Source organism: Bacteroidota bacterium, from assembly GCA_019637975.1.
Classification (GTDB): domain Bacteria; phylum Bacteroidota; class Ignavibacteria; order UBA10030; family UBA6906; genus CAADGV01.
This window is the reverse complement of record JAHBUR010000022.1, coordinates 1-57,671: the sequence shown is the minus strand read 5'-3', so window position 1 is coordinate 57,671 and position 57,671 is coordinate 1. Positions and strand designations below refer to the sequence as shown.

Sequence of the window (57,671 nt, the reverse complement as noted above, 5' to 3'; positions counted from 1 at the left end):
TCGAGCCGATGTTTTCAGCGGACGAAACACTTCCGTGCATTTTACCTCGCACGATTGTTTTGCCGTCGAGTGATCCGACAATCGCGTCAAGCTTCAGTTCATTCTTTTCAGCATCAACCCGACCGAATGTTCCGATCGGCACCTGGCAGCCGCCTTCGAGCTTTCGCAGCAACGCACGCTCAGCCAATGCCGCTTGTGCAGTGATATGATGATGAAGGGATCTCGCAAACTCCGCCGTTCGCGTATCACCAACTCTGATTTCGATACCCAATGCTCCTTGCCCGACTGCCGGAAGTATCGTCTCCGCATCAATGCTCTCGCCGATACGTGCCTCCCAACCAAGCCGGACAACCCCGGCCCGTGCAAGTATCATTCCGGCCCAGTCACTCTCTTCGAGTTTCTTCATTCGTGTGTTGAGATTGCCACGAATATCAATGATTTCAAAATCCGGTCGAAGGTTCAACAATTGACATTTCCGACGCAAGCTTCCGGTTGCAATTCTCGCCCGTTGCGGCTGATTGAGCAGGGTCCTTTCCTGGTTGGCGGGATGAGGAATGAACACATCGCGAACATCCTCACGCTCGCAAATCGCGCCGAGCATGAGACCGTCGGGAAGTTGTGTCGGGAGATCTTTCAGACTGTGGACGGCCAGGTCAATCTGTTTCGTGAGAAGCGCCTCTTCGATCTCCCGCGTGAACAACCCCTTGTCGCCGATTTTCGATAGAGGTGAATCGAGAATCTTGTCCCCCTTTGTTTTGATTCTGTCAATCCGGATTTCGAGATCGCGAAACCGCTTCAGCAACTCTCCTTGCACCCAATGTGCCTGCCACAAGGCAAGTTCACTCCCCCGGCTTCCGATAATGATCCTGTCAACTGCCATGACTATCCTTCTCTTCGATTCCGAACAAATCGCGCAGTGCTTTGATGCGGTTCACCGTCTCGGAACCCCGGGCGCCGTTTTGTGCCCCGTTTCGCAAGTTGGTAATCGGTTGGTGCAGGATTTTGTTGATGATACGTTTTGTCAGCATTTCCACGAGTTCACGATCCTCCGGCTTGAAGCGATTGATGTTCCTCTCGACTTCCAACTGGCGGATCGATTCAATCGCGGAGGTCAGTTCCTGAATCGTCGGGCCGACTTGCAGCGAGTTGTGCCATTTGAAGAACTCCAGCGTTTCCTCTCGAACGATCGTGGTCACTTTCGGCAACTCGGCTTTGCGCTTTTCAATATTCTTGTCAACAATAGCGCTCAGCGAATCCATATCGTACACGAACACATTTTCCACTTTGTTGCATGATGGATCGACGCTACGCGGTACGCTGATATCAATAATGAAAAGAGGATTGTTTGCGCGCTGTTTCATCATGCTGCGGACATGATCGGGCTGAACTATGTAGGCAGGACTATTGACAGACGTAATCACAATATCCACTGTGCGGAGAGCTTCCGAAATCTGATCGTAGTCCAGCACTTCGCCGATGGTGTAGGCTTTGAGCGACGTGATCAGCGCTTCGGCTTTTTCCCGCGTGCGGTTGGCTATTTTTATTCTTCCAATCCCTTTGCCGATCAGATGCTTCATGGTCAGTTCGCCGGTTTCTCCAGCCCCGATCAGCAGGGCCGATTTCTTCGACAGTTCGGCGAAAATCTTGCTGGCCAATTCTACCGCAGCATAACTTACGGAAACAGCACCTTCGCAAATGGACGTCTCCGTCCGGACACGCTTCCCGACGTGCAGCGTTGCCTGCATCAGCCTGTTCATCACAGGCCCCATCACGCCCGTTTCGGTGGCAAGATTGAATGCTTCCTTTACCTGGTTGAGAATCTGAATATCGCCAATCACCATCGAATCCACCCCCGCCGCAACTTTGAACAAGTGGCTGACTGATCCGCCGGCAAGACTGCCGTAAAAGTGATTCGGCGTTACAATTCCCGACGCGCCCTTGAAATCAATCAGGAATGTCTTCAATCCGGCATCGTCCACTTGTGTATCAGGCGTGAGCCCGTACAACTCCGTGCGGTTGCAGGTCGACACAAGCATCGCTTCGTTGAAGTACTTTTCCTTCAACTGCTTCAATGCTTCCTTCACTTCATCGTTTGACATCCACATTCTTTCGCGAATGTCGAGCGATGCAGTGTTGTGACTTATGCCTATGGAAAGAAGGTTCATTTCAATAGAAACTGTGAAAGCCGCTCATATACATGTTTATCACCGTCATCGACAAAAACACAAACCCGAAGGCAATGAGGGAAACGATCATCATCTTGCGCCCCTGCCACCCTAATTTCCGTTTTGCCGCAAGACTGATTGCATACAATGCCCACACCGTCATTGTTCCGATCAGTTTCGGATCGAGATAAGAGAAACTGTCGAACGCCTTGGGGAGCCAAATCAACCCAATGGCAATCGCAACGGTGAGCATGATGAAACCGAAAATCTCGGACTTACTGCTCATCTTCTCAAGCATCTCAAGGTTGGGCAGTTTGTTGTAGATCAGACCGAAGCTTGATGATTTGATTTCGCGGTACAACATCAGATACAGAAAGCCGTACACGGCGGAAAGCGAGATTGCCGTATAGCCTAACAATGCAGTCGAGACATGGAAACCAAGCAGACGGCTTCTGAGGATTGGCGCAATTTCTGTCAAGTCTCTGATGTTGAGAGAAGAAACAAGCTGAAACACAAAGGCCAACAGGAGAATAAACATTCCTGTATTGCTTGCCTTTGTCCGCAGTTCGATGTACGTGTATGCAATCGAAATGCAGACGGCCAGCATCGTCATAATCTCAAATACTGTTGTGATCGGTGGATGGTCAAAAGCAACTGTACGGATTGCAATGTAGACGACGTGAAGCCCGACTGTGAAAACCAGAGCAGGAGTTTTCAGGCGGGTGATGGACGCCAGGTTGAGAAAAAACGAAACTGCGTAGATCCCCACTAATAACGCATAGAGCAGGGGCATTGCCACTACAAGAACGTCAACGAGCGCTACGATATCCATGAACTCCGATTGAAGAGTGAAGAACGCTAAAAATATACGAAAAACGGGCTAGAACAGAAACAATGATGTAAATTTCAACATCTATGCCGAAACAACTTCAAGCGGATGTGAAGAAAAAAACAGCTAAAATGATGGTCGAGAGGATGGTTAGACAATTAGGTTGATGGATTTGTCAGATTCGGGAACGGGCATTCCGATATTTGAAACAAGACTGGCTAGAGACGTGGACGAAAGCTCGCATTCAAAGATGAACAGCTTCGTATCGGAAACATTCCCGGAGATCTCGCCTAAGAGATGGTACTTCTCGTCCAGATCTCTAGGTTGCACGCTTTCTCATCATTCTCGAAGCGACAACGGCAAACAGCCCGACAACGAGTCCGTACGTAAGCCCGATTGCCGGACCAATGAGCAGAATGAAGTATTTCCCGGGGATTGCGTCGGGAATCTGGCTGAAGCCTTTTGCCGCCGTCGGGTTGTTTGCTCTGTACAGATCGAAGAATGCGGACTGAACCACCGAGTTGCACACACCCATCGCTACTGCGGATAAAAGTCCGTGCAGAAACGGCTTCGGCGCACGGCGTTTCGCAATCCAGTATGCCGCAAAGAATGCAATCAGCAGCCAAAGCAAAGGTTCGATACGTTCGGTTAGTCCGAATAGAGAAGCCGTTCCCATTGCAATGCCGAAGAACGCGAGCGTGAGGATGATTTTCCAGTTCATATCCCCTCCTTGTTAGTTTGCTACTGCACCCGCAGACAAGCCTGTTCCCCTTGCCACAAATGCCTTCGTTGGTGTGCCGGAATCACACAGAAGCATGAATACAAATTGTACTTCATCCGTTCATTGAACGGCGAACGCATTACCACTTTGTCGAGAGCGACTCCGTTTGCCGACTCGTAGGTTTCCCTTAGACGAGATTGTGCAGCAAGAAATTCAGCAAGAACTTCCTTCGGTGATTCAGTTGTAACTACTTCAAGTGATTGTATTGTCTTGACCTTTGTTCGATACGGAGGTTCTAAAATCCATTTCAACAGTCTCCCCTTCCAATCCATTTTGTAGGGACCGTCGCCGATTTTGCCTTGTTCTTTTGCTTGTTGAATAAGCGGAGGAAGAAGGTTGAGATAGAGATCTGTGGTCAGTGTAAGATGCTTTACACATTCAACAGCCGACCAACCGCCGTTCGCCGGACGTTTTGTTAGATGGGATTTATTGCTGCTGCCGAGAAGTGATTTGGCCTGCCCGGAGCAAGCATCTATCTCTGCAACCAAAGTTTGAAGCTGTGGTGACATCAGGTTTGCTTTGTCAGGATGGTTTTGATTCGTTCGAGTTCAGAATTCGTTGAGTCGAAATGAGAAAACTCCCTCCCCGCCCGCCGATACCAATAGCGGCTGTTCCCTTCGTCGCCTTCAATCTTGTGGAGAACGGCATGAATCCAGCAGGCAAATTCATCGTCGTAGTTTTGGACAATGCGGTGGGCTTCCTCCCAGTTGTCAGCAAGGGCGAGTTCAATTGCTTTCACAAGCTCGAACGCATTCATTGTTTCTTCATCGCCCACACGTCATTGCTGTACACGAATTCCGTCTGGCCGCCGATACCGGGCCCGCCGTATTTTCCTCCCGTCATAATAATCTGATTCCGGAAAATGCAAGTTGCGGTCGCGCCGCGAGGCGACCAGGGAGCGCGCTCTTCTTTCCACGTAATGCCGTCTGATGAGTAGAGAACTTCGCTCCGGAACCTGCCATTTCGGCTGCAACCGATCAGCCAAATCTTGTCGTCGAAAACCTCCACCGAATATCCAAAGATGTCTCCTTGTGCGATATTCGGAGTGAGCATTGTCCATTCCACACCGTCGGAGGACACCCAGACATCATGCCTGAGCATGTAGAGTTTATTCTTGAAAACGACAAATCTCTTTCCCCCTTCTGTCCCGAAGGGAAGGTTGTCGGCGACCTTTGTCCAGCGAACGGCATCTGTTGATACCCACGCGTCGGCATAGCTTCCCGCAGTATCTCCCCCGCCGATGATCCAGATCTTGTCTTGGAATACGAAAGGATGATAGAAGAATCGTTTTGGGAGATTCGATTCCGCCGCAAGAATTTCCCAGTTCTTGAAGTCCGTTGTCCGGGCAATCTGAGAGGTTTGTGTGAATCTCTCAATATTCCCCTCAAATGTTCCAAGCGCATAGACGGCCCCCTTGAATTCAACGTAGTCGAGAAAAGCCTGATTCATGACGATGTTGGTGAGTGAGGTTTGTCGCCACGATTTCCCGTCGGATGATTCCCATACACCCGACGGGTGAAACACCCGAATGTACTCTCCGTCGGCGAACATCTGATAGTTGTAGCTTTGGGAAAATCCGGCGTTTGCAGTCAGCCGGGTCCAGATATATTGGGATTGTCGTGGAGCGGATTGTTCGGGCACAGGATGCGGCGAACCTGTGTCGTTGATAAGGATTGCGACGAGAGGAAGAAGTCCAAGACTTATGTAGTTGAGAGACGTCACGACTTTGGTACATCAAGATAGTCGTTAGGAATCGGGATGCCTTGTATTTTGAAGAACGTCAGCTGATCGAAGTATCCTCGTTGAAACACGATCAGATTATTCTCGATCTCAAAGAAACCGCATCCCTGCAAGCCCAGCGGGTCACGCCATTCGAGAATTGCCCAATCGCCCGCCTCATGTATCTGCACCGGAATGCAGACCATCTTTGCGCGGGCAAAGTCCGTTTCAAACAACTTCCTGATTTCGGCTTTGCCTTTCAATGGCTGCGTAACAACCTGATGGTTGACGGCATCCTTGGCGTATAATTCCATCAAGCCATTCACGTCGGCGGCGTTGAAGCGGTCAATCCAGATTTTGATGAGTTGGGATGGGGACATGTATGTAGATGCTTCCAGGTGCAGATAAGAAAGTTTGGTTCCAGATTATTTCAGCAGCACGACTCTAATAGTTGTTACAAAAGACCCTGCTTTTAGAGTGCAGAAATACACACCGGTCGCTATCTTTCCAGCATCCCATTGTCTTACATATGTACCAGAGGGTAGCTCCTCTGATACAATTGTCGATACTTCCCTTCCCAATACGTCGAACACTTTTATTGATACAGGAGACTTGAATGGAATACGAAACTGAAAAGTAGTTGTTGAATTGAAGGGGTTCGGGTAGGCCTGCTCCAGGCCAAAATGGATCAACTCAGTATTGGACATCACTCCCAGTGATGTGATCATTTCTGATATTGGTCGTTTCCACACAACTGATAGACGACTTGCTGCAAAAAGTGTGCTTACCTGAACTGCAACACTGGCAATGTAAATATCGTTTGGCAAACCTGTGTTAACCTGAGTCCAGTTGGCGCCATCGTTTGTAGAGAGTAGAACACCGTTTAATGACCCCATGAATAGATTAGTATCTTCTATAGCAAAACATGTAGCATGGAATTCCGGTCCAAAACCTATTTGAGCCCAGCTGGCTCCGTTGTTAGTTGAACGAAATAGAAGTAAGGACCCCGAGGCAAAAACGCTTGTGCCTTTAACAGCTAGACGTGAAATGACTAGAGTGCTCAAACCCGTATTGACCTGTGTCCAGTTCATTCCTGCGTCGGTTGAGAGGAAAACTCCACCACCCGCCGTCCCCGCAAAAAGCCTTGACCCTGAATTTGCGAGTGAATTCACATAAAGGTTCGCTAAACCTGAATTGATCGGAGTCCAGTCTGCCCCAAAGTTGCTTGATACCAAGACCCCCCCTCCTTGAGTCCCCGCATACAGAAGACTGTCATTAACAGATAGACAATTGATTGTACTCCAGAAGGCAGGGCCGACAGGACTCCAGGTCGCACCTTGATTTGTTGACCGACAAACACCAGCGAGTGTTGCTGCAAAGATATCCGACCCAAGAACAACTAAATCTCGAACGCGTGAATCTGTCAATCCAATGCTGGCGTTTTCCCAGGTTACGCCATTGTCTGTGGTAGAAAAAATGCCATTCTCCTCGGTCCCTGCCAAAAGAGTCGCGCCAGAAACACTTAGTTTGCTAACTGATACGCTTGCCAGACCACCGTTTGCTTCAATCCAGAGTGAACCCATGCTAGGGGAGAAAAATATACCGTCAGTTGTGCCCGCAAAGAGACTCGCGCCAAAAATTGCAAAAGCATTTACAGGCGCAAGCCCGACAGCAAAAGTCCAACTCGTGCCGTTGTTCGTCGAGAGGAATACATTCCCGGATGAGGTCCCTGCATAGACATGGGGCCCGGAAAGAGCGAAAGCTTGGACTGTAAGGTTCTCCAGCCCTGTGTTACTTAGGTAAAAGGTCTCGCCAGCATTCGTCGAACGGAAGGTGCCCCACTCTGTTCCGGCAAAGACGGTTGTGCCGGAAGCGGCAAGGGAAACATCATAAACATTCCATATTGTCTGCCTCCAGCTTGCTCCCCCATTCGTTGATAGAAAAACGCCTCCGAGACTGCCAGCAACAATGTTCTGTCCAGCGACGGCGAGCGATAGCACGCTATCTGGGCCAGTACTAAGAAATCCCCAAGTCGTTCCGTTGTTGGTGGAAAGAAAAATACCACCAATTGTTCCAGCTAATAAGTTCGTGCCATAAATGGCCAGGGCATTGACAAATCGATTGGTCAATCCACTGTCAAGGGGATTCCAACTCGTTCCGTTGTTGGTGGAAAGATACACTCCCCCGGGAAAAGGCCCCGCCCCTGTGGCGGCATAGATATTGGATCCGGAAACGGCAAGATCGTTAATGAATAAGTTTGAAAGCCCACTGTTAACGGGATTCCAACTTGAACCAGTGTTTGTGGATAAAAAAACTCCTCCAGTATAGGTGCCTGCGAAGAGATTTGTTCCAGAAACCGCTAAGGAGCCAACAAAAGGATTTGTCAACCCTGAACTGGCTCGAACCCAGTCTCTCCCTCCACTCGTCGACAGGAATATTCCTTTAGTACCAGTCCCGACGAATAAATGCTCGCCGGATTTAACGAGGGAGAGAACCGAAGAGTTTTGAAAGCCAATTCGGATCCAGGTTCCCCCACTATCATTCGAAGACCACAATCCGTTGGCTGACCCTGCGAGGAGACTAGAACCGGAGGCAAGGAGACACCCCCCCCCGATCGTAGACAACTGTGTCCATGTCGCACCGCTATCATTTGATCGAAAAATACCACCTGAGCCCGCAAACAAGCTGCTTCCTGAAACTGCTAAGGAATAAATATAGTCATTCGTTAGGCCGTTATTTGCCTGGATCCAGGCCATACCGCTATTGGTCGAACGAAAGACACCTCCACCCGCGGTTCCCGCAAACAAGATCGTCCCCAAAACTGCCAAGGCTCTGACATGGGTGTTCGTCAACCCCGTGTTTACGCTTGTCCAACTTGTACCGTTGTCGGTCGAGAGAAAAACACCTCCACCCCCAGTTCCCGCAAAAAGGTTGGAACCCAATGCAGCGAGCGTATAAACCACCGTAAAAGGCGGCCCACCAGTCCAAGTCCAATCTCTGCCGTTGTCGCTTGAAACATAGACCCCATCGCCCGTACCTGCAAAAATGTTCCCACCAGATGCGGCAAAAGTGTATACCCTCGAATTAGCCATACCAGCGGCTTTCACCCAATCCGCGCCGTTGTTGGTCGTGAGAAACACGCCAGCACTTGATCCAGCGAGAATTGTCTCCCCAGAAGTCGTCAGGGCATATACAGCACCTCCATAGGGTCCGTTGGTCTGTGCCCACTGGGAATAGAGTCTTGTCGAGCAGAAAATGATACCTATCAGGATAACATCTCGAAAAAACCTCTCCATAGAATCCTTCCTTTCATGATTCGCTTGTGACAATGCCCAATTGGTCCATTACTCTGGCCAACGTAATATCACAGTCCTTGAAAACCGGCGGTACATCTGACTCTACCGGCCTGAATTCTCCAGAATATAGTCGTTTTTATGTCTTGTTAGCCTACAACTCTTGCCCCATGATCATTCCTCCAACGTCGTAATATTTCCCGGATCCTGCCCCAACGCTCTTGCCTTCAACACCCGGCGCATGATTTTGCCGCTGCGTGTTTTGGGCAGCGAATCAACGATTTCGATGTGTTCGGGTTTGGCAATGGGGCCGAGTTCTTTGGAAACGTGCTGGCGCAGATCTTCGACCAACGTGTCGGCTTTCGCTTGTCCCGCTTTAAGCAAGACGTACGCGTGAATCGCATTCCCTTTCACTTCATGCGGCAATCCAATAGCAGCGGCTTCGGCTACAGCGTGGTGACTGACGAGCGCACTTTCTATCTCTGCCGTACCGAGTCGGTATCCTGAGACTTTGATAACATCGTCAACACGGCCGATGATCCAGTAGTAGCCATCCTCGTCGCGGCGCGCTGAATCACCCGTCATGTACATGCCTGGATATTTTGACCAGTACTGTTGCACGTAGCGTTCGGGGTCTTTGTAAAGTGTGCGAAGCATTGCAGGCCACGGTGTTTTGATGACGAGGAAACCTTCTTCGTTCGGTTTCACGGGTTTTCCTTCTTCACTCAAAATATCCATCTTCAACCCGGGGAAAGGCCGGGTACCGGAGCCGGGTTTCAACGGCACACACGGCATCGGAGTAATCATGAACATTCCAGTCTCGGTTTGCCACCACGTATCCATAATCGGGCATCGTCCTTTGCCGATGACGCGGTGATACCATTTCCACGCTTCGGGATTGATCGGCTCGCCGACGGAACCAAGAAGTCGCAACGACGACAAGTCATGCCGGTTGGGCCACGCCTCGCCGAAGCGCATCAGGCCGCGAATCGCCGTCGGTGCCGTGTAGAGAATGTTGATGCCGTACTTCTCGATCATCTGCCACCAACGATTGGGGTACGGATACGTTGGCGCCCCTTCATACATGAACGATGTCGCCCCATTCAGTAGCGGGCCGTACACAATGTAGCTATGTCCCGTCACCCAGCCGGGATCTGCGGCACACCAGAAACGATCTTCTTCATGAATATCAAACACATACTTGAGCGTCGTGTAGGTGCCGACCATATAGCCGCCGTGCGTGTGAAGAATGGCTTTCGGCTTTCCCGTTGTGCCGGATGTGTAAAGCATGTACAACGGGTCTTCCGCATCCATCACTTCAATCTGGCAGGCGCCGTTTGCAATCGGCAGCATCATCAACTCGTGATACCACAAATCCCTTCCCTGCTCCATGTTCACGGGCTCGCCGGTACGCTTCACAACAAGCACACTCTCAATCGTTCCCGCCCGCTGAACCGCTTCATCGGCGATTTGCTTGAGCGGAACAATCTTGCCGCGCTGATAGGCACCGTCGCAGGTGATCAGAACTTTCGATTCGCTGTCTTCAATTCTTTCAGCGAGAGCTTCGACGGTGAAGCCGCCGTAGACTACAGAATGCACTGCGCCAATACGCGCTGCTGCAAGCATAGCAATGGGCAGTTCAGGTACACGCCCCATGTAGATTGTAACGCGGTCGCCCTTCTGTACGCCGAGACTCTTCAACACGTTGGCAAAGCGGCAGACTTCGCGTCGCAACGCAAAATACGAGAACGAACGAAACTCTCCCTTCTCTCCCTCCCACAACAAAGCAAGCTTGTTCCGCCGTGCAGTTTCGGCATGACGATCAAGGCAGTTGTACACAATGTTCGTCTTTCCGCCGACAAACCATTGAAAGAAGGGCTTCTTCGAATCATCCAACACCTTATCCCAATGTTGAAACCAATGCAACTCGTTGGCCTCTTTCGCCCAGAATCCTTCTAAATCACGTTCCGCCTCCTCGCGCATTTTGTCCCAATCTTTCACATGCGCGTGCCGGATTGCTTCCTCAGTCGGATGAAAAATTTCGCCGGAAAGAGTCTTGTCTGCCATGGTTCAGTATCCTAGAAAATAGTGTGTAGTGTATGATGATTTGATTTCAACGGGGACGTTCGACTATCGCGTTGTGTGCGTGAACAATATTGAAAACCGTCAAGAGAGATGCAAGAGGATTGGCGACCGGAGATTAGTGTTTCGGGCTAACGCCTATTCCGAATCCCCCCGGCATGTTAAGCTTGCCCTCAGCAATTGTCGTTCCAGCGAACGGATCGTTCGAGATGAGCGCCGCTCCATCAAGATCGGCGTAATCTGCAAGTGGCGACAATTGCGTTGCAGCCGAGATTGCGCAGGATGTCTCCGTCATGCAACCGAGCATCACTTTCAGGTCGAGAGCCCGGGCAAGCAGAATCATCATGTACGCCTCGTGCATGCCGGTACATTTCATCAATTTGATGTTTATGCCATCATAGAGGCCCACTACATTTGCGATGTCGGATAGGCGTGAGACTGCCTCGTCCGCAATAATGGGCAGCGGACTTCGTTCCTTCAACCACGCCTGTTCATCAATCATCTCTTTTGGCAAAGGCTGTTCAACAAGTTCGACACCTTGAGTTGAAAGCCATTGTATCATTTCCAGAGACTTCTCCTTGTTCTTCCATCCCTGATTCACATCAACTCGCAACGGTTTGTCCGTTACTTGCCGAATTGACGTGACAATATCCGTGTCGTTCTTACTCCCCAATTTTACTTTTAGGACTTTGAAGGTGTCAGCCTCACGTACCCTTTGCCGGAGGAGATCCTTATCACTCTCAATACCAATCGTGAAAGTCGTCACAGGTGTCTTTGACGGATCAAGTCCCCACGCCTGATGCCACGCAAACCCGAGTTTCTTGCCGAGCCAATCGTGCAATGCGATGTCGACTGCAGCCTTTGCTGCATGATTACCGGGAGCGATTGCATCAATACCCTTCAGAATATCATCAAAGGCAGCAGGATTCGCATATTTATCCAGATCAACTCGTGAAAGAAATGTAGTTGCCGATTCGGGAGTTTCGCCCAGATACGGCGGCATCGAGGCCTCACCGTAGCCGATAATGCCCTCCTCCTCCGCCTCCACAATCATTACAGGAGTAGTCGTGCGCGAATACGTTGAAACTGTAAACGCATGACGAAGTTCGAGTGTGTAAGAAGAGAATCGCAGTTGCACGCGTGATCAGCGCCCCGGACAATTCATATTGTCGGCAAACATGTTCACTCAACCATCCTCATTTGGCACCGAGCGAAGATGATGACTGGAGAGATTTGACAGCCGACTGTAATTCCTGAATCTGTTTTTGTTGATCCTTGATAACGTTCAGCAGGTAGAGAGCAAGCTTGTCGTACTTCACGCCTTCAGGAGTTCCTTCGTTGTTATGAAAGACAAGATCGGGCACGACCTTCACGACCTCCTCTGCAATCAACCCGACATCTTCTTCATCTGTCGATTTCCATTGGAAACGCACGGGATTCAAGTCAAGCACAGACGAGGGTTCGAGCTGGCGGATGTTCTTCTTGTACCGGATACTGGACCCTGATTGCAGCAGATTTCCTGCCACATCCACGAAAACGGAAGCGCCCGTTCCTGTGCTGAGAAGCCGTGCACGAATGCCACCGTTCACATCAAGCGCAGCTGTCGGACTTGACGTTCTGATTCCGACACTCTGAAACACATTATCAATCAGCAACGTGTTTGAGTCTGCCGGAAATGAAACTCTGTTTGCAGAGTAATTGAATCCGACAAAATTCCTGAACAGCCCCGTCCCATCTTCTCCAAAAATCCAGAAATCCCTGTTTGTCGAGCGTTGCGACAGTACGAACCGGACATTCGAAGGCGAGACACTCCCCGGCCGCTTGATGGTGATGTCGTTGGAGTTCGTCGCGCTGGTATTCTGCACAACAGTGCCGCCTCGTACATCAAGTGCCCCTTCGTGAGTTGACGTGCCGATACCGAGGGAAAGGCTGGAAATTCCGACCGATACTGCCGGGAGAGTGTTGCTCTGTTGAAAGATCATCTGATCGGTAACATCGTTGTACGCAAGTCCCCACGCCGCAAACGCCGGTGAATGCGCCGCAACCAACCGCGAGGGGTTTGTTGAGCCGGACTCGAAGATGTAGGTCATCGGAGCGGTACTGTTCTTGAATCCTAATGTGTTCGATAGGGTGAGTTGTGTGTAGGGTGCAGTCGTTCCGACACCGAGTCGTGCAAGGCTGTTGTTCCAGAATAAATTGCTGTCGCTGAACATCGAGGTTGCTCCAGTCCAAAATGCCACGCGTCCGTTTGCGCCGGTTCCAGTTATTCCGCTGCTGACGGAGTCATTACGGGGGGCCCACGTCGAGCCTGTCCATTTCATCACTTGTCCGGCAGCGGCGCCATTCTGCCCGATATCCTGAAAGAGAATCGAACCATCGGCAATCTTCGCAGATGTCACCGAATTTGAGGCAAGCTTGAAGCTGTCAACGCCGGCAGTTGCGATTGCAAGCGTGCCGGTTGTTGTGATCGGATTCGGAGAAAATGTCAGGCCGCTGGTTCCCGTTGGCGTACCCGGAGTTCCCGCCGCAACACTGGTCACTGTACCGAATCCCCCGATCTCGTCGTTTCCCGGAATCCACTGAAGCATTTTGTTGTCCCACTTCAGCACCTGATTGTGAAACGGCGTTGAATCTGCAATGGCCCTGTTGAACAATCCTTTGACCACAGGATTGGGATAGGTACCGGACAAGTCCCCTCCTGCATTTCCGCTCGGCGGCAGAGTTACGCCTGCCGCGATCTTTGCCTGAGTGACAGCGCCATTGAGAATTTTGGCCGATGTGACTGCGTTTGTTGCAATAACAGGAGCAGGAAAGGTTCCGGTCAAATCACCGCCTGCCGTTCCACTTGGCGGCAGCGTAACCCCGGCTCCGATCTTTGACTGCGTAACAGCGCCATCTATTATCTTGGCGGAAGTTACCGCATTTGCGGCAATCGTAGGATTTGGATACGTACCCGTCAGATCGCCTCCCGCATTACCACCCGGTGGCAAGACTACTCCCGCTGCGATCTTTGCTTGAGTAATGGCAGCATCCGCAATTTTTGTTGTGCCAACTGCCCCATCAGCGATTTTCGTGTTGGTGACGGCCGCGTTGAGGATCTTGACAGACGTTACCGCATTTGTGGTAATCACGGGATTGGGATATGTTCCCGTCAAATCGCCGCCCGCAGCCCCACCCGGCGGCAGAGTCACACCGGCACCGATCTTCGCTTGAGTCACCGCTCCGTCAAGGAGTTTTGCAGTGGTGATGGCGCTGTTCGCAACGGTTGGGTTGGGGTACGTTCCGGTTAAGTCACCTCCCGCGGTGCCGCTTGGTGGCAACGCAACGCCGGCAGCAATTTTCGCCTGCGTGACTGCACCGTTCAGAATTTTAGTGGTGGTGATGGCATTGGCCGCAATAGTCGGGTTTGGAAAATCTCCCGTCAAGTCGCCGCCAGCCGCGCCTCCCGGAGGAAGTACGACACCCGCAGCGATTTTTAACTGAGTCACGGCTCCATCGGCAATTTTCGACGTACCAACGGCATTGTCGGTAAGTTGCAGTGTTCCAATCCCCTGATCTCTCACGTTGATTGTCGCAGTCGGGCCCGTCGGGTTGAGAATTGTCAAGGTATTGTTGGTATTCTGAATCCCTTGTATTCCGCTTCCGCCGCCGCCTGCAGCATCAATGTAAATTGTATCATTGCTGGTTGTTACTGTTGCCGATCCCCGCCCGACAAGGCGAAGTTCATCCCTCACACTATTAATCCCTTTCACTACTTGCCCCGCTGCAATTTTCGTAGAGGTAATCGTATTGTTGAGAATTCTTGAGTTCACGACAGAGTTTACAGAGAGCTTGCTGCTGTCGATCGAACCGGCCGGAATCGGCGGAGCTGTTCTGACGAAATCCGATGTATCGGAAAGGGGCGCCTTGAAATTCGTTGCCACATCCACTCGTTGAATCGTCCCGTTTAGAATCTTTGCAGAAGTTATGGCGTCATCGGGCACGGTCCCGGCTATGCGAGCGCTGTCAATTGGCGGAAGATTCTTGACATAATCGGCCGAGTCGGATTGAGGAGATTTGAAGTTTGCCGCGACATCGAGCCGTTGAATCGTCCCGTTCAGAATCTTCGCAGAAGTTATGGCGTTATCGGGAACCGTTCCCGCAATCCGGGCACTGTCGATTGGCGGAAGATTTCTGACATAATCGGCCGAGTCGGCTTGAGGAGATTTGAAATTTGCTGCAACATCGAGCCGTTGTATCGTCCCGTTCAGTATCTTTGCGGAAGTGATCGCATTGTCCGGTACGGTGCCAGCAATGCGGGCGCTATCGACAGTCTGCTGTGCCGGAGCGCTCAGGGCAACAGAAGCCGTGTCCGCTTTAACTGATCGAAAACTGTAAGCCGTGGAAGCAAGGGGTATGCGTTTCGTGATTTCGGATTCCCCCGCAAGTTGAATACTCAGCCAACGCAATCCCGAGAAAAGTGATTCGAATCCCAGTTGTCCACCCAGCCGTGCAGAGAAGAGGCCGCGCATGAGTTGCAACGTTTGTTGATTCGTCCAGAGTGGAGTGCCGCCCGTGCTATCGACATACAAACGGAATGTGAACGTGTAGTTGCCGTCGGGCTTTGGCATCCCGGTACTATCGGTGAGGGATCCCTGGTACGAAATGAAGCGCGGAACCTGAGCTTCCGCGACAAACACGCCGACCACCGACAGAACAATCAGCAAAGCAATGGCTTTTGCTTTCATTGCACACCTTTCAGAAGTATGTTGATGAATTCGAAAACGTCTTGTTGCGACAAAGGGGAAAGAAGAAGCCGGTGTGCGAAATCGCACTCAACCGGATGATTTCGCCAGCCTCCGAAATGCGGCACACTGTCTCCCCCGCGCCACAATCACATGGAAGGTATTCTCAGTAACTCACAACGAGCCCGAGCCGGGCCTCAACGCCGGATGCGGCAACAAACAGAATCGGCTGAAACACCTTCGGTGTCATGGGCAGTTTCTCCATGCAAATCACCTTAGCAAAAGGAGTTTTCTGCTTGCCCGGTATTCACCGGCCTGCAACTGATACAGGTACACGCCGCTTGCTGCGGGAAAACCGCTATCCGTTACACCATCCCACACCACGCTGTAGGTGCCCGTCTTCTGCTCGCCGCTGACGAGTGTTTTTACCTTCTGCCCGAGCAGATTGTAGAGGGAAAGCAAAACATCGCTTCTCTTACTCAACGCATAGCGAATTGTCGTGGATGGATTGAACGGATTCGGGAAATTCTGTTCCAACGTATATGCGAGCGGCACAAGCGGGATACCTTCATTGTTCTGTTCAGCATATTCCTTCGTTCCGAGAATCAGCTTTAATGAACGGCGCGTGTCACGCAGAGTCAGGGCGAACCGGGAGTTCAAAACCGGAATCGCATTGAAATCATCCCTGTCCAGTATGTAGATGTCGAATGCTTCGGGACGGGAGCCGTATTCTGTGAGCCTCACATTCACCTGCCGATTCGGAAGGGTTGATGATATACTGAGATTCCACTGCTCACCCTCGGTTTGCGGAGGTTTGAAGTTGCTGAGATACGACCTCCCGTCTTCGATCGACAGTTGAACATAATCCCCGATCGATGGCGGCTCGCGCTGGTCGAGAATGTCGTCACCAGGCAAAGCCCCCTCCACAAAACCGACGTAGTTGTGGATGTCCTTCAGAGAAGACTGTTCCAGTTCTGCCGACATTTGCAGGATAAAGTCACTACCGGACAATGACTGCTCGATTTGCTTCGGAACAGAAGGCGAGGCTTCAACCGGCGCCACTTGCAGCACAACCTGTTCACCCGATCTGTTCTCGATGAAGTATCCTTCCCACGGCTCCAGTACGTTCACGTTCGGCACGTACGGACTTTCGGCATCATAGAAGTAGAGATTGCTCACATCGCCACTTGGTGAAACACTGTTCATGCTTACCCGAAATGCGAAGGGATTGGCGATCTGGTTCCATCCCGTATCCAACACGATTGACAATGGCAGAAGTGTTGGAACCGATTTCCCATTCTCTATCCCGAAACCGTTTGCTGCATGGCTAACAAGCCAGAATGCTTCACCGGGCGTGAACCGTGCGCGAATGTCCGGGAACTCAACATTCCTGTTGTTCTCCCAACGGAATACTCTCCATACATTAGGATCATAGCTGCCGAAATCATCCCCTAACACCGAGAGAAGCGAAGGGTTCGCCAATTCCACCGGAACAGAGATCATTCTGTAAACACGACTTCGGAAAGTTGAAGGGCTCGCGAAGGTCTCGATGTTGACCCGTAGAGTGTCCACGCCGAAACCGGGAAACCGAATCGGCCCTTGGGTGGAAGCGGCGGTGATGTAGTACTCGACTCCGCGGATCGTTGTGGCAACTGCCGGAATTGTCGCGGAAAGTGTGTCACCCGATCTTGCAAGCGCAATCCGGCTGAATGGTTGTTCGCCACCTTTCCGGTAGAACAAACTCTCTGCCGTTGTTTGAAGATTTGCAGGCACAAACATCCTGATTCCAACAGACCGTCCGAGTGTTGCAACCTCCGATTGTACGGCAAAGATGAGGCCTGTATTTCCTAAGTTGACGTTGTTGACAAAACCGCTTTCGATACGGGTATTCTGAGCTTCAAGGTTCCCGATGGCCGGTTCGCCAGCGATGCCGATAATATGCGAGTTGGAGGAGGGAAGAATTCCGAAGCCCATGCCAAAGGCGGAAAAATCCACTCTGCTTGTTTGTGCATAGATTGCCACAACAGGCAGGGTCAACAACGATGCGATAAATAGGAGCTTGTTCACTTGAACTTCCTTGTTAGCCGCAAATCTCGATTGAAGAGATTTGACGGCCGATCACGGTTCCTGAATTCGCCTGTGATGCTGCAACAAGCACAAGAATTGCCGCAGGGAGATAGTTGCCGCACAGAATTCGAAAACCGGGTTGCTCACGTGTCAATTTTTCTGTGAGGGTTCATTTCAGTAATTCAAGACAAGTCCGACACCGGCTTCGATACCGGAAAGAGCCCCGCTTGTGCTGGTCACATTCCCGTACACGTACTTCAATCTCAGAGGAAGCGAAATACCATCGGCAAGAACAAATGTCGGCTGTACCCCGATCTCGACGAGCGTGAACCCGGAGAATGGAACTGCAGTTGACTCAAAGAACCGTCCTTCAAGCGAGAATTGCGCCGAAAAAGTCTTGCTGAATTCCGATGTGTACGATACAAACAATTCGCCCAACGCCGGCTCAAGCCGATCTTTCAACGGCGTAAGGATTCTGCCGAGAGCAACATCCGGGTTTGCCCTCGTCCGGTATGTGCCATGAATAACCAGCTCGTCAAGATCGAAGAATGTCCGGTATTGCAATATAGCTAACACCTTGTCCCCTGCCGAAAAGAAATCGGCATCGTTCAGTTTATCAACTCCGTAATGTGTGTAGATGACATCGCCGGAAAGTGAGGAGACGTCGCCGATACGGACTTCGAATCCCGCGGTTGCCGATACTTCGTCGCCCGGATCGTACTTCCCGAAACTCTGCAACGGCTCGAATCGCCCCCGATACTGGTACGTGAGCCCGAATCCGAGCACAACATCCTCGCTCATGGGCATTGCCCACACAACGCCGGGAGACAGTCGAATCCCTTCACCGAAATGAGGAATCTGAAATCGAAACAGGCTGTTCGCCAGGACGAGTGACGTGCCGAACTCATCCGCCGTCAATTCCTTCTTGCCGCTCGGAATCCCGATACCGAGATTGAACATGAGATTGGCAGATTCAAGATGATACGTTCCGGAAAGTTCCAGATCCGCAACTCCGCCAAGCGACGCGATATCGCCTGATGTCGATCCGAAAGCCCCCCGCAACGACACGCTCGCCTCTCTGCTGACGGGATAGTAGAGGGAAACGATCGAGCTTGCTTCGGCAAATGCAACGCTGTCCATTGACCATCGCTGATACAACGGCATCACGCTCAACGTCCCGGTTTGACTGATGAGCTGTGCTTCCTGATCGGATTGCGGTTGTGCGTACGACTCAAGCAGAAATACGGTAACAAGAAGTACAAGTATTGTCGGTTTCATGTAGAATCTCTCCATTGTCAGTTCACCGTAATAGGAGGAGTTTTCTGGTTGCCTGAAATTCACCGGCGCGGAGACGATACACATACACTCCGCTCGCCGCCTGGGAGCCGCCGTCCGTCAAGCCGTCCCAAACCACCGAGTAGATTCCTGTCGTCTGTTCTCCGCTGACAAGCGTCCTCACTTTCTGCCCGAGCAGATTGTAAAGAGAGAGCGAAACCTCGCTTCGCTTGCTGAGTGCGAAGCGGATAGTTGTTATTGGATTGAACGGATTGGGGTAATTCTGATCGAGTACATATTCCACAGGGGCAAGTGGAATGCCACCGCTTGCCTCCCGGGCAAATTCCGGAGTTCCGATAATCACTCTGAACGAACGGACGGTGTTTGCAGCACCCGAACGAACGGAAAACGAGCCGTTTGCCAACGGCACGTATGCAAATTCATCTTCATCGAGAATGTAGGTATTGAAGCCATCAACCGGTCGGCCGATTTCACGAACGGCAACGGCCACAGTTTGATCAGACTGTGTGGAAGCAATCTGAACCCGCCACTGATTCCCCCTCTCTGATTGCGGCTTGAAATTGCCGAGATATTTCCTCCCGTTTTCGACAATCGCAAGGTTCACATACTCGTCAATTGGCGGCGGCTCGACAATATCCAGCCGGTCAAACTCCGGCGTTGCATTCCCGACAAATCCAAGATAATTGTAGCTGTCTTTCATCGTTCCGGAAAATGCTGAAAGCTGCAAAACGTAGTCTCCGTCGTTCTTCAACGGAAACGGCTGGGCGTTCTTCGGCCTTCGGACTGTCGATTCAAACGACGGCACAGACAGCGTGATCGGTTGCGATGAATCGTTCAGAACAAAATATCCCTCCCACGGATGAAGCAACTCGACATCAGGATCGAATTCATCACCATTCCAGAACACAGGGCGTTGAACAAGATTGTGGTTTTCAATCTCTTCCCAATCAACAGAAAATGCAAACGGCGCCGCAATCTGATTCCAGCCCGGGACGAGTTGAATATTGAAAGGAATTCCCGACAGCACAGATTTTCCGTCTTTTGCATCAAAGCGTTTTCCATCCGACGTGATCAGCCAGAATGCGTAACCGGGACGGAAGTCATGTTGAATGGCAGGAAGCTCGACGTTCCTGTCACCTTCCCAACGGAACAGTCTCCACCGTGTTTGATTGTACGGGCCGTAGTCGTCAACAAGCTGTTCTTCAGGATCCGCATCGGCCAGATCCAGCGGAACTGAAATCATTCTGTATTTTCTGGGCTCAAATTGCAGCGACGTCACGAGGGCTCCGACTTTCACCCGAACGATGGCGGGATTCTCTTCAGGATTGAGTTCAGGATTCGTGATCGATTCCTCCGTACCTGTCAGTCTTACAAAATATTCAATCCCCCGCGGAGTGACAGCGCTATCGGGGAAGAAGCCCGTATATGCTTGTCCGCTCACCGTTAGATCGAGAGAATCGTAGTTGAAGCGTCCGGCTGCACGGTAATACAATGCGGCACGCAGAATCTGGAAGCCGGGCGGCCCTTGTGCAGTCACATTGATCTGTGAACCAAGCAGCGTATCGCCTCCGATCGTCACTTGAATAAGCGTGGTTCTCCCGGAGCCTCTGAGCAGCACAGTATCAACCGCAACAAGCGCATCGCTGTGAATAACGAGTGATGCCGACTTGTTTTCCTGCAGGGAAACCGGAGAGAAGCGTATCGGGATTCTCAGCGTATCGCCGATGGACCCCACCGGAGGAAACGGCCCTGTTGTTCCGACTATAGCAAACTCATTGGCGTTCGGCCCGATGATTCTGACGTTCGACACATTGAGATTCGCATCGCCCCCGTTCACGATTGAGAGTAAGCGCGTGCGGCTGCTGCCCACCGCAACAGAATCGAACTGCACAATTCGCGGGAGAGGTACAAGTTCGGACGCGACACCTGTACCTGAAATCCCGATAGAAGTTGGAGAGCCGGCCGCATTGTGCTCAAATCGTAGAAGTCCGCCAAACGCTTCGCGATACCCCGGCCTGAACGTCACAGTAAACACTCTGTTCGCCGAGGGAAGAATGTTTGCAAGAGAAGGTGAAACGATGAACTGCGTGTCGGTTACAGCGGCAAGACTGATCTTAAGCGTGTCGTTGCCTGTATTCGCGAGAGTGATCGTATCCTCTCTTGTTGTGCCAACCCGGATGCTCCCGAATGGCATATCAAGCTTCGACGCAACGAGGAACGGCCCAAACCCCGTTCCACTGACGGGAAGAGTAGCAGGTGACCCGGCAGCAGTGTGCGTGAACGTGATAACCCCGGTCTGCGGCCCGCCGGTAGACGGCAAGAACGAGATCGAGTACACCCGGCTTTGACCGGGCAGAATTTCGATTGGAGGAAAGGGAAGAAGGAGAACAGCAAAGGCCGGATTGCTGGTTGCTATATCGCTAAGAACCAATGATGCACCACCCGTATTCGTGATAACCACAGCCTCCGATTTCTCACCGCCGAGAGGAACTGTGCCGAAGGGAATGGAAGTCCTGTTCATCACAAACGCAGGCAGCAGCACCGCCGGGTCTGTGAATGCCGCCAACGACGGGCGAAGATCACTCAGAGCGTGCGTGAACCTTCCACCGGCTAACACACTCGTATCGTTAACCGAGATCGCAATTGCCGACACACCGCCGACAACCTGCGGATTCCAAGGATTGATGGCGCCGGAAACCCTGTTCACAGAAATCAGATCAGAAGTGGAGTTGAGAATGCCGCCGACATACAGAGAGTTTCCGGCAGGAACGATAACGTTCACGCTGCTTTGCGATGCAAGTCCGGCGTTGAATTCCGTTATATCCCCTCGTGTCAAGTCGAGCGCGGCGAGCGCGTTGCGCTGCTGACCGCCGATTGTTGTGAATGCCCCACCGACATACACGGCGGGTCCGGTTACCGCCAATGCGGAAATAGAAGTGACACCCGCCGTATTCGGCTCCCACACCGTTGGCGCTCCCGTTGCGAGATTGATTGCGGCAACCCGGTTTCGCGGCTCTGTCCCGATTTGAGTGAAAAGTCCTGAGGCGTACAGTACTCCGCCAGAGAGCTTCAGGGCCAGCACATGATCGTCCGGATTCGGATTCCATGCCGTTAGCGAGCCTGTTGCCGAATCGAGGGCAACAAGATATCTCCTTTGTGTCGTTCCGACTGTCGTAAAGGTGCCGCCGGCGTAAACAGTCGGCCCTGAAAGTTCGATTGCGTTGACGACTCCATCGGGGCCAACCTGCGGCCTCCACGCTGTCGGGAAACCCGAGTTCGCGTTAACGGCCGCGAGTCTCGTGATTCGTTGTCCCGAAACCGTGTCGAATCCCCCTCCGAGATAGAGTGTATTCCCTGAAAGTCTCATTGCATTGACGCCGCCATTTACATTCGGATTGAAAGCAGTGGCTCCGGCAGTGTCATCAAGCGCTGCGACATTTCTGCGAACAGCGCCGTTCACGCTTCTGAACAATCCACCCAAGAACACATTTGACTGAACGCCGATTACCTTCACTTCAGAGCCGGCAACCGGGTTCCAGCCCGACACGTTGCCAAGAACAGAATCAACAGCTGCAATGTTTCTGCGTTGCGCAACTCCGACGGACGAGAACAGCCCGCCGACGTAGAATATCCCTCCGGAAAATTCCATTGTATTTACCGGACCGTTCAGATTCGGATTCCAAGACAGAAGCCGGCTGACAAACGGATCAACGGCGGCGGCATTGCCGCGAACGGAATCCAGGATTGCGGTAAACCTTCCCCCCACATGCAGCCGCGAGCCTGCCAATCTCAACACATGCACCGGGCCGTTCGGGCGCGGATTCCAGTCTGTAACGAACCCCGTTCCCCCGCTCGTGACAGAAGCAAGATGCGGTCGAGACGAAGTGTCGATCAGTGAGAACTCTCCTCCCAACCACACATTGTTCTGACCTACCGCGGTGAGGATCGAAAGGACAAATCCGTTGGGCGACGGACTCCAAACAGAGTCAACTCCTCCCGACGATATATCTATTCTCGCAACATAGTCGCGGGCGATCGGCACAACGCCGACGGCTGTAAACTCGCCGCCGACATACACATACGGCGGCACAACTTGTATCGTCCTGACGGTATTGTTGGGATTCGGATTCCAAGAAAGTACAGCCGCATTTGTCGGATTGAGAAGAGCAGCGTTATTACGAACCGCAGCACCGACTCGCGAGAAACTCCCACCAACATACACCCCCGCCGTTCCGACAACGATTGCATGAACGGGGCCGTCGAACTGCGGATTCCACGTATTGTCAAGAGAGCCGTTCGGGAGAATTTTCGCTGCACGCGAACGGGCAACGCCGTTAACCTCCGTGAAGCTGCCGCCGATGTACCATCCGTTGTTGCCGTCGGCGGCGACTGTCAGCACGTCGCCATTGACTTTTGGCGAGGAAGGAAGAATGAGCCCCGATGCCGAGCTCAGCACAACAGCCCCGCCTGTAACCGGTCCGACATAGCCGAACGAGCCGCCGACATAGGATATTCTGCCGCTCTTGACAATAGCACGAACCTCGCCATCGGTGACCCAGAGTCTTTGCTTCACCGTTTGAGCATTCGTTCCTTCAGAACAAGCAACAAGAATGACGAGAGAGATGAAAAACTTGAACGTACGTTTCATGGCCGTCACCTTCCGGGAGGAGGAGGAGGTTCAGGAAGACGCCCGACACCCGCGCCGTTTCTGCCGGCTTCTTCAACCGATTTGCGATTGTCTTCGCCTGAATTGAACGTACCCCCGATTCCCTGCCCCAAATGTCTCAGTCGATCAAGAACGAGATTCGTTTTCTTTTTCGCTTTCTTCGGGCCAAGTTCAAGTTCCTCGGCTGCAAGAAGAGCATCTTCCTTCGGGCCGCCGGCAATGCTCAGCGCCTCCATCGCCTCTGCTTTCGACTTTGCAAGATTGAAGCCGGGATCGAGCGCTGCCGCTTCGTTGTACAATACCTTCGCAGCCCGGAAATCACGGGCGTCTTCACTCTTCAAAGCAAGACAGTATGTGAGAAACGCGAATGTGTTTCTTGTCGGGACGAGTTGGATTTTCTCCCTCTCCTCGACAGTCAGCGTGATGCCGAGTTCACGGATAATGCCGAAAACAAGTTCTTTCTGTATTCTGAACAACTTGTCCAACTCATCTGATCCTGACTGGAAACCGGGAAATTTTTGCGCCACAATATCCCACGCGGCAACATCCATCCGGAGGTTGAAGTTGTTCACATTAAATGAACCGGAGACAATCCGGCCGGCGCTCAACAACTTACCCATGCGGGGAGCGGACGAACGATCGACAGATGCCGATTGCGCAAATTGGAGTTCTTCCAGCAACGCCTCAATCCGGATGCGCTCGACCATTTGAAGGCTTTTCACTTGACCGAGGTCGATGAGAATCATTTCGCTGAGTCCTTTTCCCAGCGCTTCATATCTTGGGTCCGTACCTTGGTATGTGAGAGGGAAAACGGCGACAGCCCTCGGAGCAATTTTCTCCGTCCCGAGTCTCTGTTCATCGGCAACAAGCTGTTTGAACTGCCGGCGGATGAGTTCCTGCGTTAGCGACCGGTAACGTCCCTCGATGAGTTTCCGGTATTGCGAGATTGCGGGTACCTCCGAATAGCTGATGTACACGGAAAGCGCCCCCTGAAGATCTTCCAAGTACTCAAGCGTCATCCCGTAATAAAACATCGTACGAGGATCGTCTTTTACCTGATAGTAGGAGCGTGAGAGATATGATTTGGCAGGCTCATAGCGATTCGTCTGAAAATAAACAACGCCAAGATCGCGCAACGCAGCCGGATCGTTGGGATTGACGATCAACTGACGCTGCAACTTCGCCATGTCGGAGGAATAGTCCTGCTCTCTTCCTCCTTCCCTCAATGCGGCGCATGAAGAAATGAAGATGAGAGTAAAACCGGCTATAAGGAACGAACGGAGTTGCTGCATTGAGTCCTCAATGCTTCGTTGTAGTTAGGTGGATTCGACCCCCCGGGTACTTCTTACAATACCTTAAGAACAGATGTTAACGTTCATCCGAGCAAAGGCTTGAGGCTTTCCGCCTTCATTTTTGCCTTGTCGTACTTCGGATCCATTTCCAGCGCTTGCATGAATTTGTCGTAGGCGCCTTTGTAGTTGCCTTTTTCCAGCATTACGAGGCCTTCGGAATACGACATCATTGCATCCAGGGATTTAGTTTCGTTCCCCTTCTGAATTTCAGCCTTGGTCAGGGTTGCGTTGATTTTCTTGGCAACTTTGAGACTGAGATTCTCGGCAATCTCGAAGAAATCATCCGCCTTGCCGTCAGCCTGTTCGGTCGCAAGTATTTCACTTGTTTCGACCTTCACCAATCGGGCAAGAAGTTTCATATTGTTCTTCACTTTGATGAAGCTTCCCAGCAGAATCGTATGCACCCCAAGCTGCTTCCCGACACGCACGGCCGACGACTGGTCGAACTTGGTTGGATCGTTTTCCAACCCTATTTCTTCCAGAATCCATTGGATGCGCTCACGTTCGATCACCTTCAGATCAACCGAACCATTGAGTTGATCGATCATCAATTCCGCGAAACCCTTCTCCAGCGGATCGTACTTGTCCTTGTCGTCAACTGAGCGGTTCTTGAAATCAAGAATTGCGATGGTCTTGATGCCCGGATCGGGCCGTTGCTCAACTTGCAACGTTCCGGACTTGGTTTTCCGTGCTTCATAATACACTTTGAGAAGCGGGGGAGCTTCTGTATCGGGATCAGGCTCGATTATCGGGGGTTCAAGTTCAAGCAACTTGATCATCGCATCTGTCGCCTGCTTCTTATCTCCCTTCGCGACGTACGAGCGGCCTAATGCAAGAAGGACATTCTTCCTGATCTTCTTGTCCACCGAAACATCATCCGCCATTGGCGCGAGAATTTCAATCGCCTTGTCGAAATTGGCGGAGCTGTACCACTTCATTGCCTCCTCCCATCGTTTGACGCCATCGCCTTGCGCTTGAGCTACAATGCTCGCGCCAAACGACAGGACGCAAATGAACACGACACGAATACACCGCAAAAAACGAATCATAGCTTCCTCCCTTGGTTTGAAAATAGACTTTCCACTTCGCAATTTGAACGGCATTTCTACCCTTCTTTCTTCAATGTAAACGTCAACGGAACCGTCTTTTCTTCGAAGGAGGGAGACACGAGAACTTCCCTTTCCCCTCCCTGCGTCTCATATCCGAACCTGGTTACAGTAACGCGATGTCTTCCCGGCCCGAGTGGAAATCGTGCAACAGGCGCGAAGATATCCGTGGTCTTACCGTTCACCGAAATCATCCCCCCTGATGCATCACCCTGTACGACAATGCTGAAGTATGTTTCAAAATAACATGTAAGAGCTTCCGTTTCGCCCGGTTTCACTTTGATGGTTGTGCGTTTGGTTCCGTATTGCGGATGTTCAAACACCACAACACGATCGCCGGCCGCAGCCTGAAAGGACATTCCGCTTTTTCCGATGCTTGACCTCGATCCGTCAATCGAAACCGATCCGTCAGGAACCATCGCCAGTTGTAAGGTACCGAAACCAACGGGCTTGGAATCAACCGGTCGTGACGTTTGCGTTTCCTCGCGCGCAGGCTTTATGCTGGCAGTCTCACTCTCCAGGGCTCCATCCTTCGTTGAGGCACGATCCTCGCCGGTGAGCCCGGGTTTTTCTTCCGTAACGATCTGTTCGGGAAGCTTGTTCAGGGCAAGAGAAAGCCCGAACACCTGGCCTTCGGACAGCATAAAGGATGTATCCTTTACATAGTACCCTTCACGGTCAACCCGTACGGAAATCTTTCCGGGATCAACAGAAAGACTTTTGAGCGGCGTCGTACCCACAAGTTTTCCATTGAGCATCACCTTTGAGCCGGCGGGATCGGATTGAACAGAGAGCGTTGCATCCGGCGGAAAAAGTACTGGTCGAAGAGCGAACAACACCGCAATGAGCGTTGCTCCCGCACCGAGTGTCAAGTACAGCGGACGCCGTGTGGACGTCTGTTTCTTAAGGTTCGGGGCGGGAAGAATTGGCTGCCCCGTCGATTCCTCCGCGGCCGGCGCTTTTCCAACATCCACACGTGACAACATGTCCCACATTTCGGCGGCAGACTGGAATCGCTTTGCAGGATCTTTTTCGAGGGATTTGGAGATCGCTTTTACGATTTCCTTCGGGAGAGAAGGATTGAATTTGTCCGCGGGCGGAATTTTCCCCTCAACAATCATCTGGCGAATATCAAAATCTGTTGCGTTGTTCCCGAACGGAACACGCCCCGTCACCGTCTCGTACAGCGTCATGCCGAGCGAGTACACGTCGCCGCGTGCATCTACATTGGCGAGCCCGCGTATCTGCTCGGGAGACATGTAGTACAGTGTACCACCTGTTCCCATCGTCACGGTTGCGCTGGAAACCTGCTGGATTTTTGCAAGGCCGAAATCCGTCACCTTGACCACATCCTGCGGCGTCAGCATGACGTTGCCCGGCTTGATATCGCGGTGGATGATTCCCAGACGATGAGCGTGATCGAGCGCAGTAAGAAGTTGCTTGAAAATGGGCAGAGTCTTGTTCAGCGGCAGCGCGCCGTTCATGCGGATGCGGTCGGCAAGAGTGTTTCCTTCCACAAATTCCATCACCAGCGCGAAGCCGATCTCCGTTTCACGCAACGCAAACACGCTCACGATGTTCGAGTTCTGCAATTTTGCAAGAGCCTTGGCTTCGGATTTGAAGCGCTTGAGAAAATCCTCGTCCCGAGCAAAGTTCGCATCCATCATTTTGAGGGCGACATCCCGGTCAAGCGTCATATCCTTCGCTTTGTACACAACACCCATTCCGCCCTTGCCGAGGATGCCGGTGATCTCGTAATTGTCGATCACTTTGCCGATGATGGATTGCTGCATCGCTTATCTCGATCTGAAAACTGATTTCAAGAAACTCTCCGAACCCTTGACCTGAATGATCTGAACCGTAATGTTGTCATGTCCGCCGCGTTGTTTTGCAAGATCAACAAGCTTGTCGCATGATTTCTGCAGCGAATTGGAAAGTACAATGTCCCTCAATTCTTCATCCTCAACATACGATGTCAGCCCGTCGGTACACATCAGGAAATACTCGTCACCACCCAACTCAATACCATTGAGAAGATCGTAGTCAAAATCCGCTCGAACGCCCATAGCACGGTACAACATCGAACGTTCAGGATGAGCCTTGCTTTCTTCTGCCGTGATAAGCCCGCGTCTCACCATTTCCGCAACTTTGGAATGATCATTGGTAAGTTGGTCGATGCGTTTGGATGCAATTCGATACAACCTGCTGTCGCCGACGTGAGCCGCATACGCGGCTCCCTTCTGAATGACCAGCGCTATGCATGTGGTTCCCATCCCGTGAAATTGCGGATGATGAAGACTGTATTCGTAGATGGCGCGGTTCGCGTCGGTAAAGGCTTTCTTCAATCCGGCTACTACAGAGCCGTTCGACGCAAAGTACGATTCGCCGATTGTTTCAACGGCAAGCCTGCTTGCCTCTCGTCCTCCCGCATGACCTCCCATGCCGTCGGCAACTATGAAGAGTTGTCCCCTGGGGCCGGAAAGATCGAGATCATCCTCAGGGAATTTGGCAAAGGCATCCTGGTTCTCGGATCGAACCATTCCTACATCACTTTTCCCTGCAAAGAGAATAGACTTCACGAAGCAAGTATCTCCAGTTCAACGGCGCCTGAAGGCTTCGCCATGCATGCAAGCCTGCACTCGCCCGGTTTTAGACCGCAAATGTCTTCGAGCGTTCCACGTTCATCCTCACCAACCGGATTCAGATGTTCTCCGCCCGAAATAATCCTGACAGGATCGCTGCCGCAAATTCCTGCATGGCATTCTGCAACAATCTTGATTCCACTATTCTCGGCAACAGTACAAATGGTTTGCCCGGGGTCGAACGGGACTGTTTTGTCGAGACCCTTGAAGATAACCACCATCCCGGATGCGGCCGGGGCAGAAACCGGTTCAACAGGTTTTGCGACAGGCTTCGCTACAGAAGGCGCCTTCGTTGTCACCCGAACCCGATCAACGACGATCTCTTCCTGCAAGTCTAGTCTGAACGCCTGACTCCCGACGCGGAACATTTCCCCGGGTTCGATCCGGACGGCATTACGAACCTTGAGGTACGTGCCGTTAACACTCTTGAGATCTTTGATAAACACCTTCCGGTCTTTGGTAGCGATGGAAAGGTGCCGCCGGGAAAGGGTCATATCCTTGGCATCAAGCGTAATATCTGGAGCTTCGCGACCAAGTACAATGGCTTTTTCTTGTGCCGGAAAATATTTACCGACCTGTTTTCCGGATTGATCGTAATGGAAAAATGCCGGCTGTCCGTTTTCCTGCCTGAAGATAAGAAACTGTCTGCCCAATCTCACCAGGTCCCCGTCGGTCACTTCCACCGGCTTCGCTTCGGTTGTTCGCAAAAATACACCTGTCTGGCTTCCGTCGTCACGCAGCGAGAACCCGTCTCCGCTATGTGAAATTGAGGCGTGACGTTCCGAGAGATTTGCGTCCTCCGGAAATACAATATCGCAGAATTTTCGTCCGATCGTTGTAACGCCATTCATATTTACTGCAAACTCATCTTCCTCTACTCCGCCGGCCGTCAGGCGGACAAGGTACGCCCCTTTGTCCGGCGTCTTTTCCTGCGGCGGCTCCGTGATTTTAGAGAACACGGTCATGAGGGGAGATAGGGGAACCGGCGGTTGATCCGACGTTGGCGCTTCATCCGCAAGCTGGACGTTCACTTCGATCTCTTTCTTTCCTGCGACCCGCTGGGCAACGATTTCCGCGACAATAACCCCGTCAATCATTCCCGCCTTGATATTGCCCCTGTGTTTTACTTCCCGGAATGTTGACGGATCGGCATTGAAATCTTGTGTTTCGAGATAGACCTGGCTGAGTATGTCGCCGATGAGATACACGTTCGGTTGTTGAGTTTCAAGAAGAGACGTGACACACATTCGCTTCTTGTTTGCGGGGCCGCCGGTCACCATCCTGATACCGAGAGAATTGAGAAACGCCTCGGGAATGTCCTCGCCGATGCAGGCTATGCAAAGTTCTTTGGAAAACTCCAGATGCGACGTTTCATTCGGGCGGCCGGGAATCGACTTGCGATCGGTTCTGAGCGACAGATATTCCCGTTTGTCATCCGCAGTTACAATTGCCACCGGCTCACTGTTGGGAAAGTAGCGGATATTACCGTTGCCGATGTACGCTTCAAAGAACACATCGGCGAGAGCCTTGGAAACCTTGGGAAGTTTGTCGCCGCGATACGACCAGTACACCGCCGATGATTCGTTTGCTTTTACTTTTGCATTGGAGATGGCAATAACAGCCTCGGCAGCCGAAGTTCCTCCGCCGATTACGAGCGCCGGGCCATTCACATTGGCATGCGCGTCGGCAAGCCGGTAGGCGATCCCGTCTGTATTGCCCGGAATGTCAAATCGTCGCGGCACGCCGCGCCCGATTCCGACGGCAATATGTCTGGCCGGAATCGTCTGTTCCGATTTCGTGTTGTGATTCCACGTTTTCACTTGCCACACGCCATCACCGCGACGTTGGAGTCCGAGCAATTCGATTCCAATTTGAGCGGGAATGCTGTTTGCAACATACAGGCGCTTCCATTCATCCACCATCTCATCTTTGTCAATGGCGGAGAAGTGCAGCGCTGAGATGAGGTTGCCGCCCTTCGGAAAACGCATCCGGTCTCCGCCGCCGAAATCGGGAAGAATCAACTTGTCCTTCGGATAATCACGAATGCGCTTCATGAGATCGTCATAATCAATCACCAACGCATTGAGGCCGAGTTCTTTCGCCCGGAAAGCTGCGGCAGTTCCTGCCGGGCCTCCTCCGACAATAAGAAGGTCGAGAACGCCGGGTAGCGCTGTCGGCGTGTTCAATACCAGCGAACCATCGGCCGAGTACGTTACGCTTGTCATTTTGAAGGCTTTCTGACGAGACGCGCCTTGACAATGCCAAACGTGATGCTTATTCCTTCCCTCACTTCAACTTCTTTCGAAATTTTCTGATTATTGATATACGTATGATTCTTGCTTCCAAGATCTTTCAGCGTCAGCGTTCCCTCCTTCAACACGAACTCTGCATGTTTGCGCGACATCGAACCATCATCAATGAATATGGCGGATGATTGTTCACGACCTACGATCATAGAGCCTTCCTTCAGGTCGAACGCAGCGGGCCCTCCTTTCAATCCCTCAAAAATCAAAACGTAATGCGGCAACGATTCCGGAGCGGCAGGTTTCGGTGGTTTCGAAGGTTCGACAAATGAAGGAACAGGCGTGAAATCAATCCCGACTTTCGTGCGTTGGACATCTTCCGAAACGGGTTGCTCCCGGATCTCTTGAAATGCCGGAAGCGAGAAGGCACCATCGTCAAAGACAGTCTTCTGCCGTTCTTCGGTTCCTTGACCGGCACGCTCTTCTTTGTTGGATTGTGAGGGAAGGGGAACGAATTCATCGCTGATTTTCGTCTTCCGATCAGGAACGGAGGCCTTGGGAGGAGCCTGCTTCTGTATCGCCTGTTCATCGGGTTTATTGTTCTGCTGTTGCGAGGAATCTTCCATCACCTGAAAGAGAAAATCAAACGTGTTTGAAAAAGTGATAATATGCAATTCGCTGAGGCGTTCTCTTCCCCGGACACGGACGCCATCAAGACGGGTACCGTTACGACTACCGAGATCTTCGATGATGTACTTCTTCTCTTTTTCATCAAAGAAGATGCGCGCATGGTTCCCTGAAATTGACTGCGGATAGAGTTGAATCGAATTCCCCGGAGCCTTGCCGATAGTTGCCTCCCTGCCGATTTCAAACGAGGCTCCGGCCAACTGACCTGTTTTGCAGAACAATCGCGCCTTCATCATTTCCTCTCAACAAACAATTGCAGACTGCCGCGATTCTGCTTATTCGGATGCATGAAGTGGCACGACACGCAGTTGCTCAACCCGGCACTTTGTGTATGACATTCCGTGCAGTTGTCGAGTTTCGGAAGGTTGTGGGTTGTTGCTTTGTCGATTGCGGCAACACCCGTCGTATCGCCAGCGAGCGCCCGTTCGACAGGAATCACATTGTGGCAATCGAGACACCGCCGTTGAATGATATGCGCCCGATGATCGAACTCTGCACGCAGAAACGAACGCTGGCCTGCCTTGACGTTAAGGATTGATGCACCCTGCACAAAGTGACATTCGAGACAGGGCTTCGCTACCTTTTCTGCAAACTCCTCAATCTCTTGACGCTGAACGGCTGCTTTGACACTATGCGCAAGGCCCGGGAGTTCCGGAACAGTCTCGCCTGATGAAATCCGTTGCTGCGCCTCTTTCAGCAATGAGTCTATCATCGTCAACTCCCGCTGAATCTCAACTTCAGGGCGCGAACGCAAACCAATCACGTAATCCTGAAGAGTCTTGATGGCCTCGCGATACACGCCTTCTTTGCTTCTCGTCGTTCCCTGACCGGAAGCGGCCAGCAGATCAGCCAAAGTCGAATCGGAATGTATAAGCCGGTACAGCTGCCTGAGGTTTTCAAGAATCCACGGATCGCGATGATACACGGGCGATTTCTTGACGCGGGAGCCGCTCACAGTAAACTCGTTCGGGTTTGTGTAGAAAGCCCATGTCGTACCGGGCCCGCGTCGTCGCTGAATCATCTCGAGCGTCTCAACACCGATGGAGGAAGGATTTGCAGCGTCTTTGATTGCAAGCGAGGGCGTCTCGACATTCGCCGTCAGATGACAATCTCCGCAATGTGCCTCGAAGTCCAGAGACTTGAATCCTTTGCCGTCGGGTTGGGCTTCGTGACAATATAAACACGCCTGCTCAGCATTCGGCGTTTTCAGCAGCTTCAGCACTTCTTTCGTGTGCAGAACGTGCGTCATCTTCAATGTCGAATCATCCGGCGTAGTTGTACGGGCAAACGCGAACTCAGGATGATTGCTGTTGAACGATGAGAAGTGGCACGATGCACATTTTGAATCAGGAGTTCGGGTAATTGCCGCATCTCTTCCCTTATGATCAGGATGGCAGCTCGCGCACCGTTGTTCGTCGGATGCGTGCTTCTCTTTCGCTGCGCCAATCCTGCCGACATCTTCCGAGCGATACAGATAGTGAGCAGAAAACGTGTACACGCCTGATTTGTCGTTTGCCTTTTCATGACACGTGGAGCATTTCGAGTCTGTAACGCCTGCAAATGATTGATGGCAGCCGGTGCAATTTGCCTCGAATTGTGAATGGTTGGATGAAAGATCGCCGCTTGAGATGAATGTGTTGTCGAGAATCAGGGCATCCCCCGCGTAATACAATGCAATCAGGGCGCAACCAATTCCGCCCGCGATCATCAACAGTTTTCGGGAGAGGGGAAACACGTACTTCTTCGTCACCGGCAACCGGACATCGCCGAAGGTTCCTTTCTTTCTGCTTTCGTCTTTCTGCTTTGCCATAATCGTTAGTAGTACCAGACGGCCCAGATATGCATCGCCACCATCAGCAACAGAACCAGCGAAAGAGGTACGTGAGTGATCAACCACAATCGCAACGGCTTCTGCAGAGAGTAATGTGCATCCAATTCCAATTTTGTTCGATACAAGTCCTGAAGTTGGTCCAATTTCTCTTTCTCCTCGGAAGATAACACCTTCCGCAAAAAGCCGAATTGTTTGATGGAAGATTGGATGCCGCCTGTCACGTCGATGTAGTAAATCAAACGCATCTGCGGCGCAATCAGTACTGCGGCGACATTCGATCGATAGAAATCTCGGACGGGCTCCGTACATGATTCCACCATTTTCTCCGCCCTGACACGAACCTGCTCGACAAGTTCCGGTATTCTCTCATACATCGCTTCAACCGACAATCCGGATGAGAGGATTTTAGGGATCCATCGTTGCAGCACAACCCCCAACAATCCGCTGAGTGTAACCCAAAGAGAGAGAAGCCACAGCATCCAATCGAAGAAGCCATGCGGTAGTCGAAAACCCGTATGCAGCAGCACAAGCAATCCTGCCAGGGTTCCTCCGTAGAGATGGAACTGTACCCATGCTTTTGAGTCGCCGATGCTGCGGCTCAACATTCTGCGACGGACAGCATAGAGTGCGGCTCCGAGCATGAGCAGCGAAGACACTGTTCCGTACGTTATCCCCCACCAATTTCCGGGGTTGATTTCGGCAAAGAGAACATTCAGGAGGTACATGAGAATGAATGCGCCGGTGCCAAGAACAAACGCAAGCGCCCATCGGGGGGACCGGACGTAACGCTGCCATTCCAATGATCCAAGTACCTTCATCATCTCATGCCTCTTTCCACAGGAGATTTCTGAACTCTTCCACATCGCCAACCCGCACGGCGCAACCGTGAGGGCAACTCCTGACGCACGCAGGCCCTGCCGGATCCGTGTAACAGAGGTCGCATTTTGATGCAAGCTGTTTCTCTTTGCCGCGTAAGCCCTCGGGAATCATGTCGACCGGCCATTGGCCGCCCGTTTCGTGCATCGTGATTGCGTCATACGGACAGTTGTTCGCGCATGAGGCACAGCCGATACACAACTTGTCATCGATCGCAACAACATCTCCCACATCTGTCCGGCGAATTGCGCCTGTCGGGCATCCGACCAAACACACAGGGTCTTCGCAATGATAGCACGCCCGCGTGACAAGGAAGTTGCCGATTTTGTCTCCCTCACGAACAAACCGGGGAATTCCATCATGTGTATCCGCACAGCCGCGTACGCAGTCGTCGCAACGTGTGCAGATATTCAGGTCAATAACGAGAATGCTGTTTCCTTCCACCAATCCTTTGTTGAGCGCACTCGAAATAAACTCCGATTGGCTGATGTTCTTTTTGCTGTAGCCGGCTTCCTTGACCCGCGCAACAACAGAGTCCCACATCAAGCGTTCCATTGCCGGGTGCCCGTCAAGCAACGATGCAAAATCCGCCCGGGAAATTCTAATTAACTCAGAATATTCCTTCGATGAGGCCGTATACAACCACTTCGTCATTCCATCAAGAAGAAGCTCGGTGTGCCCGAAGATGCTTCCCTTCGAGAGATACGAAACGACGATGCTGCCTTCCGCTATCTTCCTGGATACTTTGATGAAACCCGAACGAATGAGATAGAGGCAATCAGCCGGTTGCCCCTCGGCGGCGATTACTTCATCCGGTTCGCTGGAAACAAGCTCAACCTTCTGAACAAGTTCTTCTATTGAGGAATCATTGAGTTCCCTGAATAATGGCGTTGCCCGAAGTTGTGACTTCAGCGAGCGTTCTTTGTAGCGAGAATCAAGACGTGACTTGAGTGCGGTTGAACGCTTTCGCATCGTCCGAAGCGCCGAAGTACGAATCTGGATCAACCTGCACTCGCTTGATGTTTTTGCGGTGGCGGATTGCGGCCATCCGCTGAGCGCGCCAATCTCACCAAAAATCTCTCCCGCGCCAAGTTTCACGGCCCCACCTTTGGGAAGTTCAAAGTCCAGCGACGCAAGAAATGAGATTGCGCCTTCACTCCGGGGTTGTTTCGCGATCTGTGCCTGAAACAGTGTTTGCGCTGCCCGGGGCTGCTCGCTCGCTTCACTTTTGGCCGGTGCCGTTGCAATCATCGTGCGTGAGCGGTTGAAGATTGGCGATGCTGAAGCGTGCTGCTTCTGGAAATACACGTCAACCGATCCCGACACAACGAAGAAGGCGATGTCAATGTAGCTGCCCTCTTCAAAAAGAACGGTTCCTGCTTTCCACCTCGCTACGGAAATGTCGGGCGAGATCTTCTCGAGAAACTTCTCATCATAGTCTGCAAATATCTCGAATGTTTTCAGGACTTCCGGTGTCGGTTTCTCGGAAAGTTCGATGATACCCGTATTGCCGCCGAAAGATGTCCAGCGATCCTTGTACTGTTCAAGACGTTTGAGTTGAGTTTGACCGGATGGCATATATGCAACCACTGATTATTCTTCTACTACACTCAAAAAATAAAGTACCATAGTTCAACAGGAGAGATCTTGCTACCCGCCGGTTTTCCTGTACAACAACTCAAGCCGCTGCTTCAACAATAATAACACCGAGTCTACCCGGGTGCTGTCGGTGATTGCCGGAAACGGCGGAAGCACAATCGGCTCCTTTGGGGGAGGCGGCGCGGCGCTTACATCGGCCGGCACGGGCTTCGGAGGTGGCGGCGGCCTGCGCACGCGTTGACGCGGGGCTGAATCCCCTTCTTGATCAATGTCCGTAACGCTTTGCCCGGAAACGGATTGTACGCCTACCGTTGCGTTGCCCGGCTTCCCGGCGGGTTTTGGTGCAGGCCCTGCTGTTGCGGGTCCCCGTACCTTCTTTGCATCCGCAAAGTATTTTACGCTTTGATCTTCATCGGTGATAGGATGCCGCCAATGCTTGGCAACGGATTTCATTCCCGAACGGTAGTTGAATTTCTCTCCGGAGGGATGGCCTGCGGCAAGAATCTTCTGATCTGTCAGATAGTGGCAACGCACGCACATTTTTGCCCGAGCGTTCAAGTCCTGTTTGATATCAAGCAAGCCAAGCGGGAGGGACTTTGTGTAGCCGGGGCGAATCGTGCCCGGAGCGTACTTCCCTTCCTGATGAACGTCCTTGTATCCGCTGCCGGGCCCGTGGCAGCTTTCGCAGCTTACACCTTCTTCAACGTCCTTGCTCTCTTTTCCTGAAATGATTGTGCCGTGACACTCCATGCACTTCGATGATCCCTTGAGATAATTTGCAGCGCCGATGCCCGAGAGTTCAGCATATTTTCTCGCATCTTCGCTATCTGCAATATCATCGACCGAGTTCTTGTGCTTATCGATCATGTTCTTGTTGTCGGCGGCGTGACAGTTGTTCTGCCCGACACCGCATCCGGCGGGGCCGAGTGTTTGATACTTCTGACTCCATGCGTAGACCGGCAAAAGAGTCACAACGCTGAAGAGAGTGATGGGATACAGAACACGTTTCACTGAACAGTCACGCCCGGTTATTTTCTGATTACTTTGCCGTCATCAGAGACAGTCCACAATTTTCCGTCTTTCAGATACATCTTCTGCATTTCCGGGAGTGTAAACGGACGGGAACCCAATCTCCCGAAAACGCTTACCTGATTGCCGCTTTCATCCGCTGCGCGATCACGATCCATCCCCTTCGAAATCGATACTGCCCGACCCGGAGTTCTGCGCGAAGCAATCAGGACCGGGGCTGGAGCCGGACTGAACCCCAAGAAACCCGGAACGGTTTTGGGTGAGGTCAGTTGAATGACCCGTAATCCGTTTTTGCCGTCGGCAACGTAGGCAAAGAGACTTGCGTTCGTTGAGGCGACTTTCACTCCTTGAGCATCGTTGATTTGGCCATCGGCGGTGAAGATTTTCTCCAACTTCATCTTTTCCGGATTCTCGACATCGACTATTACGAGTCCCTGCCGCCCCGCTGCAACGTACGCGTACGTCCGGGCAACGTAGATATCGTTGGCGCCTTGTAAAGCCAGCGTACCTCCTGCAACAGGTTTGGGATCTTCATTGTTTGTGAGGTCGATGGTCTTCACGCCCTCCTCATCACACACAAAAGCATATCGGAACTGAACGGCCACTGCTTTCGGGTTACGAATGAACGGCGCGCCAATCTCTTTCACAATGCGAGGTTGCAGCGGATTCCCGATATTCACAACCACGATTCCCCTATCGGCACAAATGTAGACATAATTCCCGGCGATCGTCAGATTGACGGCGCCGTTGAGTACGCCGCCCGGATTGTATGTCAGCGCCCTTTCCAAGAAGTTATTTCGCGGATCGGCATCGACAAGATTCATGACATCAACGAGAATCAGCCCTTCAGACTTGTCGGTGATGTACGCGTAGCTGTACAGCGGATGCAGCGGCCCCTGCTCCTGATTCTCAGGCCTGACTTTCCGTCGTGTATCAATCGGCATGTTCGTCGGCAATGCAACGGCGGTCGCGTATGTTGTTTTGACCCGCGTATGTTGTCCGAGCGGCGAAACGGGAGCTGTCACGATGCGTTCAGAGTAACCCTTGTTGTCGATGTTCGCTACATCATAAACTCGGAAACCATCGTCGCCGCACGCTGCATAGAGATATTCTCCGCGTAGCTCTGCCCGTAACACAGTACCACCGTGCGAGTACACTGCTTGCAGAGTCTTCTTGTCGGCGAGATGTGCCTTGTAATAGTCAGGGAAGGCCAGACTGTGCAGGTAACTTCCTATAACGGCTTGCGGTTCATCTCCCTCCGTCACCTGAACAGCCGCAACGCCACCGGCGCCTCCCGCAACATACGCGTACTTGCCCATGAAGTTGACGAAATTTGTTCCCTGAAGGAGCAACTGCGCCATCCACGCGTTATTGTCGTTCTTCGACGACACGTGGCAGTCCGTGCACGTACGGGTTTCCGTTGAGCGGACCGTATGCGCAAAATGCGGATTGAATGCTTGACTGCTGAAACCGGGCGATGAGATCGGCGCCTGTTGGTTGTAAATCTGCTCACGATTTGCATTCACCGAACTGAGAATCAACGCGCTTGATGAACGTACAGTTGTAATCTTGCTTCCCTTTGTCGTCCCTGTCAGGCCGAGCATGTAGCCGTCATCGCGCAACACTTGCGGATTGTAGGTCGTCCAGTTGCGCGAGACCTCACCCTCATAGTGATTCATCTGCTTCTTCCAGTTCGCCTGTTGGGGAAGGTGACACCCGAAGCAATTCGTAATCCACGACGTGTGGCAGCTTTGACATTCCATTTTCTTGTAGGAATGGGCGAACAGGTTTTCGTCCGTACCCGGCTTGCCGATCGTACCATCCTTCATCATCAAATGAGCGGCCTCCGCTTTGGCGTTGTAAGCCTGCGATTCTTTTGAGTGAAGATCAACAGTTTGCAGGACTTCCCACTGCAGTGTATCGACAAGGGACGAACGCTGCACGATTTTTCCTCCCGCCTTTCTGAACCGCCGCTCGCTGAACGGTGTGTAGAGATCAGCGAGATTCGTTCCGCCCGACGGCGCCGCAACTCCGGATGTTCGCAGCGTCGCTTTTTCGGAGAACGTGCCGTGACAATCAACGCATTGAATTTCTACCGCATTATGAAACTCGCCGACCAATTTGCCGCTGCCGTGACTATCCTGCTTGAAGTGGCAATCGACACAATGCATTCCCTTCTCAAGATGAATATCCTTCAGATGAACGGCTTTCTGAGCATTCCTGCTTGCGGGAGAGGGAATCGTCGGCGTGGCGCCTTCAACCGGAACGACTCCTTCAAACTTGTACGGCGCGTTGAACGGAATAATACTGCCATCTTTGTCGAGCAGATTTCCCTTCCGATCTTTCTTGAACACGGCCCTGAACACCCAGCCATGCCCGTGATAGTCGGAGAATTGTGTGTGTGCGAGTTGAGGATTCAACTCGCTTGTCTTCGCCAGAAATTCATCATTACTCCAGTTTCCTCTCAGCACCGCCTCTTCCGGATTCCTGGAGAGAATGGCAAACGCCTCGGCGTCCGAAGGATATTTTTGCTGCTTCGGATACATCAACTCGCCGTCGGTTTCGTAATCCCACATTTGAAAACCGAGGTATGTGTTGACGAACGAATTCGGCTGGTGCATGTGACAACTCATGCACTGGCTGGAAGGAATCGACCTCGTGAATTGGTGTTTGATCGGATGACCCGAAGCCGATTTCGAAATTGTCGTGTCGGCTGTTTGCGATTGCCCGCGGTTGCCGAACTTCGCGTACGGCCCGGCATTGAACGGCGAGCGATCATTGGCATACACAACGTGACAACCCGTGCATCCGCTGGAACGGTAATCGCCGGGATGATCATTCGTCCCAAGAAAAGAAAGATGCGGATCGTTCAATCGCGTTTTGTGGATATTGAGCACGGGCGAACTGATGCGCAGTTGCGTGCCCGGGCCGCGGTCGCTCAGCTTGTTGTCAGGCCTGCCCGGCTCCTCCAACGGATTTGGAATTCCTATCTCTGAAGCATTGATGCGTGGAACCTTTCCGCCCCGTTCAAAACTTCTGAAGTTATCCGGCGGCTGCGTAATTTCCCATCGGGGAAGCGGCAGAAGAAACGGAAGGATTCCCTTCTTCTCCATCTCCTCTTGTGTCGGCGCCGGTACGGTATTAATACGTTGCGGCTTTCCATCCCAACTGTAACTTTCTCCGAGGATGTAAGTTTTAACAGGTAGAATACCATTGTTGTACGCCGCCCCACCCCACAACAACGCCGAAGTCGTCATCATACTCTTCTGCACATTGCGCACGATAGGATCGGCGGCTGTGTTGTGGCAAGGGCCGCAGGCTTTGTCCGCTGCACGCAAATCGCCCGGATTAACGAAGCGAACGAACTCCGGATACTCTTCATTGAGAAGTGTGTATGATCGCTGCGGATTCGCGGCAGATTTCCAGCGAGCTGGGAAACGGGGCTTCACGTGTCCTGCATCTTTTGTCGCAGCATCGGCATTGCCGCCGTGACAATCCGTGCATCCTAACTTCACCGCGGTGTTCTTGTGCATCGGCTCGATGCCGCCGTGACACGTAACGCAGCCTTTGCTTTTGCGATCGGCATCGGCTTGCGATTGGCGCATGAGATCGGCTTCCTGCGCGTTTCCTGCCGAAACAAGAAGCATCAATCCAACTATGTACCTCATTCGGTTCATTCAGGAATGTCAGTATGTAAATGCGAGCCCGAGAGTTCCGGCATACAACATATCCCCCCGTTCATAAATGTCCTTGAAACCGGCAAGCGGCGAGAAAGCCGAGAACCCGAGCGTGATGATTGCATTGTTGTTCAAAAACGGGCGGTAGAGAATGCCAAGACTTGCCTCCACCCCGATTTGTTTGTGAATCGCATTCTGATTCAGAAAGTCAACAAGCACGGCGGTATTCACAAATCGAAGATAGCTCAGATTGAGAGATGTTTTGATTTTGGGAGTGATCTCGGCGTCGTATCCTGCATTCAGAAGAATGAGTCCCGGATTCACGAAGTTGGCTTGCCCTTCGAGTTTGCTGCTGCGCAACGTCGGCAGAAAGCTGAGCTTCTGTACAAGTCCCACCCCCTGTAACCCGATGCGTTGCAGTTGCCAGTAACTGAATGCGCCACCTGCAAAGAACGGGGCATCAAGAATTGCGTCGAAACCCTTTCCGACATCATCGGCAATATCGTCGTCGCCTGAGGCGTAGAGGCCCGAAATCTTGAAGCGCTGCCAGTCGTCATCAACCGAAAGCTCGAGCGCCGCCATTTGTGCGTTGATGGTGATCTTCTTGCCCGCAAACGAATTGAAATCATCGGTGCCGAACACCTGGTAGAACGCGTGCGTGATATTCAACCAGTCGAAATGGCCGTCTCCCGCCCAACCTGCATAGTATGCTTTGATCTCATGCGGCTTTACGCTGCCGGCAAGCGCAGGCCGGACGAGAAATCCGTTCTCGTCGTAATGCGTGCCCGGTTTGTCATGATTGAAATGGAAACTGAACTGGGTTGTGTATCCGAGTGCCCACCAATCCTGAATGTAGATGTTTGCTATGCCGACATCCTGATTGCGCCGGTCGAACACGGTATTCAGTTCGCTGTTTGTCTCCTTCTCCAGCATCGGCAGGTAGATGAGATTCCACTGAATCCGGTTCGAGTTGAGATTCCCGAACAGTCTCGCCCCGAGATTGAAGTCGTTGAAAAGAAATCCCCTGAAATCGCTGGCGAATTTCTGAATACCGACTTTGAGCGAAACAAAGTCGTATCTGTCGCTCACATCAAATAGATGTTTCTCAACGAATAACTCTTGAAATCCGACGTGGTTTTCCGTCCTCGTGTCACCTTTGCGAACATTGATGTTCACCCCGTTGAACTCCTTCAATTGTGTGAAATTCAAATTGAAGACGGCAGTTGCTTTCACCTCCCAATCACGCGGACGGAATGCCGTCTGACCGCCGTATAGTTCAACCGAGAGTTTTGCAAAGGAATTGTTGACGAGCCGGTTATTCTCTCCGAAGAATACATCTCCCGACGGCTCACGTGTGCTGATTCCGATGGGAGTCGGGTTGGTGAGCATTTCAAAGATATTCTCGGCAGTTGCCGTGAGAATCAGGAATGTACTCTGACCGGCAATCGGGTAGTCGCCCTTCAGGATATTTTGATTGTAGGGATCAGCTGCACCGCCTTCAACAGTGTATTCGGAAGCCGGCGGAACAATTCTCCAACGATCTTCAATCACTTCGAAGTCTTTGAGTCCGGGTGGTTTCGTTGAAAGCGTATCCGTTCCGGATGTTGGTGATTCGTTCGATGATTGGGCAAAAGACCGGATGCTCATGAGAACAGCAACCAACAGAATCAATCCGCTTATGAGCAAAAAAGTATGCTTCATTGTATTCCGGGCTGGCGTGGAAATTTGACATACGGAAGCCGGACGCCTTGATAGAAGAACTGATCGGAACGAATGTTCAGCGGCGGTTCGAATCCTGCTGCCCCGGCCGCGGCAATCAAATCATCCTGATCAACTCCGTCACCGCTGACGCCGATGGCACCGGCAATCTGGCCGTTTTTGTACAAAGGAATCCCGCCCGGAAAAATAGTGACGCCGTTGCCGCGGTTCGGGCCAAACGTAGGAAGTCCTTGAGCGAGAAGACGAAATTGGTAGGCGAAGCTTGCTCCTTCAAACAACGGACCCGACCCTGTCCGGTTGCCCAACGAATCCCTGTCGATTCCCGGCGGAAAAAAATCTTGTGCGAGAAAGCCGATTGCCCGGGTTGTTATGGCAAGGGAAGAACTGGAAGGCAGGCCGAGAATTGTTCTTATTCTCTGACCGAACTCGGCATTGTTTTGGGGATTGGGATTGTTCGGATTGCTGAACACAAGAGCTGTTCGTGCTTTTTGAACGCTGACGTCGTAGCTGAAAATCGTCGCATCCGGTGTTCGCCAGATTCCAAGAACGGATCCGTCCACATCAACCACTGCAATGAAAACCTGCGATGCCGCCCCAACCGGACGACGGATCGCAGCGCGTGTCCGTTCGGCCTGAGTTTTCGCTTGCAGAACAATCGATTGAACTTCGGCAGCCGTGAACACCGATCCTCCGACAATCGGAAAGTCAAATCCGCCACCGAGCAGAACTTCGCCCTCGTTCGGAAAACGTTGCGCAGGAGTCGCCCGAATCGGATAGTCGGTATCCACCGATCCCAGCGCAAGAGCTTGGGCGAATGTCAGCGAGAGATTTCCGGCAGGTGTTTCGGCAGTTGTGTAGAGAAATCGAATCCCGTCGATAAAGATTCGATCTCCTCTTCGATCGTCCGGCACAGAGTAGCCGGAAAGGGCGCCGAGGGCAATAACTTCGTCGGAACTGACTCCCGTGCACAGTGACTGGTTGAATTGCGATTCGGCACCGATAACGCCGATACCGCCGGCAAGGCACCCGCCTTTGTAAACAGGGATGCCTCCGGGGAGATCATTCAGCGCGCTGCCGTTCGGCATAATATCGCTGCCGGGCAAATTGGACAAACCAACGCCAAACAATGGTCCGCCGGGAGCATTGGCAACTCCGGGGGGAAAATGAGAACGCGTAATGAAACATGCAGTGGTCGTGGAGAAAGCGTGCCCGTTACTGCTCAGGAAGGCCGCGGTACGCGCCTTGCGGATACACGTATCAACAGTTGTAATTTGAACCGGGGCATTGTTGACAGTAAGCGGCGCAGAAACAAACCGGGCCCCGTTCATACGGAATACGCCGAGAATGTTCCCTTCCCGGTCCGAGACGGCAATAGTTACTCGTTGATTGAGACGTTGTGCTTGTTCAACTGCGCGGGAAATGAGTGTTTCAACGTCGATTTGAGAAAGAAGCGGCGTACAGACTTGGGCGGATGAGGACGGGTTCTGAATCGTGTCGCAAGACGACACATATACACAGGGGAGGAGAAAGAAGCCTGCTCGAAGCAATGCGGCTAATCGGTTTCGAACCGGAATAGACTTGCTGACAACTCCGTGCATCGGCTCCCCTTGTTTCCTGAACGGATTGTAGTGACTGACAAAGAACTTGGCTACATAGTACAATTCGCATCACAGAAAAGCAAGATGACTCAAGAGTCGTTGTTAGCTGCAGCACGCTTTGATTTTGGACAGGCAAGTTCATATATTGACACGGTTACTTAAGGGGCTGTAGCTCAGCTGGGAGAGCGCGTGAATGGCATTCACGAGGTCAGGGGTTCGATCCCCCTCAGCTCCACGGAAAGGGAAGAATTTCTTCCCTTTTTCTTTTCCGGAGAATCTTTCTTGCGCTGTGGGTGTTTTGCATAGTAACAGAAAGAGAACGGATCTTTAACGCAGTAACTGCATGAATACAACACTCTTACGCATTTGTCTCGCTACACTCATCGCCGCCTTATCAATCGTGAGTTGCAAGAAAGACGAAGGCATTATCGGACCTGACGGCAGCCCGTCCGATGTGATCTTCCCGACCACCAACGTTAGTTACTCGCAGCACGTCCAGCGGCTTTTCAGCCAGACGTGCATGTACGCGGGATGTCACAGCCAGGCGGAGCCGGCCGATCAACTGAAACTCGACACTTATGAGAATCTGCGGTATGGCGTCCGCGGATTGCCGGTTGTTATTCCGGGCTCACCCGAGACAAGCGAGTTGGTATTTCGGATCGAAGGGAGAACGGGACAACGCATGCCACCGAACACGACAAATCCCCTCAATCAAAATCAGATCAATGGAATACGAACGTGGATTGCTGAAGGTGCCTTGAAGAACTGACGCTGCTACTCTCCCTGCCTCACATCTTTCCCCCACAAGAGCTTTCCCCGCAACACTTCGTAGTACGACCTGTCCACACACTTCACGAGGCGCAATGTGTGAGGCGCTTTCCGGATGAAGATTTCGATCGGCGGCTCCAGTATTCCCGTTTCCTGACCGTCGGCGGAGAGCAATACTTCATTTGCCGTTGCGTACGCGACAACGCGAATCGTGTCGGTATCGGGGACAATGAGGGGGCGGCCGCTGAGAGTATGCGGAGCAATCGGCGTTATGCCGATGACTTGTGAGGTTGGCGTAACTATCGGCCCGCCGTTGGAAAGCGCATACGCGGTCGAACCAGTCGGCGTGGAAATGATCAGCCCGTCGCCCCGGTATGTTACGGCAAATGTTCCGTTGATGTAAGTTTCGACATCCATCACGCGTGCCGAGCGCGATTTATCCACAACAATGTCGTTCACGCCGAACAATGTTTGTCCCGGCAGCGACGGCGATGTCGCTTCCAGCACCATTCGCTCTTCAACATGATAGTTGTTCGCAATAACATTCTTGATTGAAGTCTCAAGTTCATCCGGCGCAAACTCGGCAAGGAATCCGAGTTTTCCAAGATTCACGCCGAGAATCGGCGTGCTCCCGGCTCCGACGGTCCGGGCAGCCGAAAGAATAGTCCCGTCGCCACCCAGCGCGATTACTATGTCGACCCCGCGAATGCATTCCGCATGTTTGCGCGCCTCGACTGCTCCGAGCCGGACATTTTTTCCGTTCAACAACTCGACGATCTCGCCGTCGATCACGAACTCGACGCTCGAGCGGTTGAGCGTATCGACAAGCAGTTTCACAACTCCGGGAAGCTCGTGTTTCGACCGGTTTCCGATTATTCCGAATTTCATTGTGATGTGCCTGTTTCTTCCTGTTTCGGAGCCTCTTCCTTTGGTTGCTTTTGCTTCGCCTTCTCGTCTTTTAGCTTCTCATCCACGAAGTTCAATTTCAATTCGCGGATGAGTTCTGTCAGAAAGCGATCTTCTTCTTGCGAGAGATTGCCTTTGGTTTTCTCCTTCAACATATCGAGAAGATCAATTGTGCTTTGCGCCGCCCCAAGGTCGCGCTCGATCTTTCCCGTGATCGTGCTCTTTACTTTTCCCAACTGCTCCATACAGGCAGCGTGATACATAAAAACGAGTTGAAGAAAAAGCTGGCTGTTTTTATCCTTGAAGTCCATGTGATTCCTCCTTCATTGTCTTGTGTTGCAGTTCCCACAGCTTCGCATACTTTGTAAAGACATACGCCGATGAGACGACAGAGAGCATGAATCCCTGAATGCCGTCGAGAAATCCTCTTCTTGCAATATACATCTTGAAAAAGAGAAACGGCGGGCGAACGAGAATGTCATACATCGAGAACGTCTTTCGGGCAGCGTGCATGTCTTTCGCGGCAAGAGTTGTGTAGTTGTTGAACTTGCTGAAATAGTGTTGAAGATCGGGGTCGGTGAAATGCAACAAGTCATGCTGCAGGTTGCCGATTTTTCCGACAACAACAATTTGCTCGTGAACATTGGTTTCCGTGAAGCGTGATTTATCCTTGCGAAACAGCCTCGTCACACGTCCCGGATACCAGCCGCAATGCCTGATCCACTTGCCGAGAAAGTACGCCCTCCTCGCAACCTCAAAGCCCGCATACATTGTGTCTTCCCGCAATACCAACTGTATCTCCTCAGCCAGTTCGGGGGGCACACGTTCATCCGCATCAAGCCATAAAATCCAATCTCCCGTCGCGCGATCCAACGCTACATTCTTAGTTGCGCCGTAACCCTTCCACTCAACTGTCAAAACCTTGTCGGTAAACCGCCGCGCCAGTTCAACTGTCTTGTCGGTACTGCCCGAATCAACAACAATAATTTCGTCAGCCCATTTCACGCTTTCGAGGCAATTGGCAATATTATGCTCTTCATTCAGTACAAGAGTGATCACGGAGAGCTTAGCCATTCGCTGCCTCCCTCTGTGCTACTTTTGCGGCGGCCAACGCCATTCCGCATACCGCCCACACGACCATGATAATCTCCGCGTCGCCGAAGTTCCACTCGAATAATCCGTTGATGTGAAAGCCCGCCATTGCCGCAAGCGCGCCCAGCGCAATCGATCCGTACAGCCAATCGGCCTGCCATTGCCGCTCGATGTTTGAGATGACCAACCACAACTTCACAAAGATTGCCGCGACTGCCGCGGTTCCCAATAATCCTACCGTAACGAGCAACGTGATAAGATTGTTGTGAAGATGCCCTTCAGGCTTCCATTCGGGCGGCGCATACATTGGCCAGACCTGCTCGATGCCGATGTCGCCGATGCCGATAACGGGATGATCTTTGAAGATGTTGATTCCCGTTTGCCACATCCGCAGCCGTTCGATGTTGTGTTCGTGATACGGATTGAAGATGCTGGACATTCGTTCCTGCATTTCGGGGGATGCAAACAGTACTACTGCTCCAACAAGAAGAACGAGCGGAAGAAAGATTTTCTTCGCACGAAACGCCCCGATGATGATTGCCCCGGCAAGAAAACCGAGCCATGAACTTCGGGTGAACGTGAACAGAAGATTCGTGCCGATGGGGATCATTGCGAGAACCGCAACCCACCTGAGCTTTGCCGGAGTTTTCGGATGAACGGCAAACGGCAGCACAAGCAGCATCCCGAACATCATCATCCCGCCTGCCGTCATGTACATCTGAAACTCACGCAGCCTGCGACCGAACTGCAGATACTCGCCAAAGTGAAGAATAACATCGCGAAGACTCCAAAGGGAGACGAACACCATTGACAGGGCGAGCGTACCGAAAACAATCTTCAACGTCCGCCGTGAGTTGATGTTCGCCAGCAAAATGTACATGATCGGCAACAGTGTTACGCGCCGGTACATGTACAAGAGTGACTGTTCCCTATTGTATGCAAAGATGGTGGAAATACCTTCCGCCACGATGTATGCCAGGAAGAATTTGTCCAGCGGAGTGGAAGGAAACCCCCACGATCGTCTGACGGCCATCCTTCCCAACCATAACAGCGCCGCCGACCCGTAGGCGATATTCATCGCGGCAATGGACAGCGTGCTGCTGAACAAGAACGCCATCAGCAACAGCAGGATTGCCGCATCGAGGCGCGTTGCAGAATCTGCCGCGTCGCCGAAGAGAAACCGCCGTACACCTGTGTTCGCATGTTGAGTCATTGCGTCTTCCTGTCCGTTCCGAACCATCGTTGCAAACGTTTTGTCAGGGGCTGCAGAAACAACGTCACGTGACGCCACCAATCGGGGGGCTGTTCGTCGATCTTCGAATCAAAATCCCATTGTGACGCTGCGATGCGTTCCTTCATGACTGCAGGATGTGTCCCGGCAAACCGTTTCAAATGGCCGAGATGATGGTATGTATGTTCGACAGAAGGAACCCGCTTCTTCACTTCTTCATCGGAAAAGTAGAGTTGATGAAAGCCGACATTCTTCGAGTACATCACTTGCGGCGGGCGAACCCATCCGTAGTGGTATATCTCCGCATCGATCTTTTTGCGCCTCAACAATGTGCCGTCGCGATGGCGAAAATCCATACCGTCTCCCCACGACGCAATATCCGGATGGCGTTTGACAATGCGGCTCTCCTTCACATACCAGGTTCGATAATCATCTTGATAGAAGTCGTAACTGCCGTAAAAGTGCCGATAGCCGAACTGAAGCGCCTCGACGTTCCCGTCATGCAGATACCGCTCCATTTCCGAGCGAACAACAGGAAAGTACCGTTCGTGCAACACTTCATCCGCTTGAATATAGAAACACCAATCGCCGGTACATTTGTCGAGAGCGGCGTTCGTCTCGAAAGAAATCAATAGCCCTCCTTCGCGCAGACTCATATCCCATTCACGTTCGATGATCGTCAGTTTCGGAGACGAAATCGTTCGAACGAGTTCAAGTGTTTCATCATCGGACTTCCCCACATTCAGAATAAATTCATCGCAGACCGGGAGAATCGATGATACCGCCTCGACAACCGGATAACCGTACTTCACTCCGTTTCTGATGATGGAAAATCCGCTGACCTTCACGCTCACACCTGGAACTGAAGTTCGTACAGCCTCTTGTACACACCGTTGCTGTTTGCAAGCAACGACGCATGTTTCCCTTCTTCGACAATCTCTCCTTTCTCAATCACAATAATCCGGTCGGAGTGTTGAATGGTGGAAAGGCGATGCGCAATCACCACGGATGTTCTCCCCGCAAGCGTTCTCTCGACTGCTTCCTGAACGAGGATTTCCGATTCGGTATCGAGTGCCGAGGTTGCTTCATCGAAAATCAGTATCGGCGGATTCTTCAGGATTGCCCGCGCAAGCGATATACGCTGCCGCTGCCCGCCGGAGAGTTTCGTTCCCCGGTCGCCGATTTTCGTGTCATAGCCGTCGGGCAATCGGGCAATAAACTCGTGCGCATTGGCAATGGTCGCCGCTTCGATGATCCGGTCGAGCGATGTTTCGCTCCGGCCGTACGCGATATTGTTCCGAACAGTATCATTGAACAGAATCGTCTCCTGTGTCACGATTCCCATCAGGCCGCGCAAGGAATCAACCGTAATATCACGGAGATCCATGCCGTCCAACGTAATTCTCCCTTCACGCGGATCATAGAATCTCGGCAACAAATCCACGAGCGTTGATTTTCCTCCGCCGCTCGGCCCGACGATGGCAACCCGTTCGCCCTGCTTGATTTCCAGCGACACGCCTTTCAGAACAACATCACCCGTTTCATACTTGAACGAGACATTCTCATACCGGATCTGATGTTTGAATCCGGTGACGGCGGCAGCCGATGGTTTGTCGAGAATCGCCGGCTTCGTATCGAGAATCTTGAACACACGCCCCGCCGCACCGATTCCTTCCTGCACGCTGTTGAATGTCTGTCCGAACAGCTTGATGGGCGGCAGCATTTGCGAAAGCACAACGATGTAGCCGATGAGGGCGCTCGACGTCATCGAGCTGGTTCCGCTGATGACTCTGCCGCCGATAAACCAGACGATCACGGCAATCGCGATCACGCCGAACATTTCGGAAATGGGTGATGCGAGATTTCTTCTTCGCTGGATGGTTTTCATCAGATCGGCATAGCGGGATGATTCTTTCGAGAATCTCCCCGTCTCAAACTCTTCCATCCCGAACGCCTTCACGATGCGGACATTCGCCAGTGACTCATCCAGCACAGACATCATATCCGCCATCTTCTCCTGCATGAAGATGGATTGCTTCTTCAGCTTGTCGGCGATGCGGCTGATGATGATGCCGCCTATCGGAATAATCAACGCCACAATCACCGTCAACTGCCAATCGAGCAGCAGCAACACGAGTGTTGAAAGGACGATGGTGGGAGGGTCTCTGAAGAAGCTGTTCACCACGGCCATCGCCGAATCGTTCAGAATTCTCACGTCGTTCACGACCGTGGCAATAAGGTTTCCCTTTCGTTCTTCCGTGAAGTAAGAAAGGGAAAGATGTTGTAGATGACGATACACATCATTGCGCAACCTGTGCATGATGCCGTGCTCGATATCCGCCATCAGATACTGGTTCACGAGCGAGAAAAGGTTCTTCAGCAGAAAAGAGGCAAAGACGGCAATCACAAGAAACAGCAATGCAGTCGGGCGATCGTATTGTGCCACAAGCCCGGCGAGAAACTGTTTGAGGTAATTTCCAAGATTGAAGACGGATGTTCCCGTGGCGCCAACTTCCCCGACGTTCGGCGGAGAAAAGACGACATCGAGCATCGGGATGAGGAGAATGTAGGACAGCAATTCCAAGGGGCGACTGACAAGCATGCAGAAGTTGGCCGCGATCAGCTTCCAGCGATACGGCTTGACGTAGCGGACGACACGCAAAAAAACTTTCATAGCGTGCCGGGTTTGCGGGATGGTGTGCAGCGCATCATTTGACGACGATGTTCACGAGCTTGTTCTTAACCACAATCTTCTTCACGATCTGCTTGCCGTCGAGGTGTCTGCGCACGTTTTCATCGGCAAGAGTCAGGGTTTCCAAATCGTGCCCGGAGGTATCTTTTGCCACGGAAATTTTTGAACGGATCTTCCCGTTTACTTGCAGAACAATTTCAACCGTCGTTTCCTCGAGCTTTGCGGAATCGAACGAAGGCCATGGTTCGTATGCCAGTGTGTGCGTGTGGCCCGTCTTCTGCCATAATTCCTCTGCAATATGAGGCGCAAAGGGTGAGAGAACTTTGATAAACGGCTCCAACACCTGCCGTGGCTTCGTTTCGCTCTTCATCACCTCGTTCACGAAAATCATCATCTGCGCAATGGCCGTGTTGAAGCTGAGCCGCTCGATATCGTCGCCGACCTTCTTGACCGTTGCATGATACACACGCTCGACATCGACCGAAGGCGGAATGTCTTTGATATCAGGGTCGGGATTTCCGGCATCATCAATATAAAGCCGCCACACGCGATTCAGGAAACGGAACACCCCCTCGACGCCGCGTGTACTCCACGGCTTCATTTCCTCCAGCGGACCCATGAACATTTCGAACATCCGCAATGCATCGGCGCCGTACTCCTTCACAACATCGTCCGGGTTGACGACGTTGCCCAACGACTTCGACATCTTCTTGGAATTCTCTCCCAAAATAATCCCCTGATGCCTCAACTTCACGAACGGCTCTTTCGTACTGACGTAGCCGAGATCGTACAACACCTTGTGCCAGAAGCGGGCATACATCAGGTGCAGAACGGCATGTTCCGAGCCGCCTACGTACAGATCAACGGGCATCCAGTACTTCTCTTTCTCCTTCGAGAAAATCTCCATGCCGTTCTTCGGGTCGAGGTAGCGCAAGTAGTACCAACACGAACCTGCCCACTGCGGCATCGTATTCGTTTCGCGCCTGCCTTTAAGTCCGGTTTCCTTGTCGGTGACATGCACCCAATCGGTTGCCAGCGCCAGTGGTGATTCTGTTGTGCCGCTCGGCTGGAATTTCTGCAAGTCCGGTAAGCGAAGCGGCAGATCATCCTCGCTCAATGCTTTCAACGTTCCGTCTTCGAGATGGATTATGGGAATCGGTTCCCCCCAATACCGCTGCCGCGAAAACAACCAGTCGCGCAGCTTGAACTGGACTTTCCCCTTTCCTATTCCCTTTGCGGAGAGCCACCCGATGATCCTCTTCTTTGCATCAGCTACGTTCAAGCCGTTCAATGACACTTCATCATTTTCGGAATTGACGGCAACGCCGTTTTCGTTGTCGCTGAATGCAGCCTCCTGTACGCTCCCTCCGGCCACCACTTCAACAATCGGCAGGGAGAACTTCCGCGCAAACTCCCAATCACGTTCGTCGTGTCCCGGCACGGCCATGATGGCGCCGGTGCCGTAGCCCATCAGCACATAATCGGCAATCCAGATCGGGATGTTTTGCTTCGTTGCCGGATTCACGGCATAGCCGCCCGTGAAGACGCCCGTCTTGTCCGTTTCGATTCCGCGTTCCAGCTCGCTTTTGAGCTTTGCTTGATTGCGGTAGTCGTCGAGGATCTTTCGCTGCTCCGCAGTTGTCAGCGCATCGACAAGCGGGTGTTCAGGAGCCAGCACCATGTACGTTGCGCCGAACACCGTGTCGGGCCGTGTGGTGAAGACACGGATTGTCGCATCAAGCCCGCTCACGGGGAAATCTATCTCCGCTCCTTCCGAACGCCCGATCCAAATTGTTTGCTGCTCAACAGTTGATGCAGGCCAATCAAGTTCTTTGCCGTCTTCAAGCAGCCGTTCGGCGTACGCCGTAATCCGCATCATCCATTGCTTCATGGGACGGCGCTCAACGGTGTAGCCTTTTTCCGTCCATTCGGCGACTTCTTCGTTCGCAAGCACCGTACCCAATCCCTCGCACCAATTCACGGGAATCTCGGCAATGTAACAGAGACGGAAATTCTTGAGCACGTTATGCTGCTCGACTCTGCTCATCCGCTTCCAGCCGTCGGCGGTGAAGCAGCAATGATCATCCCCGCAATAGAGTGAACAGTCGATCTTGGAACATCCGGCTTCTTCGAATTCCCTGACCAGCTCATCAACGGGACGTGCCTTGTTGACCCGGTAGTCGTACCACGAGTTGTAGATTTTCAGAAAGATCCACTGCGTCCATTTGTAGTAATCCGGATCAGTGGTATCAACCTCACGATCCCAGTCGTAACTCAATCCTAACATCTTAATCTGACGGCGGAATGTGTTGATATTCCGCTCGGTTGTAATGCGGGGATGAATATTCGTCTGCATCGCAAACCGTTCGGCGGGCAACCCGAATGCATCCCACCCGATCGGATGAAGAACGTTGCATCCCTTCATCCGTTTGTAGCGGCAGAGAATATCCGTAGCCGTATATCCTTCGGGATGGCCGACATGAAGCCCGGCACCGGAAGGATACGGATACATATCAAGAATGAACGCCTTCGGCTTGTCGGAGAAATCCTCCGTGCGGAACGTCTTATGATCGTCCCAGTACGTTTGCCACTTCGGTTCTATTTCGTGAAAAGGATAAGGCATTGTCGGGATTGCGAGTTTCGAATTGTCAATGTCGGATTCTGAACTATGGGTTTGCCTTCAGATATATCTTTGCGGTTTGAATTGTACCGAGCCTCAGGCGCTGCCGGATTTCTTCAGGCGTTGCGCCCGATTCGGCCAACCGCCGTGCCGCCGTGCAGCGCAATGAGTGAGGAGTAATTCCTCCTCTTTCAGTTCTCCTGATACCGGCAGCGTGCAGATGATTGTTCACAACATCACGGATGCCCCGTGTCGACATCCGCATTCCCCGCGTACGGTTGCCGGCACTGAGAAACAGCGGACTTTCCGGCTTCCGGTTTTCTGCCGGCAGACTCGTCAGGAACTCCGAATACCGCTCGATAGCATCAGCAACGCGGGAAGTAACAGCAACAGGTTCGCCTTTGGATTTCATCCCTTTGCTCTGCACACACAATGTGGTATTCCTGAAATCCTCCACGTTTGCATGAACAAGTTCCGATTCGGAGAGGCCGCAGTCGAGCATCAGCAACATGATGGCTGCATCCCGCAAGCCGGTTTCACTTTCCGAGCCGAGCGTATCCAGCAACTTGCGTACGTCGTCATCCGACAGCGCTTTTCTAACATGAACTCTTGGCCGGCTGTTGCCGCCGACGAACTTCGCCGGATTCGCCTTCAGTATGTTCTTCTCAACAAGAAAAGAACACAAGCTGCGCAAGGATGTCAGATATGCCGAAACGGAAACCGCGGAGAGCTTTTTGCCTTTCGTGAGATAGCGCTTGTATCGCTCGACATCCTGAACAAGAAACCGGAAATCATTCGTTTTGCGAAACCATCTGACAAATTCACGCAGGCTTCGTTCATACGTTCCCCGCGTTACCGGGTTCCCGAACGAATCGAGAAACGAGGCGATGGACATCCTGAGCCGTTGCTCCGACAAGCGGGTTTTGACAGGCCGGGGTTGGGCGCTCATTCCGGCTTTTACCAATTCATCCGCTTTTTCACATTGAGGATATGGGCCAGATGATGCTTGCCATGCCATGCGTACAGACCGAGAATTGCGTCGAGCGGGAAATCCTTCTGGTGTTCGGGATGAAAGAACGTCCGTTTGAAGTCATTCCTCGTCATCGATTTCAGCAACACTACCCATCTCTTGTGAAGAGCATCTAACATTGCGAGCGACACTTCCACCGGAGTCAGTTCGGAGTCGGGGAGCATTGCCCAGCGATCCTCCATGTATGCTTTGATGGTGGGATGATCCTCCGTGAGCGCAAGCTTGAAGCGACCGTAAGCCTGAAAGTGGCTGTCAGGCACGTGATGGAAAACCTGCCGGACAGTCCACCCTCCCTCCCGATACGGAGTCGATAGCTGCTCCCCGGAAAGCCCCTTTGCCGCCTCTTGAAATCGAGCCGGAGCAACCGCAAGTTCATCGATCCATCGGGCAATATCTGCCTCGGAGATTGCGTCAGGACGCTTATACCTGCCAATCGGGTACTTCAGTTCCTCGATGTTCATAACACGCTATAATTTCATGAGTTACGCTTTGAAAAGTTATCGAAATAGCGAGAGACAAGCAAGGTAGGATATTGAACCGGAGTGCTGAACTCCGTTTCGTTTCGGCATTATCTTCTATTGCCTGCGGGAGGTTCAAGCACCGGCAATAAGCTGCTCATTGAGCTTGTCAATATCAGCATTCGTGAGTTTTCCCCTCACAAAGTGGCTTCGGCACACTTCGGCTCGCTTGGCGCGAGAGGCTCAGCCACATATTCAGGGGTTACCTGTGGCTGACCCGGTAGCCGCAGGCATACAAAAAATCAACGCCGCCGCTGTTCGGGGCAACGGCAAGTGCCTTAATATTCAAGCTGGGCAATCCGTTGTTGATCTGTTCCCATTGTGACTGGACAATGTTTGTCACGCAAAACAGCAATACCAGTAATTTCGTCTTCATGAAAAGGTAGAGATGGGCGAGACAGCAGATCGACCGACAACCCGCGAAATGCAAGAACCCTTCCCCTGTTACCGCGTCTGCGGAAATGAGGAAAGGGTTTATCAGAACAGCCGGGCTTTTTCCCGTCGGAGGGTCCCGATTCTCGGTTTGCCGAGCATCAAATGCGTGTTCTGTTGTCGCGGCTACTTCACAACTTCAGTTGTTTTTCCGCCTTCGATCAGAACCTTGTACTCAGGGGTACGACGTTTCCCACCTTCCTCCCGGATAACATACGTTCCTTCTTCGAGGCGTATGGTGCGTGGTTCATCCAAACTGCTCAAGACTCGCCGTACCATCGCCCCGTTGGTCGTATATATGCGATAGCTTGCGAACTCCCGGCGCCACATGCCATCATCGTAGCGGTCCGCAACCGATGTATGGACTTTCAGAAACCCTATTGTCGGGGAGTAAACCTCCAGAGTGTCAACGTTCTCTTGTCCCTCCCCAACGCCCTGAGCCGGCGGGATAAGTAGAAGCAGAGCAAAAAGAGCATTTACCATTGATTCAGCCTTTCTCTATAATTAAGATTTCCCGCATCTATGTCCCTGATGGAAAAATGTACGAGTGCAGCGTTATGCAAAAATGAAGTGCCTGTTATCTGTATGTTAAAATTACCTTGCGGGAAAACTGCCGGTTTAAGAAAGATTTCTCATTGCCTAAGATTTCACTTCTCGTTATCTTTTTTCAATTGTCGAAAACGGATCTTTTGAGACCGGAAACGGAGACACAACAGTTGTCCCTATACAGCGCCAATGAAACTTTTTCGTCCAAAATGACATATCTTCTCCAAGCCAAGATGAGATCTCAAGCCGGGAGGTGCCATGCAACAGGCGGATCATGGAAGACCCGACCGGCCTCTCCGCAATCAAAAGCACTCAATCAGATCACACTATGAAGCAAACAGTCCGTGTTTTTTTGCTGGTACTCATTCTGCCTATGTACCTCGGTGCGCAGGAAAAGTCAGCCGGGAAATTTTCCGGTTACATGTTTGGCGACTACTTCTACAATGTTGCCCGCGACACCGGCATATCCTCGTTCTCGAATGTTGCCACGCCGGGAAAGAAGGACATGCAGGGATTCCAGTTTCGACGCATTTATTTCACGTATGACTATGAGATTTCCGACATCTTCAGCACGCGCTTTCGCCTCGAAGCCGATCAGGTATCGAACACCAGCGATGGCAAGATCGGGGTGTTTGTGAAGGATGCGTATCTGCGGTGGCGAAACATCTTCTCCGGCAGCGACCTGTTTTTTGGAATCCAGCCTCCGCCAGCCTACGAAATCTCCGAGGCGGTATGGGGATACCGCTCGCTGGACAAAACCATTATGGATTTGCGGGGGATTGTCAGTTCACGCGATATCGGCGTGGCGTTGAAGGGAAAGTTCAATGAAGCGGGTACAGTCAACTATTGGTTAATGGCCGGCAACAACAGCGGCAACAAGCCGGAATCGGATAAGTACAAACGGATCTATGCACATCTCTACTTCAAGCCCGTTCAAAATTTCCATGTGACCGTCTATGGCGATTTGCGACTTCAAGCTTCGATCTCCGACCCGAACAGCACCGGCACACCTCAAGGTACTCTCGGCAATGACATCCTCACGAGCGCCCTCTTTGTCGGTTACAGTGAGAAGGATGTGTTCTCTATTGGTGCGGAGGGATTTGTTGCAAGTACAGCGAACGGCATCAAGAAAGGTACGATTGCCCCCTTCGAGCTGAAGCCGAAGAACGCAATCGGGTTCTCAGTGTTCGGTTCATACAATCTACACCCCGATGTAGCGGCAGTTGTGCGGTTTGATTTCTTCGATCCGAACAGTAACCGCGATTTTACGGGAGATGCACGCAACTACATTCTGGCGGGTATAAGCTGGAAGCCGGACAAGAGTGTCTCCATAATTCCGAACGTGCAGATAGAGTCTTACGAGAAGCAACCGGCGACCGCGACAACATCTGAGATCAAGCACAAGGCATCGGTGACGGCGCGTGTGACGTTGTTCTACACCTTTCTATGAGGACCTTGTGCATCACCGAAGACGCGAGAGCGCCCCGGGTACAGCATTCAATCAAAACATGACATCTCAACAGAAACCAACGAATAGCCATATGAAGCGAATTCTCATTCTCTGCACCGGCAACTCGTGCCGCAGCCAGATGGCGGAGTATTTTCTCAGGTCATTTGACCCGTCTCCGGAAGTGTACTCGGCAGGCACGAATCCCTCGACACGCGTTCATCCGAAAGCCGTTCAAGTGATGAACGAAGTCGGCATCAGTCTCGACGGAGCATTGCCAAAGAACGTTGACCGTTTCATCAATGAACCGTTCGACTTCGTGATCACCGTGTGTGATAATGCGAAAGAAACATGTCCCGTCTTTGTCGGAAACGTGAAGCATCGGCTGCACATCGGCTTCGATGATCC

42 protein-coding genes and 1 tRNA gene (1 of these 43 running past the window's edge) are annotated in these 57,671 nt (G+C 52.1%); 4 read left to right on the top strand and 39 right to left on the bottom strand.

The window, feature by feature from the left end; all coding sequences use genetic code 11:
- The 28 genes from hemC to KF749_12570 form a co-directional block, all read right to left on the bottom strand.
- On the bottom strand, window positions 1-880 hold the 5' portion of the coding sequence (gene hemC / locus KF749_12705; protein MBX2992009.1) for a hydroxymethylbilane synthase. It extends 92 nt beyond the left edge of the window; only the first 880 of its 972 coding nucleotides appear in the window; its start codon is at window positions 878-880; the stop codon falls past the left edge of the window.
- Window positions 870-2,165, bottom strand: a complete 1,296-nt coding sequence (gene hemA / locus KF749_12700; protein MBX2992008.1) for a glutamyl-tRNA reductase — start codon at window positions 2,163-2,165, stop codon at window positions 870-872. Before hemA ends, hemC begins: the two co-directional genes overlap by 11 nt.
- A gap of 1 nt (window position 2,166) precedes the next feature.
- Window positions 2,167-2,997 carry a cytochrome c biogenesis protein CcsA gene (ccsA, locus tag KF749_12695; GenBank protein ID MBX2992007.1) on the bottom strand — a complete coding sequence of 277 codons (831 nt, stop codon included), beginning with the start codon at window positions 2,995-2,997 and terminating at the stop codon, window positions 2,167-2,169.
- Window positions 2,998-3,313: 316 nt separating this feature from the next.
- Window positions 3,314-3,715 (bottom strand): hypothetical protein, encoded by a 402-nt coding sequence (locus tag KF749_12690; GenBank protein ID MBX2992006.1) that lies wholly within the window; start codon window positions 3,713-3,715, stop codon window positions 3,314-3,316.
- A gap of 20 nt (window positions 3,716-3,735) precedes the next feature.
- On the bottom strand, window positions 3,736-4,284 hold the full coding sequence (locus KF749_12685; protein ID MBX2992005.1) for a DinB family protein: 549 nt from the start codon (window positions 4,282-4,284) through the stop codon (window positions 3,736-3,738).
- Window positions 4,284-4,532: a hypothetical protein gene (locus KF749_12680; GenBank protein ID MBX2992004.1), complete on the bottom strand. Its 249-nt coding sequence runs from the start codon at window positions 4,530-4,532 to the stop codon at window positions 4,284-4,286. Before KF749_12680 ends, KF749_12685 begins: the two co-directional genes overlap by 1 nt.
- Window positions 4,529-5,497 (bottom strand): hypothetical protein, encoded by a 969-nt coding sequence (locus KF749_12675; GenBank protein MBX2992003.1) that lies wholly within the window; start codon window positions 5,495-5,497, stop codon window positions 4,529-4,531. The genes KF749_12680 and KF749_12675 overlap by 4 nt, the downstream gene beginning before the upstream one ends.
- Window positions 5,494-5,874 (bottom strand): nuclear transport factor 2 family protein, encoded by a 381-nt coding sequence (locus KF749_12670; protein ID MBX2992002.1) that lies wholly within the window; start codon window positions 5,872-5,874, stop codon window positions 5,494-5,496. The genes KF749_12675 and KF749_12670 overlap by 4 nt, the downstream gene beginning before the upstream one ends.
- A gap of 45 nt (window positions 5,875-5,919) precedes the next feature.
- Window positions 5,920-8,790 (bottom strand): T9SS type A sorting domain-containing protein, encoded by a 2,871-nt coding sequence (locus KF749_12665; GenBank protein MBX2992001.1) that lies wholly within the window; start codon window positions 8,788-8,790, stop codon window positions 5,920-5,922.
- Between the two features lie 171 nt (window positions 8,791-8,961).
- Complete coding sequence (acs, locus tag KF749_12660) at window positions 8,962-10,854, bottom strand: acetate--CoA ligase (GenBank protein ID MBX2992000.1); 1,893 nt, start codon at window positions 10,852-10,854, stop codon at window positions 8,962-8,964.
- A 133-nt stretch (window positions 10,855-10,987) separates the two neighbouring features.
- A complete protein-coding gene (locus KF749_12655; GenBank protein ID MBX2991999.1) occupies window positions 10,988-12,007 on the bottom strand; it encodes a dipeptide epimerase in 1,020 nt (339 codons plus the stop codon).
- 58 nt (window positions 12,008-12,065) lie between these two features.
- Window positions 12,066-15,596: a tail fiber domain-containing protein gene (locus KF749_12650; protein ID MBX2991998.1), complete on the bottom strand. Its 3,531-nt coding sequence runs from the start codon at window positions 15,594-15,596 to the stop codon at window positions 12,066-12,068.
- A 267-nt stretch (window positions 15,597-15,863) separates the two neighbouring features.
- Entirely contained in the window at window positions 15,864-17,660 is a 1,797-nt protein-coding gene (locus KF749_12645) for a T9SS type A sorting domain-containing protein (GenBank protein MBX2991997.1), read from the bottom strand.
- 174 nt (window positions 17,661-17,834) lie between these two features.
- Complete coding sequence (locus KF749_12640) at window positions 17,835-18,938, bottom strand: hypothetical protein (GenBank protein MBX2991996.1); 1,104 nt, start codon at window positions 18,936-18,938, stop codon at window positions 17,835-17,837.
- A 22-nt stretch (window positions 18,939-18,960) separates the two neighbouring features.
- On the bottom strand, window positions 18,961-23,604 hold the full coding sequence (locus KF749_12635; GenBank protein MBX2991995.1) for a choice-of-anchor D domain-containing protein: 4,644 nt from the start codon (window positions 23,602-23,604) through the stop codon (window positions 18,961-18,963).
- Between the two features lie 5 nt (window positions 23,605-23,609).
- Complete coding sequence (locus KF749_12630; protein MBX2991994.1) at window positions 23,610-24,914, bottom strand: hypothetical protein; 1,305 nt, start codon at window positions 24,912-24,914, stop codon at window positions 23,610-23,612.
- A gap of 83 nt (window positions 24,915-24,997) precedes the next feature.
- The gene (locus KF749_12625; protein ID MBX2991993.1) at window positions 24,998-26,023 is read right to left on the bottom strand and encodes a hypothetical protein; all 1,026 of its coding nucleotides are present in this window, start codon (window positions 26,021-26,023) and stop codon (window positions 24,998-25,000) included.
- Between the two features lie 56 nt (window positions 26,024-26,079).
- Window positions 26,080-27,873, bottom strand: a complete 1,794-nt coding sequence (locus KF749_12620; protein ID MBX2991992.1) for a serine/threonine protein kinase — start codon at window positions 27,871-27,873, stop codon at window positions 26,080-26,082.
- Between the two features lie 3 nt (window positions 27,874-27,876).
- A complete protein-coding gene (locus KF749_12615; GenBank protein ID MBX2991991.1) occupies window positions 27,877-28,659 on the bottom strand; it encodes a Stp1/IreP family PP2C-type Ser/Thr phosphatase in 783 nt (260 codons plus the stop codon).
- Window positions 28,656-30,947, bottom strand: coding sequence for an FHA domain-containing protein (locus KF749_12610; protein MBX2991990.1), 2,292 nt, complete (start codon window positions 30,945-30,947; stop codon window positions 28,656-28,658). Before KF749_12610 ends, KF749_12615 begins: the two co-directional genes overlap by 4 nt.
- On the bottom strand, window positions 30,944-31,888 hold the full coding sequence (locus tag KF749_12605; protein ID MBX2991989.1) for an FHA domain-containing protein: 945 nt from the start codon (window positions 31,886-31,888) through the stop codon (window positions 30,944-30,946). The genes KF749_12610 and KF749_12605 overlap by 4 nt, the downstream gene beginning before the upstream one ends.
- A complete protein-coding gene (locus KF749_12600) occupies window positions 31,885-33,462 on the bottom strand; it encodes a hypothetical protein (GenBank protein MBX2991988.1) in 1,578 nt (525 codons plus the stop codon). Before KF749_12600 ends, KF749_12605 begins: the two co-directional genes overlap by 4 nt.
- Window positions 33,463-33,467: 5 nt before the next feature.
- Entirely contained in the window at window positions 33,468-34,304 is an 837-nt protein-coding gene (locus KF749_12595) for a hypothetical protein (protein MBX2991987.1), read from the bottom strand.
- A 1-nt stretch (window position 34,305) separates the two neighbouring features.
- Window positions 34,306-35,949, bottom strand: coding sequence for a cyclic nucleotide-binding domain-containing protein (locus KF749_12590; protein ID MBX2991986.1), 1,644 nt, complete (start codon window positions 35,947-35,949; stop codon window positions 34,306-34,308).
- Window positions 35,950-36,009: 60 nt separating this feature from the next.
- Window positions 36,010-36,969 carry a cytochrome c3 family protein gene (locus tag KF749_12585; GenBank protein ID MBX2991985.1) on the bottom strand — a complete coding sequence of 320 codons (960 nt, stop codon included), beginning with the start codon at window positions 36,967-36,969 and terminating at the stop codon, window positions 36,010-36,012.
- 17 nt (window positions 36,970-36,986) lie between these two features.
- Window positions 36,987-40,664, bottom strand: a complete 3,678-nt coding sequence (locus KF749_12580) for a hypothetical protein (protein MBX2991984.1) — start codon at window positions 40,662-40,664, stop codon at window positions 36,987-36,989.
- A 9-nt stretch (window positions 40,665-40,673) separates the two neighbouring features.
- Window positions 40,674-42,365: a hypothetical protein gene (locus KF749_12575; GenBank protein MBX2991983.1), complete on the bottom strand. Its 1,692-nt coding sequence runs from the start codon at window positions 42,363-42,365 to the stop codon at window positions 40,674-40,676.
- Window positions 42,362-44,044 (bottom strand): heme-binding protein, encoded by a 1,683-nt coding sequence (locus KF749_12570; protein ID MBX2991982.1) that lies wholly within the window; start codon window positions 44,042-44,044, stop codon window positions 42,362-42,364. Before KF749_12570 ends, KF749_12575 begins: the two co-directional genes overlap by 4 nt.
- A 99-nt stretch (window positions 44,045-44,143) precedes the next feature.
- Here KF749_12570 and KF749_12565 point away from each other — a divergent pair.
- Window positions 44,144-44,216, top strand: a tRNA-Ala gene (locus KF749_12565).
- Window positions 44,217-44,324: 108 nt separating this feature from the next.
- Entirely contained in the window at window positions 44,325-44,750 is a 426-nt protein-coding gene (locus tag KF749_12560; protein MBX2991981.1) for a hypothetical protein, read from the top strand.
- Window positions 44,751-44,755: 5 nt separating this feature from the next.
- Here the strand turns inward: KF749_12560 and KF749_12555 are convergent, their stop codons facing one another.
- The 11 genes from KF749_12555 to KF749_12505 all read right to left on the bottom strand — a co-directional run bounded on the left by KF749_12555 (window position 44,756) and on the right by KF749_12505 (window position 55,753).
- Window positions 44,756-45,637 (bottom strand): NAD(+)/NADH kinase, encoded by an 882-nt coding sequence (locus KF749_12555; protein ID MBX2991980.1) that lies wholly within the window; start codon window positions 45,635-45,637, stop codon window positions 44,756-44,758.
- Window positions 45,634-45,966, bottom strand: coding sequence for a DUF1844 domain-containing protein (locus KF749_12550; GenBank protein MBX2991979.1), 333 nt, complete (start codon window positions 45,964-45,966; stop codon window positions 45,634-45,636). The genes KF749_12555 and KF749_12550 overlap by 4 nt, the downstream gene beginning before the upstream one ends.
- Window positions 45,950-46,729, bottom strand: coding sequence for a glycosyltransferase family 2 protein (locus KF749_12545; protein MBX2991978.1), 780 nt, complete (start codon window positions 46,727-46,729; stop codon window positions 45,950-45,952). The genes KF749_12550 and KF749_12545 overlap by 17 nt, the downstream gene beginning before the upstream one ends.
- The gene (locus tag KF749_12540; protein ID MBX2991977.1) at window positions 46,722-47,960 is read right to left on the bottom strand and encodes an O-antigen ligase family protein; all 1,239 of its coding nucleotides are present in this window, start codon (window positions 47,958-47,960) and stop codon (window positions 46,722-46,724) included. The genes KF749_12545 and KF749_12540 overlap by 8 nt, the downstream gene beginning before the upstream one ends.
- The gene (locus KF749_12535; protein ID MBX2991976.1) at window positions 47,957-48,826 is read right to left on the bottom strand and encodes a glycosyltransferase family 2 protein; all 870 of its coding nucleotides are present in this window, start codon (window positions 48,824-48,826) and stop codon (window positions 47,957-47,959) included. The genes KF749_12540 and KF749_12535 overlap by 4 nt, the downstream gene beginning before the upstream one ends.
- Window positions 48,827-48,828: 2 nt before the next feature.
- Window positions 48,829-50,652 carry an ABC transporter ATP-binding protein gene (locus tag KF749_12530; protein ID MBX2991975.1) on the bottom strand — a complete coding sequence of 608 codons (1,824 nt, stop codon included), beginning with the start codon at window positions 50,650-50,652 and terminating at the stop codon, window positions 48,829-48,831.
- A 34-nt stretch (window positions 50,653-50,686) separates the two neighbouring features.
- The gene (leuS, locus tag KF749_12525) at window positions 50,687-53,293 is read right to left on the bottom strand and encodes a leucine--tRNA ligase (protein MBX2991974.1); all 2,607 of its coding nucleotides are present in this window, start codon (window positions 53,291-53,293) and stop codon (window positions 50,687-50,689) included.
- 43 nt (window positions 53,294-53,336) lie between these two features.
- Complete coding sequence (locus KF749_12520; protein ID MBX2991973.1) at window positions 53,337-54,239, bottom strand: tyrosine-type recombinase/integrase; 903 nt, start codon at window positions 54,237-54,239, stop codon at window positions 53,337-53,339.
- A gap of 8 nt (window positions 54,240-54,247) precedes the next feature.
- On the bottom strand, window positions 54,248-54,775 hold the full coding sequence (locus tag KF749_12515) for a putative metal-dependent hydrolase (protein ID MBX2991972.1): 528 nt from the start codon (window positions 54,773-54,775) through the stop codon (window positions 54,248-54,250).
- 265 nt (window positions 54,776-55,040) lie between these two features.
- A complete protein-coding gene (locus tag KF749_12510; GenBank protein MBX2991971.1) occupies window positions 55,041-55,214 on the bottom strand; it encodes a hypothetical protein in 174 nt (57 codons plus the stop codon).
- A 182-nt stretch (window positions 55,215-55,396) separates the two neighbouring features.
- A complete protein-coding gene (locus KF749_12505) occupies window positions 55,397-55,753 on the bottom strand; it encodes a hypothetical protein (GenBank protein ID MBX2991970.1) in 357 nt (118 codons plus the stop codon).
- Window positions 55,754-56,144: 391 nt separating this feature from the next.
- On the opposite strand from KF749_12505, the gene KF749_12500 reads away from it, so the two are divergent.
- Together KF749_12500 and KF749_12495 are read left to right on the top strand one after the other, a co-directional pair.
- Complete coding sequence (locus tag KF749_12500; protein ID MBX2991969.1) at window positions 56,145-57,266, top strand: hypothetical protein; 1,122 nt, start codon at window positions 56,145-56,147, stop codon at window positions 57,264-57,266.
- Between the two features lie 91 nt (window positions 57,267-57,357).
- Window positions 57,358-57,671: arsenate reductase ArsC (locus KF749_12495; protein ID MBX2991968.1), on the top strand; the 314-nt coding region annotated here is incomplete at its 3' end.

Bases quoted from the DNA above. Each gene is read 5' to 3' on its own strand.
- hemA (MBX2992008.1), bottom strand. From the start codon at position 2,165: ATGAACCTTCTTTCCATAGGCATAAGTCACAACACTGCATCGCTCGAC.
- ccsA (MBX2992007.1), bottom strand. From the start codon at position 2,997: ATGGATATCGTAGCGCTCGTTGACGTTCTTGTAGTGGCAATGCCCCTG.
- KF749_12690 (MBX2992006.1), bottom strand. From the start codon at position 3,715: ATGAACTGGAAAATCATCCTCACGCTCGCGTTCTTCGGCATTGCAATG.
- KF749_12685 (MBX2992005.1), bottom strand. From the start codon at position 4,284: ATGTCACCACAGCTTCAAACTTTGGTTGCAGAGATAGATGCTTGCTCC.
- KF749_12680 (MBX2992004.1), bottom strand. From the start codon at position 4,532: ATGAATGCGTTCGAGCTTGTGAAAGCAATTGAACTCGCCCTTGCTGAC.
- KF749_12670 (MBX2992002.1), bottom strand. From the start codon at position 5,874: ATGTCCCCATCCCAACTCATCAAAATCTGGATTGACCGCTTCAACGCC.
- KF749_12665 (MBX2992001.1), bottom strand. From the start codon at position 8,790: ATGGAGAGGTTTTTTCGAGATGTTATCCTGATAGGTATCATTTTCTGC.
- acs (MBX2992000.1), bottom strand. From the start codon at position 10,854: ATGGCAGACAAGACTCTTTCCGGCGAAATTTTTCATCCGACTGAGGAA.
- KF749_12650 (MBX2991998.1), bottom strand. From the start codon at position 15,596: ATGAAAGCAAAAGCCATTGCTTTGCTGATTGTTCTGTCGGTGGTCGGC.
- KF749_12640 (MBX2991996.1), bottom strand. From the start codon at position 18,938: ATGAAACCGACAATACTTGTACTTCTTGTTACCGTATTTCTGCTTGAG.
- KF749_12635 (MBX2991995.1), bottom strand. From the start codon at position 23,604: ATGAAACGTACGTTCAAGTTTTTCATCTCTCTCGTCATTCTTGTTGCT.
- KF749_12630 (MBX2991994.1), bottom strand. From the start codon at position 24,914: ATGCAGCAACTCCGTTCGTTCCTTATAGCCGGTTTTACTCTCATCTTC.
- KF749_12625 (MBX2991993.1), bottom strand. From the start codon at position 26,023: ATGATTCGTTTTTTGCGGTGTATTCGTGTCGTGTTCATTTGCGTCCTG.
- KF749_12620 (MBX2991992.1), bottom strand. From the start codon at position 27,873: ATGCAGCAATCCATCATCGGCAAAGTGATCGACAATTACGAGATCACC.
- KF749_12610 (MBX2991990.1), bottom strand. From the start codon at position 30,947: ATGACAAGCGTAACGTACTCGGCCGATGGTTCGCTGGTATTGAACACG.
- KF749_12605 (MBX2991989.1), bottom strand. From the start codon at position 31,888: ATGATGAAGGCGCGATTGTTCTGCAAAACAGGTCAGTTGGCCGGAGCC.
- KF749_12600 (MBX2991988.1), bottom strand. From the start codon at position 33,462: ATGGCAAAGCAGAAAGACGAAAGCAGAAAGAAAGGAACCTTCGGCGAT.
- KF749_12595 (MBX2991987.1), bottom strand. From the start codon at position 34,304: ATGATGAAGGTACTTGGATCATTGGAATGGCAGCGTTACGTCCGGTCC.
- KF749_12580 (MBX2991984.1), bottom strand. From the start codon at position 40,664: ATGAACCGAATGAGGTACATAGTTGGATTGATGCTTCTTGTTTCGGCA.
- KF749_12575 (MBX2991983.1), bottom strand. From the start codon at position 42,365: ATGAAGCATACTTTTTTGCTCATAAGCGGATTGATTCTGTTGGTTGCT.
- KF749_12560 (MBX2991981.1), top strand. From the start codon at position 44,325: ATGAATACAACACTCTTACGCATTTGTCTCGCTACACTCATCGCCGCC.
- KF749_12555 (MBX2991980.1), bottom strand. From the start codon at position 45,637: ATGAAATTCGGAATAATCGGAAACCGGTCGAAACACGAGCTTCCCGGA.
- KF749_12550 (MBX2991979.1), bottom strand. From the start codon at position 45,966: ATGGACTTCAAGGATAAAAACAGCCAGCTTTTTCTTCAACTCGTTTTT.
- KF749_12545 (MBX2991978.1), bottom strand. From the start codon at position 46,729: ATGGCTAAGCTCTCCGTGATCACTCTTGTACTGAATGAAGAGCATAAT.
- KF749_12540 (MBX2991977.1), bottom strand. From the start codon at position 47,960: ATGACTCAACATGCGAACACAGGTGTACGGCGGTTTCTCTTCGGCGAC.
- KF749_12530 (MBX2991975.1), bottom strand. From the start codon at position 50,652: ATGAAAGTTTTTTTGCGTGTCGTCCGCTACGTCAAGCCGTATCGCTGG.
- leuS (MBX2991974.1), bottom strand. From the start codon at position 53,293: ATGCCTTATCCTTTTCACGAAATAGAACCGAAGTGGCAAACGTACTGG.
- KF749_12520 (MBX2991973.1), bottom strand. From the start codon at position 54,239: ATGAGCGCCCAACCCCGGCCTGTCAAAACCCGCTTGTCGGAGCAACGG.
- KF749_12510 (MBX2991971.1), bottom strand. From the start codon at position 55,214: ATGAAGACGAAATTACTGGTATTGCTGTTTTGCGTGACAAACATTGTC.
- KF749_12505 (MBX2991970.1), bottom strand. From the start codon at position 55,753: ATGGTAAATGCTCTTTTTGCTCTGCTTCTACTTATCCCGCCGGCTCAG.
- KF749_12500 (MBX2991969.1), top strand. From the start codon at position 56,145: ATGAAGCAAACAGTCCGTGTTTTTTTGCTGGTACTCATTCTGCCTATG.